Origin of the sequence: Nocardia sp. NPDC056611 (genome assembly GCF_042792755.1) — a bacterium.
Lineage (GTDB): Bacteria > Actinomycetota > Actinomycetes > Mycobacteriales > Mycobacteriaceae > Nocardia.
The window spans coordinates 1-55,828 of the sequence record NZ_JBHTVV010000003.1; the positions used below are offsets into that span (position 1 = coordinate 1).

General features: G+C 69.0%; 56 protein-coding genes (1 of these 56 cut by a window edge). 36 read left to right on the forward strand and 20 right to left on the reverse strand.

Annotated features, from left to right (window positions below):
* Positions 1-212: 212 nt before the first annotated feature.
* From ACFRAQ_RS16680 to ACFRAQ_RS16695, 4 genes are all read left to right on the forward strand, one after another.
* A complete protein-coding gene (locus tag ACFRAQ_RS16680) occupies positions 213-944 on the forward strand; it encodes a rhomboid-like protein (protein WP_379100330.1) in 732 nt (243 codons plus the stop codon).
* Positions 945-1,007: 63 nt separating this feature from the next.
* Complete coding sequence (gene nucS / locus ACFRAQ_RS16685) at positions 1,008-1,685, forward strand: endonuclease NucS (protein WP_354850151.1); 678 nt, start codon at positions 1,008-1,010, stop codon at positions 1,683-1,685.
* A 4-nt stretch (positions 1,686-1,689) separates the two neighbouring features.
* Complete coding sequence (locus tag ACFRAQ_RS16690; protein WP_379100332.1) at positions 1,690-1,995, forward strand: ATP/GTP-binding protein; 306 nt, start codon at positions 1,690-1,692, stop codon at positions 1,993-1,995.
* 161 nt (positions 1,996-2,156) lie between these two features.
* Entirely contained in the window at positions 2,157-2,570 is a 414-nt protein-coding gene (locus tag ACFRAQ_RS16695; RefSeq protein WP_379100334.1) for a hypothetical protein, read from the forward strand.
* An 86-nt stretch (positions 2,571-2,656) separates the two neighbouring features.
* Here ACFRAQ_RS16695 and ACFRAQ_RS16700 read toward each other — a convergent pair whose 3' ends face one another.
* Complete coding sequence (locus tag ACFRAQ_RS16700; RefSeq protein ID WP_379100336.1) at positions 2,657-3,628, reverse strand: hypothetical protein; 972 nt, start codon at positions 3,626-3,628, stop codon at positions 2,657-2,659.
* 86 nt (positions 3,629-3,714) lie between these two features.
* Positions 3,715-4,212, reverse strand: coding sequence for a methylmalonyl-CoA epimerase (gene mce / locus ACFRAQ_RS16705; protein ID WP_357289341.1), 498 nt, complete (start codon positions 4,210-4,212; stop codon positions 3,715-3,717).
* Between the two features lie 87 nt (positions 4,213-4,299).
* On the opposite strand from mce, the gene ACFRAQ_RS16710 reads away from it, so the two are divergent.
* From ACFRAQ_RS16710 to ACFRAQ_RS16720, 3 genes are all read left to right on the forward strand, one after another.
* Positions 4,300-5,484: an acetyl-CoA C-acetyltransferase gene (locus ACFRAQ_RS16710; protein ID WP_379100338.1), complete on the forward strand. Its 1,185-nt coding sequence runs from the start codon at positions 4,300-4,302 to the stop codon at positions 5,482-5,484.
* Positions 5,485-5,767: 283 nt separating this feature from the next.
* Positions 5,768-6,139 carry a DUF3817 domain-containing protein gene (locus ACFRAQ_RS16715; RefSeq protein WP_357289336.1) on the forward strand — a complete coding sequence of 124 codons (372 nt, stop codon included), beginning with the start codon at positions 5,768-5,770 and terminating at the stop codon, positions 6,137-6,139.
* A 58-nt stretch (positions 6,140-6,197) separates the two neighbouring features.
* Positions 6,198-7,055, forward strand: coding sequence for a tetratricopeptide repeat protein (locus ACFRAQ_RS16720; RefSeq protein WP_379102102.1), 858 nt, complete (start codon positions 6,198-6,200; stop codon positions 7,053-7,055).
* Positions 7,056-7,125: 70 nt separating this feature from the next.
* Here the strand turns inward: ACFRAQ_RS16720 and ACFRAQ_RS16725 are convergent, their stop codons facing one another.
* Positions 7,126-8,487 (reverse strand): TrpB-like pyridoxal phosphate-dependent enzyme, encoded by a 1,362-nt coding sequence (locus tag ACFRAQ_RS16725; protein WP_379100341.1) that lies wholly within the window; start codon positions 8,485-8,487, stop codon positions 7,126-7,128.
* 120 nt (positions 8,488-8,607) lie between these two features.
* On the opposite strand from ACFRAQ_RS16725, the gene ACFRAQ_RS16730 reads away from it, so the two are divergent.
* Positions 8,608-9,228, forward strand: a complete 621-nt coding sequence (locus ACFRAQ_RS16730; protein ID WP_379100343.1) for a TIGR03086 family metal-binding protein — start codon at positions 8,608-8,610, stop codon at positions 9,226-9,228.
* A gap of 7 nt (positions 9,229-9,235) precedes the next feature.
* On the opposite strand, the gene glgB is transcribed toward ACFRAQ_RS16730, so the two are convergent.
* From glgB to ACFRAQ_RS16745, 3 genes are read right to left on the reverse strand one after another with little or no spacing between them, the layout of a single operon-like run.
* The gene (glgB, locus tag ACFRAQ_RS16735; RefSeq protein WP_379100345.1) at positions 9,236-11,407 is read right to left on the reverse strand and encodes a 1,4-alpha-glucan branching protein GlgB; all 2,172 of its coding nucleotides are present in this window, start codon (positions 11,405-11,407) and stop codon (positions 9,236-9,238) included.
* On the reverse strand, positions 11,404-13,407 hold the full coding sequence (locus ACFRAQ_RS16740) for an alpha-1,4-glucan--maltose-1-phosphate maltosyltransferase (protein WP_379100347.1): 2,004 nt from the start codon (positions 13,405-13,407) through the stop codon (positions 11,404-11,406). The genes glgB and ACFRAQ_RS16740 overlap by 4 nt, the downstream gene beginning before the upstream one ends.
* A 22-nt stretch (positions 13,408-13,429) precedes the next feature.
* A complete protein-coding gene (locus tag ACFRAQ_RS16745) occupies positions 13,430-14,080 on the reverse strand; it encodes a PaaI family thioesterase (RefSeq protein WP_357098629.1) in 651 nt (216 codons plus the stop codon).
* Positions 14,081-14,291: 211 nt separating this feature from the next.
* Between ACFRAQ_RS16745 and glgP the strand changes: the two genes are divergently transcribed.
* Complete coding sequence (glgP, locus tag ACFRAQ_RS16750; RefSeq protein ID WP_379100350.1) at positions 14,292-16,865, forward strand: alpha-glucan family phosphorylase; 2,574 nt, start codon at positions 14,292-14,294, stop codon at positions 16,863-16,865.
* 6 nt (positions 16,866-16,871) lie between these two features.
* Here glgP and ACFRAQ_RS16755 read toward each other — a convergent pair whose 3' ends face one another.
* Positions 16,872-18,926 (reverse strand): AMP-binding protein, encoded by a 2,055-nt coding sequence (locus ACFRAQ_RS16755; RefSeq protein ID WP_379100352.1) that lies wholly within the window; start codon positions 18,924-18,926, stop codon positions 16,872-16,874.
* 270 nt (positions 18,927-19,196) lie between these two features.
* Here ACFRAQ_RS16755 and ACFRAQ_RS16760 point away from each other — a divergent pair, with 270 nt between their 5' ends.
* Both ACFRAQ_RS16760 and ACFRAQ_RS16765 read left to right on the forward strand, forming a co-directional pair.
* Positions 19,197-20,564, forward strand: coding sequence for an NCS2 family permease (locus ACFRAQ_RS16760; protein WP_379100354.1), 1,368 nt, complete (start codon positions 19,197-19,199; stop codon positions 20,562-20,564).
* A 153-nt stretch (positions 20,565-20,717) separates the two neighbouring features.
* Positions 20,718-21,224, forward strand: coding sequence for a DoxX family protein (locus tag ACFRAQ_RS16765; protein WP_379100356.1), 507 nt, complete (start codon positions 20,718-20,720; stop codon positions 21,222-21,224).
* Positions 21,225-21,386: 162 nt separating this feature from the next.
* Here ACFRAQ_RS16765 and ACFRAQ_RS16770 read toward each other — a convergent pair whose 3' ends face one another.
* The 3 genes from ACFRAQ_RS16770 to ACFRAQ_RS16780 form a co-directional block, all read right to left on the reverse strand.
* Positions 21,387-23,432: an ATP-dependent DNA helicase gene (locus ACFRAQ_RS16770; protein ID WP_379100358.1), complete on the reverse strand. Its 2,046-nt coding sequence runs from the start codon at positions 23,430-23,432 to the stop codon at positions 21,387-21,389.
* Positions 23,433-23,522: 90 nt separating this feature from the next.
* Positions 23,523-24,089 (reverse strand): nicotinamidase, encoded by a 567-nt coding sequence (locus ACFRAQ_RS16775; RefSeq protein ID WP_379100360.1) that lies wholly within the window; start codon positions 24,087-24,089, stop codon positions 23,523-23,525.
* Between the two features lie 69 nt (positions 24,090-24,158).
* Positions 24,159-25,466 carry a nicotinate phosphoribosyltransferase gene (locus tag ACFRAQ_RS16780; protein ID WP_379102104.1) on the reverse strand — a complete coding sequence of 436 codons (1,308 nt, stop codon included), beginning with the start codon at positions 25,464-25,466 and terminating at the stop codon, positions 24,159-24,161.
* 182 nt (positions 25,467-25,648) lie between these two features.
* Here ACFRAQ_RS16780 and clpS point away from each other — a divergent pair, with 182 nt between their 5' ends.
* The 10 genes from clpS (at position 25,649) to ACFRAQ_RS16830 (ending at position 32,670) form a co-directional block, all read left to right on the forward strand.
* Positions 25,649-26,005, forward strand: coding sequence for an ATP-dependent Clp protease adapter ClpS (clpS, locus tag ACFRAQ_RS16785; RefSeq protein WP_379102106.1), 357 nt, complete (start codon positions 25,649-25,651; stop codon positions 26,003-26,005).
* Between the two features lie 22 nt (positions 26,006-26,027).
* Entirely contained in the window at positions 26,028-26,597 is a 570-nt protein-coding gene (locus ACFRAQ_RS16790; RefSeq protein ID WP_379100362.1) for a DUF2017 domain-containing protein, read from the forward strand.
* Between the two features lie 57 nt (positions 26,598-26,654).
* On the forward strand, positions 26,655-27,716 hold the full coding sequence (locus ACFRAQ_RS16795) for a P1 family peptidase (RefSeq protein WP_379100364.1): 1,062 nt from the start codon (positions 26,655-26,657) through the stop codon (positions 27,714-27,716).
* Positions 27,717-27,845: 129 nt separating this feature from the next.
* A complete protein-coding gene (locus ACFRAQ_RS16800; RefSeq protein WP_357098659.1) occupies positions 27,846-28,265 on the forward strand; it encodes a M67 family metallopeptidase in 420 nt (139 codons plus the stop codon).
* Between the two features lie 30 nt (positions 28,266-28,295).
* Positions 28,296-28,574 (forward strand): MoaD/ThiS family protein, encoded by a 279-nt coding sequence (locus tag ACFRAQ_RS16805; RefSeq protein ID WP_357289292.1) that lies wholly within the window; start codon positions 28,296-28,298, stop codon positions 28,572-28,574.
* A 2-nt stretch (positions 28,575-28,576) separates the two neighbouring features.
* The gene (locus ACFRAQ_RS16810; RefSeq protein ID WP_379100367.1) at positions 28,577-29,539 is read left to right on the forward strand and encodes a PLP-dependent cysteine synthase family protein; all 963 of its coding nucleotides are present in this window, start codon (positions 28,577-28,579) and stop codon (positions 29,537-29,539) included.
* Between the two features lie 39 nt (positions 29,540-29,578).
* Positions 29,579-30,307, forward strand: coding sequence for a rhomboid family intramembrane serine protease (locus ACFRAQ_RS16815; RefSeq protein WP_379100369.1), 729 nt, complete (start codon positions 29,579-29,581; stop codon positions 30,305-30,307).
* 75 nt (positions 30,308-30,382) lie between these two features.
* A complete protein-coding gene (locus tag ACFRAQ_RS16820; protein ID WP_379100371.1) occupies positions 30,383-31,147 on the forward strand; it encodes a cyclic nucleotide-degrading phosphodiesterase in 765 nt (254 codons plus the stop codon).
* Positions 31,148-31,297: 150 nt separating this feature from the next.
* Complete coding sequence (gene rph, locus ACFRAQ_RS16825) at positions 31,298-32,068, forward strand: ribonuclease PH (RefSeq protein WP_379100373.1); 771 nt, start codon at positions 31,298-31,300, stop codon at positions 32,066-32,068.
* Positions 32,065-32,670 (forward strand): non-canonical purine NTP pyrophosphatase, encoded by a 606-nt coding sequence (locus tag ACFRAQ_RS16830; RefSeq protein WP_357289281.1) that lies wholly within the window; start codon positions 32,065-32,067, stop codon positions 32,668-32,670. The genes rph and ACFRAQ_RS16830 overlap by 4 nt, the downstream gene beginning before the upstream one ends.
* A 94-nt stretch (positions 32,671-32,764) precedes the next feature.
* Here the strand turns inward: ACFRAQ_RS16830 and ACFRAQ_RS16835 are convergent, their stop codons facing one another.
* The 3 genes from ACFRAQ_RS16835 to ACFRAQ_RS16845 are packed head-to-tail and all read right to left on the reverse strand — an operon-like array spanning position 32,765 to position 34,545.
* Entirely contained in the window at positions 32,765-33,172 is a 408-nt protein-coding gene (locus ACFRAQ_RS16835; protein ID WP_379100376.1) for a DUF3817 domain-containing protein, read from the reverse strand.
* The gene (locus tag ACFRAQ_RS16840) at positions 33,169-33,627 is read right to left on the reverse strand and encodes a transcriptional regulator (protein ID WP_379100378.1); all 459 of its coding nucleotides are present in this window, start codon (positions 33,625-33,627) and stop codon (positions 33,169-33,171) included. The genes ACFRAQ_RS16835 and ACFRAQ_RS16840 overlap by 4 nt, the downstream gene beginning before the upstream one ends.
* A 42-nt stretch (positions 33,628-33,669) precedes the next feature.
* Positions 33,670-34,545, reverse strand: coding sequence for an oxidoreductase (locus tag ACFRAQ_RS16845; RefSeq protein WP_379100380.1), 876 nt, complete (start codon positions 34,543-34,545; stop codon positions 33,670-33,672).
* 171 nt (positions 34,546-34,716) lie between these two features.
* On the opposite strand from ACFRAQ_RS16845, the gene ACFRAQ_RS16850 reads away from it, so the two are divergent.
* Positions 34,717-36,756, forward strand: a complete 2,040-nt coding sequence (locus tag ACFRAQ_RS16850) for an MDR family MFS transporter (protein ID WP_379100382.1) — start codon at positions 34,717-34,719, stop codon at positions 36,754-36,756.
* Positions 36,757-36,783: 27 nt separating this feature from the next.
* Here ACFRAQ_RS16850 and ACFRAQ_RS16855 read toward each other — a convergent pair whose 3' ends face one another.
* The 3 genes from ACFRAQ_RS16855 to ACFRAQ_RS16865 form a co-directional block, all read right to left on the reverse strand.
* On the reverse strand, positions 36,784-37,989 hold the full coding sequence (locus ACFRAQ_RS16855) for an FAD-dependent oxidoreductase (protein ID WP_379100384.1): 1,206 nt from the start codon (positions 37,987-37,989) through the stop codon (positions 36,784-36,786).
* A gap of 185 nt (positions 37,990-38,174) precedes the next feature.
* A complete protein-coding gene (locus tag ACFRAQ_RS16860; RefSeq protein WP_379100387.1) occupies positions 38,175-38,843 on the reverse strand; it encodes a PadR family transcriptional regulator in 669 nt (222 codons plus the stop codon).
* Positions 38,844-38,901: 58 nt separating this feature from the next.
* Positions 38,902-39,699 (reverse strand): helix-turn-helix domain-containing protein, encoded by a 798-nt coding sequence (locus ACFRAQ_RS16865; protein WP_379100389.1) that lies wholly within the window; start codon positions 39,697-39,699, stop codon positions 38,902-38,904.
* A gap of 155 nt (positions 39,700-39,854) precedes the next feature.
* Between ACFRAQ_RS16865 and ACFRAQ_RS16870 the strand changes: the two genes are divergently transcribed.
* The 3 genes from ACFRAQ_RS16870 to ACFRAQ_RS16880 all read left to right on the forward strand — a co-directional run bounded on the left by ACFRAQ_RS16870 (position 39,855) and on the right by ACFRAQ_RS16880 (position 42,041).
* Positions 39,855-40,877, forward strand: coding sequence for an NAD(P)-dependent alcohol dehydrogenase (locus ACFRAQ_RS16870; RefSeq protein ID WP_379100391.1), 1,023 nt, complete (start codon positions 39,855-39,857; stop codon positions 40,875-40,877).
* Between the two features lie 169 nt (positions 40,878-41,046).
* Positions 41,047-41,589: a hypothetical protein gene (locus tag ACFRAQ_RS16875; protein WP_379100393.1), complete on the forward strand. Its 543-nt coding sequence runs from the start codon at positions 41,047-41,049 to the stop codon at positions 41,587-41,589.
* A 32-nt stretch (positions 41,590-41,621) separates the two neighbouring features.
* Positions 41,622-42,041, forward strand: coding sequence for a hypothetical protein (locus ACFRAQ_RS16880; protein ID WP_379100395.1), 420 nt, complete (start codon positions 41,622-41,624; stop codon positions 42,039-42,041).
* Positions 42,042-42,062: 21 nt separating this feature from the next.
* Here ACFRAQ_RS16880 and ACFRAQ_RS16885 read toward each other — a convergent pair whose 3' ends face one another.
* A complete protein-coding gene (locus tag ACFRAQ_RS16885; protein ID WP_379102108.1) occupies positions 42,063-42,794 on the reverse strand; it encodes a VIT family protein in 732 nt (243 codons plus the stop codon).
* A 115-nt stretch (positions 42,795-42,909) separates the two neighbouring features.
* Between ACFRAQ_RS16885 and ACFRAQ_RS16890 the strand changes: the two genes are divergently transcribed.
* The gene (locus ACFRAQ_RS16890) at positions 42,910-43,998 is read left to right on the forward strand and encodes a calcium:proton antiporter (protein WP_379100397.1); all 1,089 of its coding nucleotides are present in this window, start codon (positions 42,910-42,912) and stop codon (positions 43,996-43,998) included.
* Positions 43,999-44,004: 6 nt separating this feature from the next.
* Here the strand turns inward: ACFRAQ_RS16890 and ACFRAQ_RS16895 are convergent, their stop codons facing one another.
* On the reverse strand, positions 44,005-44,235 hold the full coding sequence (locus ACFRAQ_RS16895; protein ID WP_379100399.1) for a nuclear transport factor 2 family protein: 231 nt from the start codon (positions 44,233-44,235) through the stop codon (positions 44,005-44,007).
* Positions 44,236-44,635: 400 nt separating this feature from the next.
* On the opposite strand from ACFRAQ_RS16895, the gene ACFRAQ_RS16900 reads away from it, so the two are divergent.
* Genes ACFRAQ_RS16900 through ACFRAQ_RS16940 form a run of 9 tightly spaced genes read left to right on the forward strand, consistent with a single transcriptional unit; the run spans position 44,636 to position 53,171 of the window.
* Positions 44,636-45,472, forward strand: coding sequence for an ABC transporter permease (locus tag ACFRAQ_RS16900; protein ID WP_379100401.1), 837 nt, complete (start codon positions 44,636-44,638; stop codon positions 45,470-45,472).
* A complete protein-coding gene (locus ACFRAQ_RS16905; RefSeq protein WP_379100403.1) occupies positions 45,472-46,335 on the forward strand; it encodes an ABC transporter permease in 864 nt (287 codons plus the stop codon). Before ACFRAQ_RS16900 ends, ACFRAQ_RS16905 begins: the two co-directional genes overlap by 1 nt.
* Positions 46,336-46,338: 3 nt before the next feature.
* Positions 46,339-47,367, forward strand: a complete 1,029-nt coding sequence (locus tag ACFRAQ_RS16910) for an MlaD family protein (protein WP_379100405.1) — start codon at positions 46,339-46,341, stop codon at positions 47,365-47,367.
* Positions 47,364-48,362, forward strand: a complete 999-nt coding sequence (locus ACFRAQ_RS16915; RefSeq protein ID WP_379100407.1) for an MlaD family protein — start codon at positions 47,364-47,366, stop codon at positions 48,360-48,362. Before ACFRAQ_RS16910 ends, ACFRAQ_RS16915 begins: the two co-directional genes overlap by 4 nt.
* Entirely contained in the window at positions 48,359-49,393 is a 1,035-nt protein-coding gene (locus ACFRAQ_RS16920; RefSeq protein ID WP_379100409.1) for an MlaD family protein, read from the forward strand. The genes ACFRAQ_RS16915 and ACFRAQ_RS16920 overlap by 4 nt, the downstream gene beginning before the upstream one ends.
* Positions 49,393-50,475 (forward strand): MlaD family protein, encoded by a 1,083-nt coding sequence (locus ACFRAQ_RS16925; protein WP_379100411.1) that lies wholly within the window; start codon positions 49,393-49,395, stop codon positions 50,473-50,475. The genes ACFRAQ_RS16920 and ACFRAQ_RS16925 overlap by 1 nt, the downstream gene beginning before the upstream one ends.
* Entirely contained in the window at positions 50,472-51,605 is a 1,134-nt protein-coding gene (locus ACFRAQ_RS16930; RefSeq protein ID WP_379100413.1) for an MlaD family protein, read from the forward strand. The genes ACFRAQ_RS16925 and ACFRAQ_RS16930 overlap by 4 nt, the downstream gene beginning before the upstream one ends.
* Entirely contained in the window at positions 51,602-52,558 is a 957-nt protein-coding gene (locus tag ACFRAQ_RS16935; RefSeq protein ID WP_379100415.1) for an MlaD family protein, read from the forward strand. The genes ACFRAQ_RS16930 and ACFRAQ_RS16935 overlap by 4 nt, the downstream gene beginning before the upstream one ends.
* 25 nt (positions 52,559-52,583) lie before the next feature.
* Entirely contained in the window at positions 52,584-53,171 is a 588-nt protein-coding gene (locus tag ACFRAQ_RS16940) for a hypothetical protein (RefSeq protein ID WP_379100417.1), read from the forward strand.
* A 19-nt stretch (positions 53,172-53,190) separates the two neighbouring features.
* Here the strand turns inward: ACFRAQ_RS16940 and ACFRAQ_RS16945 are convergent, their stop codons facing one another.
* Positions 53,191-54,783: a GMC oxidoreductase gene (locus ACFRAQ_RS16945; protein WP_379100419.1), complete on the reverse strand. Its 1,593-nt coding sequence runs from the start codon at positions 54,781-54,783 to the stop codon at positions 53,191-53,193.
* A 104-nt stretch (positions 54,784-54,887) separates the two neighbouring features.
* Entirely contained in the window at positions 54,888-55,433 is a 546-nt protein-coding gene (locus ACFRAQ_RS16950) for a YdcF family protein (protein WP_379100421.1), read from the reverse strand.
* Positions 55,434-55,560: 127 nt separating this feature from the next.
* Here ACFRAQ_RS16950 and ACFRAQ_RS16955 point away from each other — a divergent pair, with 127 nt between their 5' ends.
* Positions 55,561-55,828, forward strand: partial view of an LLM class F420-dependent oxidoreductase gene (locus ACFRAQ_RS16955; protein ID WP_379100423.1) — the 5' end (the start) only. Its footprint extends 602 nt past the window's final position; the window shows 268 of its 870 coding nt (coding positions 1-268); the start codon lies at positions 55,561-55,563; the stop codon falls past the right edge of the window.

Below are 55,828 nucleotides of genomic sequence, written 5' to 3' on the forward strand. Positions count from 1 at the left end.
ATTCCGAACCCGGAAGCTAAGGCCACCTGCGCCGATGGTACTGCACTCGACAGGGTGTGGGAGAGTAGGACACCGCCGGAACATCATTCGCGAAGGCCCCCAGCATCTGCTGGGGGCCTTCTGCGTATTCTGATGTTTCCCGGGTATCTCCCGGGTATGTACCCACAGAGAGTTCCCAGCCGAAAACCAGTCCCGGCTGGATGAGAAAGACAATGATCGACAGCATGGTCCTCGCGCCCGCGCCTCAGCGGCCCGTCACCGCCCGCCGCTTCCGGTGGTCGGCCCTCTGGCTCCCCGCCACTTACAGCTACGTGGGTGTGCTGATGGCGGTGGCTGTCGCCCTGACCATGGTGAGCGCTCCCCGTGAGACGCGAATCCTGCTGCACGCCAGCACCAACTTGCACAATCTCACCAACGGTCGCTTCGGCACGTTGTTCTCCAGCGCCTTCCTGGTCGGTGAGGGCGCGGCCACGGTCTTCTTCATCGTCCCCATGCTGGCCTGCCTGCTCGCGTTGGCGGAGCGCAGGCTCGGGGCTGTGAAGCTTGTGCACACTTTCTTCGTGGGCCATATCGGTGCGACAGTCCTGGTCGCGCTGGGCCTGTGGGTGGCTGTGCAGTCGCAGCTGATCCCCGGCAGCATCGCCATGGCCCAGGACGTGGGCGTCAGTTATGGCTCGATGACCGTCGTGGGCGCCCTGGTGGCCGTGCTGCCGCCGCATCGCCGGTGGGTGTGGGCGGCCACGTGGCTGTCGTTCGCGTTGGGCGGGGTGGTGCTGTGGCACACCTTCACCAATGTCGGTCACTTCCTGGCGCTGTGCCTGGGGCTGGGGATCGGGCGGTTGACGATTCGCCGGCAGGGCGGTGCGGTGCGGCCGTTGAACGTTCCGGAGTACCTGTTGCTGGCGGGCGGGTCGCTGTTCGCCTGCCTGATGCTGCTGGGCTGAGTACGGCGCCGCCGGGTCGAGGCCGCGTCACCGCGGCCGCCGCCCGGTCACTAGACTCGACCGGTGCGCCTTGTGATTGCTCGTTGCCAGGTCGATTACGTTGGCCGTCTGACCGCCCATCTGCCCATGGCTCGTCGTCTGCTGATGATGAAGGCCGACGGTTCGGTGCTGGTCCATTCCGACGGTGGTTCCTACAAGCCGCTCAACTGGATGAGCCCGCCGTGCTGGCTGGAGGAGCGGGAAACCGATTCGGAGACAACCCAACTGTGGGTGGTGTCCAACAAGGCCGGTGAGGAACTCCGGATCACGGTCGAGGACATCGAGCTGGATTCCAAGCACGAGCTGGGTGTGGACCCGGGTCTGGTGAAGGACGGCGTCGAGGCGCACCTGCAGGAGCTGCTGGCCGAGCATATCGAGACCCTCGGCCCCGGTTACACCTTGATCCGCCGCGAGTACATGACGGCCATCGGCCCGGTCGACATTCTGTGCCGGGACGCCGACGGCGCGACGGTGGCGGTGGAGATCAAGCGCCGCGGTGAGATCGACGGCGTCGAACAGCTCACCCGCTATCTGGAGCTGCTCAACCGCGATCCGTTGCTGGCTCCCGTGGCCGGCGTGTTCGCCGCCCAGCAGATCAAGCCGCAGGCGAAAACCCTTGCCGCCGACCGCGGTATCCGTTGCCTCACCCTGGATTACGATGCCCTGCGCGGCACCGACTCCAGCGAATTCCGGCTCTTCTAGGCCCATGCCCCGCCGCAAGCCCCGCCCCAAGGACTCGGCGCGTTCCCATGGGGATCCGCGCCCCCTGGGCGATGTCTTCGGCCGTACCGAGCATGGTCCCGGCACCGACGAATCCTTCATCGTCCGAACGGTTCCCGGCACCCGGGCCACCAAGTCCTATCGCTGCCCCGGCTGCGATCAGGTGATTCCTCCCGGCACGCCGCATATCGTCGCCTGGGCCGAGTACGGCGGTGAGGACGACCGCCGCCACTGGCACACCGGATGCTGGAAGGGCCGCAACACCCGCACCATCACCCGCCGCTGGTCCTGACTACCCCCGAGTCCTGACGCCCCAGGAATTGGGGGAGATCGTTTCCGGCTGCACCCTCTCCCGCCTCGCTAGGCTCCCGATCTGACGTTTCGCTGAGCGTTTTTGCTGCGCTGGCCGTGAATCTCGCGGGGAGCCCCCTTGCCTCGGCGGGGCTCATCACTATGAATGTCACTGCCGCAAAGGGAGTCTCGGATGAGCAGGCTGCGTGGACTGTCGATCTGTACGTCACGTGTACCCCCGGCAGCAGTCCTGTCGCTCCGCTGATCTATGTGACGGACAATGGCAAAGCGATGCCTGGGAGTCCCGTGACACCGGGGACGGGAGAGGCCGCGCGGTTCGGGGCCTGCTTCGCCCTCGGTACCGGCTATGAAGCGCCGGCCGAGATCGCCTTCAAGCCGACGACTCGCGGCCCGCATCACATCGTCGCGACGCAGTACAAGCCGGACGGATCGGTCCTGAGCACGATGTCGCGAGATGTGACCCTTCCTGCGGATTCCGCCCTGCCCTGCACGGTCGGTGCGGGCAGTGCCATGACCGATATCTTCTGCTACCTGCCCTCTGGTTCCGCGTCCTGATCACCTTCGGTCGCGCATAAGGAAGGCCGCCTCCCGGTGGGGAGGCGGCCTTGGTGCGGAACGGGTTGTCGCCCGGGGTGGTGGAATTAGCCGGAGATGTCGGCGTTCTCGCGCTCGTCGACGAGGTCCTCGTCGTCCTGCGCCTCGGAGATGGCCTTACGGCCGCCCTTGGCGAGGGAACGCTGTTCCGGTGCGCCGTCGAGGAGTTCGCTTTCGCGGTTGACGGCGGCGAGCATGGCCGGGACCGAGTCGAGCTGGCCGCGGATGCCGAGCAGCTGGGCCAGGACGCGGCCGCGGAGGACACGCATTTCCTCGGCGAGTTCCTTGGCGTGCGCGATCTTCCGATCAGCGGTGTTGGTCGCCGAGGTGATGAGGCGGTTGGCCTCGTCGGTGGCGTCCTTGATGCGCTGGGCGGCCTCGGCGCGGGAGGTGGCCTCGAGCTCCTCCATGGCGCGGGTCAGCTTGGTGCGCCGCTCCGCCATGGTGACCTCGAAGTCCTGCTGCGTCGCCTTGCGCTTGGCGTCGGACTCCTTGGTGAGGCGATCGGCCTCGGCGTTGGCCGCCTCGACGATCTTGGCGGACTCGGAGCGGGCGTTGGCGAGAGTCTGCTCGAATTCGATTTCGAGAGCTTCGCGCTTCTCCTTGGTCTCGGAGAGGAGCGATTCGTACTTCCCACGCATTTCGGTGGCCTGCTGCTCGGCGATCGAGATCATCTCGGCGGCCTCGGCCTGAGCCTGGGCGCGGACCTCGGAGGCCTCGTCGGAGGCCAGGCGCAGCATGCGGGAGATGCGATCGGACATGCCTTCGGCGGTCGTCGGCGGCACGGACAGCCGGTCGACTTCCTTACGGAGCTCGTCGATCTCGTCCCGGGCATCCTCGAGCTGGGCGGCCAGGTTGCGGGCCTGGGCGGCGGCGGCATCGCGGTCGGTGGCGGTGACCCTTAGCTCGGCATCGAAACGGTCGAAGTAGTTACGCACCTCGTCACGGTCATAACCCTTCCGCACAACGGTAAAGGGCAGCGCGACGAAGCGATTGCGATCGGGCTCAGTGGACGACATGCCCCACAAACTACAGCCTGACCGTCGCGGATGGTGACCCGACCGCGAATGTTGTTACGCCCTCTTTAGGAGGGCGGAACACGGTACTAGTGAGTAGTTTTCGCGGCCGGTTCGACGAGTTCGACCAGCACACCGCCAGCATCCTTGGGGTGGATGAAATTGATGCGGGAACCGGCGGTTCCACCACGCGGCTCTGCGTACAGCAAACGCAAGCCCCGTTCACGGAGTTGCGCGGAAACCGCCTCGACATCGGTGACGCGGTAGGCGAGCTGCTGCAGGCCAGGACCGTTTCGGTCGATGAACTTGGCGATGGTGGACTCCTCGTTGAGCGGAGCCAGCAACTGGAGAGCGACCGAGCCCTCGGGCGTGCCGGGGACCGACAGCATGGCCTCGTGGACGCCCTGCGACTCGTTGATCTCGCGGTGGGTCTCCACCATGCCCAGATTGTCGCGGTACCAGGCGACCGCGGAATCCAGGTCCGGCACGGCGATTCCCACGTGATCGACGGCCACGACGTATTCCGACGGGATGAATGCGGTGTTCTCGGTAGTGCTCACAGCAGTGACGGTAGCGCGCACCCGCATACCCCCGCCGAAGTGCCTGGAGTTACCGTGGAGTACGGCTCCGATGGTTGGCGGGGCCGTGACGACACACAGTAAGTGAGGCCCCACGTGACGACTACCTCCGTGATCGTGTCCGGTGCGCGCACCCCGGTGGGTCGCCTGCTCGGGTCGCTGAAGGATTTCAGTGGCTCCGACCTGGGCGGCATCGCCATCAAGGCGGCGCTGGAGAAGGGCGGGGTAGCGCCCGATCAGGTCGACTACGTGATCATGGGCCAGGTGCTCACCGCCGGCGCGGGCCAGATCCCGGCCCGGCAGGCCGCGGTCGCCGCGGGGATCCCGATGGACGTCCCGGCGCTGACCATCAACAAGGTGTGCCTGTCCGGCATCAACGCAATCGCCATGGCGGATCAGCTGATTCGCGCCGGTGAGTACGAGATCGTGGTGGCCGGCGGCCAGGAGTCCATGACCAACGCCCCGCACCTGCTCGAGAAGAGCCGTGAGGGCTTCAAGTACGGCGACGTGAACCTGCGCGACAGCATGGCCTACGACGGTCTGTACGACATCTTCACCGACCAGGCCATGGGCGCGCTCACCGAGCAGCGCAACGACACCGACAAGATCAGCCGCGAGGAGCAGGACGCCTTCGCCGCCGCCTCGCACCAGAAGGCGGCCGCGGCCTGGAAGAACGGCCTGTTCGCCGACGAGGTCGCGCCGGTCTCCATCCCGCAGCGCAAGGGCGACCCGATCGTGTTCGCCGAGGACGAGGGCATCCGCGCCGACACCACCGCGGAGTCGCTGGGCAAGCTGCGGCCAGCCTTCCGCAAGGACGGCAGCATCACCGCCGGTTCCGCCTCCCAGATCTCCGACGGCGCGGCCGCCGTGATCGTCATGTCGAAGGCCAAGGCCGAGGCGCTGGGCCTGAGCTGGATCGCCGAGATCGGCGCGGCCGGCGTCGTCGCCGGTCCCGACTCCACCCTGCAGGACCAGCCCGCCAACGCCATCGCGAAAGCCTGTGCCAAGGAAGGCATTTCGCCGGCCGAGCTGGACCTGGTCGAGATCAACGAGGCCTTCGCCGCGGTCGGCATCGCGTCCACCCGCACGCTGGGCATCGACCCGGAGAAGGTGAACGTCAACGGCGGCGCCATCTCCATCGGCCACCCGCTGGGCATGTCCGGCGCCCGCATCGTGCTGCACCTGGCCAACGAGCTGAAGCGCCGCGGCGGCGGCGTCGGCGCGGCCGCCCTGTGCGGCGGTGGCGGCCAGGGAGACGCCCTGATCATCCGCGTGAAGTAGCGCGCCTCCCGCACGACCGAAAGGCCCCGGCTCCACTGGAGCCGGGGCCATTTTCGAGGTTGGCCCGTGTTCCCGCCTTGGGTGCCCTCGGACGCAGGCCACGGCTCGCGGCCTTCGGGGGCCAGGGCTTGGCGCCGCTCGCACCTCTGGTGGTGTGGAGTTCGGCCCCCGCACCTGACCTTGTGGGGTTCGGGGCGCGGCCCCCGGAAATCCCTCCCGAACGCTGAAAGCGTGTGACCAGCTCCACTACGGGGCGTCGTAGCCGGTCGGGCAGAATGGGGGCATGGGTGATCTGTTCGACCTGTCCACGGTCGCGAAGCGTGTGCGTTTCTTCGGCCTGCTCGAGGTGCCGTCCTGGGTGCTGCTGTTCATCGGCTCGGCCCTGAAGCGCGCCGACGCGCTGGGCATCGCCGATCAGCCGATCAAGTGGCCGGTGATGGTGTTCGGCATGCTGCACGGCGTCGTGTTCCTGGCGTACGCGATCAACTGCCTGCTGGCCTCGCGTGAGTTCGAATGGCCGGGCAAGACCACGCTTCTCGCGCTGGCCTCCTCGGTGGTGCCGTTCACCTCCGTGCTCTTCGAGCGGTGGGCGATCAAGACGGGTCAGCTCGGTGAACTGAGCGGAGCCCCGGCGCCCGCCGCCGTCGCTTCGTGACAAACTGGATGGCGTGACTCGACCCGCACGCCGTCCTTCCGCCGCCGCAGCCGCCGCCATGTCGGGCGCTGTGGACCTGTCCGCTCTCAAGCAGCCGGCCGCCCCCGCGGGGGAGGTCCCGGGTGACCACGCCGTCACCGAGGCCAATTTCGAGGATCGAGTGCTGCGGCGCTCGACCCAGGTCCCGGTGGTGGTGGCGCTGTACTCGCAGCGCAGCCCGGGCAGCATCGAGCTGGTGAAGCTGCTCGAGCAGCTGGTCGGCCGCAGCGGCGGCGACTGGGATCTGGCCACCGTCGAGGCCGAGGCCAATATGCGCATCGCGCAGGCCTTCGGTGTGCAGGGCATTCCGACCGTGGTCGCGGTGGCCGCGGGCCAGCCGCTCGCCGACTTCACCGGCAATCAGCCGGAGGAGCAGGTGACGCAGTGGCTGGCCGCCGTGGTGGACGCCGTGCGCGGCAAGCTCCCCGGTGTCGGCGAGGGTGACGCCGCCGAGCCCGAGATTCCCGAGGATCCCCGTTTCGTCGCGGCCGAAGAGGCTTTGGAGCGCGGCGAATTCGACAACGCCATCGCCGCCTACCAGGACATCCTGACCGCCGAGCCGAACAATGTCGAGGCGAAGGCCGCGCTGCGGCAGGTCCAGTTCATCTCCCGCGTGCAGGATCTCGACCCGGCCGCGGTGGCCAAGGCCGACGCCGACCCGGCAGATCTGGACGCCGCCATCGCCGCGGCCGACCTCGAGATGTTCAACCAGCAGCCCGACGCCGCGTTCGATCGGCTGATCGCCCAGGTCAAGCGCACCGCCGGGGACGACCGCACCCGGGTCCGCACCCACCTGCTGGAGCTGTTCGAGCTCTTCGACCCGGCGGAGCCGCTGGTCGTGGCCGCCCGCCGCAAGCTGGCCGCCGCCCTGTACTGATTCCGGGATCAGGGAGCTCCCGGCGCGGGGATTCGGACAGAATCCCGCGGTGGGAGCTCCCTGATCTTGTTCAGAGCTTGGGTAGTCCGGCGAGCGCCGCGTCGATCCGGGGCTGGGGCAGTTCGAAATCGGGGATGTCGCCCGCCAGATAGCGTTCGTAGGCGGTCATGTCGAAGTGGCCGTGCCCGCACAGTGCCGTGAGCAGGACCTTCTCCTCCCCGGAGGCGGTGCAGCGGTGGGCTTCCTCGATGACCGCCGCGAGCGCGTGCGAGGGTTCGGGGGCGGGCAGGATGCCCTCGGTCTTGGCGAAAGCGACCGCGGCGGCGAAGCATTCGCGCTGCTGCTTGGACACCGCCTCGAACAACCCGAGCTCGTACATGTGCGAGAGCAGCGGCGACATGCCGTGGTAGCGCAGACCGCCCGCGTGTACGGGATCGGGGATGAAGTCGTGGCCCAGGGTGTGCATCTTCATCAGCGGCGTGAAGCCCGCGGTGTCGCCGAAGTCGTAGGCATAGATGCCGCGGGTGAACGACGGGCAGGCGGCCGGTTCGACGGCGCGGATGACGGGATTCCCTCGGCCCGCGAGCTTTTCGCGCAGGAACGGCAGGAACAGGCCCGCGAAGTTGGAGCCGCCGCCGGTGCAGCCGATGATCACGTCGGGGGCGCGCTCGCCCGCCGCGGCGAACTGCTTCAGCGCCTCCTCGCCGATGACGGTCTGATGCATGAGCACGTGGTTGAGCACGCTGCCCAGCGCGTAGCGGGTGAACGGGTCGCCCGCGGCCACTTCGACCGCCTCGCTGATGGCGATGCCCAGGCTGCCGGGCGAATCCGGGTGGTCGGCAAGGATTTTCGCGCCCGCCGCGGTGACCGGGGAGGGGCTGGCGTGCACGGTGGCGCCCCAGGTCTGCATGAGGGTGCGCCGGTGCGGCTTCTGGTCGTAGGAGGCGCGGACCATCCACACCTCGCAGTCGATGCCGTACTGCGCGCACGCGAAGGCCAGCGCGCTGCCCCACTGGCCCGCGCCGGTCTCGGTGGTCAGGCGGCGGGTGCCTTCGGCGGAGTTGTAGAAGGCCTGCGGCACAGCGGTGTTCGGCTTGTGTGAGCCCGCGGGGGAGACGCCCTCGTATTTGTAATAGATGCGCGCCGGGGTGCCGAGCGCCTTCTCGAGTCGGCGCGCCCGGAACAGCGGTGTCGGCCGCCAGAGCCGGTACACGTCGATGACCTCGTCCGGGATGTCGAGGTAGCGGTCGCCGCTCACTTCCTGCCGGATCAGTTCCATGGGGAACAGCGGGGCCAGGTCCTCGGGGCCGACGGGCTGCCCGGTGCCGGGGTGCAGCGGTGGCGGCGGGGGTTCGGGCAGGTCCGGGATGACGTTGTACCACCGCCGCGGGATCTCGGATTCGTCCAGTGTGATCTTGGTGCGCTCGTCCACGGGGCCCTCCCGGGCTTGATCCGACTGTCCGTCCAGGGTGCGCCCGAAGCGGACCTGTTGGTGTGGAATTCGCCGGATTGTTCCTGGTCATGATCGATCGGAATTAGTAAGCTTGTGCGTATGATAAGCACGTACGAAGAGTTACTGGCCTCGGACACCGAACTGCTCGCGCTGGACGCCCGCGCGGTGCGGACGAGCATCGACGTGGTGTCGGGGGTGACCTCGGGCGACCTGGACGCGGCCACCCCGTGCGCGGGCTGGACGCTGCGAGATCTGCTGGAGCACATGATCGTTCAGCACTACGGGTTCGCCGCGGCGGCTCGCGGTGAGAGTGACCTCGGGCTGTGGAAGCCGCGGCCACTGGGTGCGGACCCGGTCGGCGAATACCGCGCGGCGGCCCAGCACGTGCTGGCCGCCTTCGCCGAGCCGGGCGTGCTGGAACGGCAGTTCCCCCTGCCGGAGATCCGCGACGGCATCGTCATCCCGGGGACGCTGGCGGTGAGCTTCCACTTCATCGACTACGTCGTGCACTCGTGGGATGTCGCGCGGGCGCTCGGCCGGACCGTGGCATTCGACGATGACCTGGTGAGCGCGGCGCTGCCGGTGGCCGAGGCCGTCCCGCGGGGCGCGGATCGGGAGCGTCCGGGCGCGTCGTTCGCGCCGGAAGTGCCCGGCGCTCGGACCTCGGGGCTGGATCGGATTCTGGCGGTGCTGGGCCGTTCCCCCGGATGGCCGGAGTAGCGAACGGTCAGTCGCGCGGGGCCGGTGGGGCGGTCGAGAGCCAGATGGCGCTGTGCGGCGGCAGGGTGAGGGCGGCCGACACCGGGCGGCCGTGCCACGGCTGCTGTTCGGCCGGGATCGGCCCGTGGATGCCCGCGCCGCTGCCGCCGTAGGCGACGGCGTCGGTATTGAGCACCTCGTACCACGAAACCTGTTCGCACTCCGGCAATCCGATGCGGTAGCCGCTGAGCTGCCGCCCGGAGAAGTTGTACACGCAGGCGAGAATCGACCCGTCGGTGCCGTACCGCAGGAACGACAGCACATTGTTGTCGCGGTCGTCGGCGTCGATCCAGGCGTACCCGCCCGGCGAGGTGTCCTGACTCCACAGCGCCGGATTCGCGACGTAGAGCCGGTTGAGGTCGCCGACCAGGGCCTGGATGCCGCGGTGCAGCGGGTTCTCCAGCTCCTGCCAGTCCAGTCCGCGGTCGTGGTCCCATTCCCGGAACTGGCCGAAGTCCTGGCCCATGAACAGCAACTGCTTGCCCGGATGCGCCCACAGGTAGGCGAGCAGCGCCCGCACCCCGCCCGCCTTGGCGTAGTCGTCGCCGGGCATGCGGGTCCACAGCGTGCCCTTGCCGTAGACGACCTCGTCGTGGCTGATCGGCAGCAGGTAGTTCTCGCTCCAGGCGTAGGTGAGGGAGAAGGTGACCTCGTTGTGGTGCCAGCTGCGGTGCACGGGATCGCGGGCCAGGTAGCCGAGGGTGTCGTGCATCCAGCCCATGTTCCATTTCATGGTGAAGCCGAGCCCGCCGACCTCGGTGGGGCGGGTGACGCCGGGCCAGGTGGTGGATTCCTCGGCGATGGTCAGCACGCCCGGATGATGCTTGTGCACGGTGGCGTTCATCTCCTGGAGGAAGGCGACGGCCTCCAGGTTCTCGCGACCGCCGTGGATGTTCGGTTCCCAGTCCGGGCGCGAATAGTCCAGGTAGAGCATGGAGGCGACGGCGTCCACACGCAGGCCGTCGAGGTGGAATTCCTCGATCCAGTAGAGCGCGTTGGCGACCAGGAAGTTGCGGACCTCGTGGCGGCCGAAGTTGAAAACGTAGGTGCCCCAGTCGAGTTGCTCGCCGCGGCGCGGGTCGGCGTGCTCATAGAGGGCGGTGCCGTCGAAGCGGGCCAGCGCCCACTCGTCGCGCGGGAAGTGCGCGGGCACCCAGTCCAGGAGTACGCCGATGCCCTTGCGGTGCAGGTGATCCACGAGGAAACGGAAGTCGTCGGGGGAGCCGAAGCGGGCGGTCGGCGCGAAGTAGGACGTGACCTGATAGCCCCACGAGCCGCCGAAGGGGTGCTCGGCCACGGGGAGGAGTTCCACGTGGGTGAAGCCTTGGGCGAGAACGTATTCGGCGAGCTGCTCGGCGATCTCGCGATAGTCGAGACCCGGCCGCCAGGAGCCGAGGTGCACCTCGTAGATACTGATCGGCGCGCGCAGCGGGTCGGTGCGGGCGCGTTCCCGCAGCCATTCCCCGTCGCCCCAGGTGAATGCGCTCGCCGTGGTCACCGAGGCGGTGGCGGGCGGCACCTCGGTCGCGAAGGCCATGGGGTCGGCGTGATCGACCACACGCCCATCCGCCCCGTGCACTCGGTACTTGTAGAGCGCCCCGGGCCCGATGCCGGGCAGGAACACCTCCCACACGCCCGAATCGCCGAGTCTGCGCATGGGCGCGGTGTTTCCGCTCCAGCCGTCGAAGTCCCCGATCACGGCGACGCCGCGCGCGTTGGGCGCCCACACCGCGAACGCGGTGCCCGTCACCTCGCCGTCGAAGGAGGGGTAGGTCCGGGGATGCGCGCCGAGCACCTCCCACAGCCGCTCGTGACGGCCCTCCCCGAGCAGGTGCAGGTCGACGTCGCCGAGGGTGGGCAGGAAGCGGTAGCCGTCGGCCTCGACCACGGTGCGCCCGCCCGGATAGGAGGCGACGATGCGGTAGTCCCACAGCTCCGGGAACGGCAGGACGGCCTCGAACACCCCGTGATCCCGGTGCGTCAGTGGATGATCCACCTCGCCGACGCGGGCCGCGACCGCGTCCGCGTGCGGGCGGAGCACCCGGATGACGGTGCCGTCCGGATGCGAGTGGGCCCCCAGCACGGTGTGCGGATCGGGATGCGTGCCCGCCGCCAGCAGCAGGAGGTCACGCCGGTTCATCGGAACGATCTGCGATAGGCGAGTTCGGTGCGCGCGGCGGCCGGGACCGGCGGCAGGGTGAGGATGTGGGCGGCCGCGCGATGCGGGTCCAGGCGCACGTAATTGCTCTGGCCCCAGTGGTATTCCTCGCCGGTGATCTCGTCGGTCACCACCGGCCGGTCGTGCCATTCGCGGCCGATGGCGGGCAGATCCAGCGACACCATGCCGTGTTCGGTCCCGAACGGGTTCAGGTTCACCACGACGAGCACCGCGTCACCGGTGGTCGGATCCATTTTCGAGAACGCCAGGATCGCGTCGTTGTCCACGTGGTGGAAGTGGATGCAGCGCACCTGCCGCAGCGCCGGGTGCGCGCGCCGGATCTCGTTGAGCCGGGTCAGCCACGGTTCCAGGGATTCCCCGCGCGCGGCCGCGGCGGCGAAATGCCGTGGGCGCAGCTGGTATTTCTCGGAGTCGAGGTATTCCTCACTGCCGGGCCGCAGCGCCTGGTGCTCGTACAGTTCGAAGCCGGAGTACACGCCCCAGGTCGCGCCGAGGGTGGCGGCCAGCACGGCCCGGATCGCGAACATGCCGGGCCCGCCGTGTTGCAGGCTCTCGTGCAGGATGTCGGGGGTGTTCACGAACAGGTTGGCGCGCGCCTCGTCGGCCTTGGCGGCGAGTTCCCGCCCGAACTCCTCGAGCTCGTGCTTGTGGGTGCGCCAGGTGAAATACGTGTAGGACTGACTGAATCCGCGGCGCGCCAGCCCGTACATGCGGGCCGGGCGGGTGAACGCCTCGGACAGGAAGATGATCTCCGGGTGCTTCTTGTGCACCGCGGCGATCAGCCATTCCCAGAAGTCGGCGGGCTTGGTGTGCGGGTTGTCGACCCGGAAGATGGTGACGCCCAAGCCGATCCAGTGCCGGACCACGCGCAGCACCTCGGCGTAGAGCCCGTCGGGGTCGTCGTCGAAGTTGAGCGGGTAGATGTCCTGGTACTTCTTGGGCGGGTTCTCCGCGTAGGCGATGGTGCCGTCGGGCAGGGTGATGAACCATTCCGGATGCGAGGTCACCCACGGGTGGTCGGGCGCGCACTGCAACGCCAGGTCGAGCGCCACCTCCAATCCCAGTTCCCGGGCGGCCGTGACGAAGTCGAGGAAGTCGGCCTCGGTGCCCAGCCGCGGGTGGATGGCGTCATGGCCGCCCTCGTCGGAGCCGATGGCCCACGGCGAGCCCACATCCTCGGGGCCCGCGGTCAGGGAATTGTTGGGCCCCTTGCGGTTCACCTTGCCGATCGGGTGGATCGGCGGCAGGTACACCACGTCGAAGCCCATGGCGGCGATGCGCGGCAGATCTTTGGCGGCGGTGGCGAAGGTGCCGTGCACCGGCTTGCCCGCGGCGTCCCAGCCGCCGGTGGAGCGCGGGAAGAATTCGTACCAGGAGCCGTACAGCGCCCGCTGCCGGTCCACCTGCACGGTGTGCAGCGGCCCGTGGGTCACCAACTCCCGCAACGGGGTTGCCCGCAGGATCTCGCCGACCTCGGCGCTGAAGGCGGGCGCCACGCGCGCGGGCAGCTGGGCGTCGCTGCGCAGCGCGGCGGCCGCGGCGCGCAGGATCTGCCACTGCTGCTTCGGCACCGCGAGCGCGGCCCGGTCCAGCAGGCGCGCCCCGAGCTCCAGGTCGTTGGCCAGGTCGACGGCGCTCTGCCCGACGGCCAATTTGGCCTCGACGCCGGAACGCCAGGTGGCGATGGGATCGCTCCAGCCCTCGATGCGGAAGGTCCAGCGGCCGGGCGTGCTCGGGGTGAACGCCGCGTTGAACACGTCCGGCTCGTATTCCGGGCTCATGCGAATGCGTTGCGTGCGTGCCGAATCCGGGCCCTGCACCGCGAGGGTCGCGGCCACGACCTCGTGTCCCTCGCGCCAGACCACGGCCCGGACCGGGACCACCTCGCCCACCACGGCCTTCGACGGCCGGCCGCCGGGGATCGCGGGGGCGGTGTCATCGATGGCGATGCGGCCGGTCACGCCTTCGAACTTACCGGAGCGACTACTGCTGGCCCGGCTTGAGGAGCAGGAACAGGCCGTGCGCCTCGGCGCACAGCCGGTCGCCGTCGTGCAGGGTGGCGCGCACGAACACCTTGCGGCCCTCCTGCCGCTCCACCCAGCCGTGCACCCTCAGCTCGGTGTTCAGCGGCGTGATGGACCGGTAATCGACGTGCAGGAACGCGGTGCGGGTGACCGCGCGTGTGTTCAGCGCCACGGTCATGCCGAGCAGGTCGTCGAAGCCCAGCGCGATGTGGCCGCCGTGCGCGGCCGCATTGCCGCCCAGGTGGAAGGTGCGGAAGGTGATGCGCGCGTGCACGCCCTCGGCGCTCGCGTCGTCGATCAGGAACGGCGGCAGGGTGATATTGCCGCGCGCCGGCAGGTCGTTGCGGTGCCAGGCGGGCGCGTCCCACTCGTCGCCGACCGCGGAGTCGAGCTTGGCGTTGAGCTCCTTCAGCGTGGCGATGGCCTCGAGGGCGACCTCGTCGGTCGGGGAGGCGAGCCGGACCCGGTCCATCAGCCCGCGCACCTGCTCGATGAACTCCCCGTAGTGCGGCCCACCCCGGCTGGCGTCGCGGCCTAGGGTCTGGATCGGCCGAAACCCGCCCTCATGGTGCTCTTCGGGGGCCAGTGCCTCGACCTGCTGCTCGCTCATGTGAAACACGTTATCGGTTGCTTACCGGATGCTCCGAGTGGGGATGCCGCTGACCAGCATCAGACCCGCCCGAAGGTTCGCGGCCGTCTCGATTCCGGACCGCGCTCCGCCGCCCCGCGCTCGGAGCGGGGGAGCGGAGCGGAGGAGGGAAGAATCGAGTCCTCGGGGCCGCGAACCCGCCCGGAGCGAAGCGGAGGGCAGAATAAGCACCGTGAAGGCATTGCGTCGATTCACCGTTCGTGCCCATTTGCCGGGGCGGTTGTCAGCTCTGACCGAGTTGGCGACCAATCTGCGCTGGTCCTGGCATGGGCCCACGCAGGACGTGTTCGCGGAGCTGGATCCCCGGTTGTGGGTCGAGGTCGGCAACGATCCGGTGCGGATGCTGGGCGAGGTGCCCGCCGAACGGCTCGACGAGCTGGCCGGGGACGAGGCCTACACGCGGCGTGTGGATGCCGCCGCCGAAGACTTGCGTGACTATCTGGCTCGGCCGCGCTGGTTCCAGAAGCAGCGGAGCGGGCCGCGCGGGATCGCCTACTTCTCGATGGAGTTCGGCGTCACCGAGGTCCTGCCCAACTATTCGGGCGGGCTCGGGATTCTGGCGGGCGATCACCTCAAGGCCGCCTCCGATCTGGGCCTGCCGCTGATCGGCGTCGGATTGCTGTACCGCTCCGGCTATTTCCGGCAGTCGCTGACCGCCGACGGCTGGCAGGCCGAGCGCTATCCGGCGCTGGACCCCATGGGCCTGCCGCTGCGGCTGCTCACCGACGGGGACTCCGGCGCGCCCGTGCTCATCCACGTGTCCATGCCGGAGGGCCGGGTGCTGCGCGCCCGGGTGTGGATCGCCCAGGTCGGCCGGATCCCGCTGCTGCTGCTCGACTCCGACATCGCCGAGAACGATCCGGAACTGCGCGCCGTCACCGACCGCCTCTACGGCGGCGACCAGGACCATCGCATCAAACAGGAGATCCTGGCCGGGATCGGCGGCGTGCGCGCGGTGCGCGCCTACACCCGCGCCAACGGCCTGCCCGATCCGGACGTCTTCCACATGAACGAGGGTCACGCCGGTTTCCTCGGCATCGAACGCATCCGCGAATTCATGGTCGCCGGAATGGATTTCGACACCGCGCTGACCGCGGTCCGGGCGGGCACCGTGTTCACCACCCACACCCCGGTGCCCGCGGGCATCGACCGTTTCGCGAGCGCGCTGGTGCGCCGCTACTTCGGCGGCGCGCACGGCGAGCGCGAATCCCCGGTGCTGCCGGGCGTTTCGGTGGACCGCATCCTCGCCATGGGCCGCGAGGCCGATCCGTCGGTGTTCAACATGGCCCACCTGGGTCTGCGACTCGCCCAGCGCGCCAATGGCGTGTCGAAGCTGCACGGTGAGGTCAGCCGCTCCATGTTCGCGCCGCTGTGGCCGGGCTTCGACGCCGCTGAGGTGCCGATCGGCTCGATCACCAACGGCGTGCACGCCCCCACCTGGGCCGCGCGCGAGTGGATCGACAAGGCCCGCGAGCTGATCGGCGACGAACTGGTCGAGGAGGCCCGCGGCTGGGAACGGCTCTGCGACGTCGACCTGCGCGAACTGTGGTCCACCCGCAATGCCCTGCGCGGCGTCCTGGTCGACGAGGTGCGCCGCCGGTTGCGCGCCTCCTGGCTCGACCGCGGCGCCGCCCCGGCCGAACTCGGCTGGGTCGACGAGGTTTTCGACCCGCGCGTGCTGACCGTCGGCTTCGCTCGCCGCGTCCCCACCTACAAGCGGCTCACCCTCATGCTGCGCGACCCGGACCGGCTGCGCGCCCTGCTGCTCGACCCGGAACGCCCGGTGCAGCTGGTGGTGGCGGGCAAATCCCACCCCGCCGACGAGGGCGGTAAGGCGCTGATCCAGCAGATCGTCCGGTTCGCCGACGATCCGGCGGTGCGGCACCGCATCGTCTTCCTGCCCGACTACGACATCTCCATGGCCCGCTACCTGTACTGGGGCTGCGATGTCTGGCTCAACAATCCGCTGCGCCCGCTCGAGGCGTGCGGCACCTCCGGTATGAAGTCCGCCCTCAACGGCGGCCTCAACCTGTCCATCAAGGACGGCTGGTGGGACGAGATGTGCGACGGCGAGAACGGCTGGTCCATCCCGACCGCCGACGGCGTCCGCGACGAGCACCGCCGCGACGACCTGGAGGCGTCGGCGCTCTACGAACTGCTGGAACGCGCTGTGCTGCCGCGCTTCTACGACCGCGACCACGACGACCTGCCGGTGCGCTGGATGGAGATGGTCCGCCACACTCTGCGAACCCTGGGCCCGAAGGTGCTGGCCTCGCGCATGGTCCGCGACTACGCCGTCGACTACTACGCGCCCGCCGCCGCGGCCTTCGGCGCGGTGTCGGCCGACGACTTCAAGGGCGCGCAGGACCTGTCGGTGTACCGCCGCCGCGTCGAATCCGCCTGGCCCACCGTGAAAGTCCTGCAGGTGGACAGTGCCGGGCTACCCGACATCCCGGTGATCGGCGCGGAACTGGACCTGCGGGCCCGCATCGACCTCGGCGGCCTGACCCCCGCCGACGTCAGCGTGCAGGCGGTCCTGGGCCGGGTCTCACCCAGCGACGACCTCACCGACGTCCACAGCTTCCCCATGCAGCATGCCGGAAATGATTCCGGCGCGGACGTTTTCACTATCCGGACGCCGGTGCCGATCTCCGGTGCGGTCGGCTACACCATCCGCATCCTGCCGCATCATCCGCTGCTGGCCTCGGACGCGGAACTGGGTCTGATCGCCTCGCCCAGCCCGTAGTCGCGCTCAGGCGGGCGCGATCAGTGTCCGCTTGAGAATCTTCCCGGTCGTATTGCGCGGCAACGCCTCCAGGAAGGTGACGTCGCGCGGCACCGAGAAACGGCTCACCCGGTGCCGGATGTAATTGCGCACCATCTCCGAGTCCAGCCCGGAGCCCGGGCGCGGCACCACGAAAGCCGCCAGGCGCTGCCCGAATTCGTGATCCGGCACGCCCACCACCGCCACCTCGCTCACCTGCGGCAGATGCGACAGCGCTTCCTCCACCGCGCGCGGGAAGACGTTCTCGCCGCCGGAGATGATCATCTCGTCGTCGCGGCCGGCCACGAACAGCTTGCCGGAGGCGTCGAGATAGCCGATATCGCCGGTGTCGAGCATGCCGTCGGCCTCGTCGGGCGGGGTGGCGTCGGTGTAGCCGTCGAAGAGCATGTGATTGCCGACGAAGATGCGGCCCGTCGCGCCCACCGGCACCGGCCGCCGATCCGGGCCCAGCACCGCCAGTTTCGTGCCCAGCGGCGGACGGCCCGCGGTGGTGGGGGACACCCGCAGATCCGCGGAGTCGGCGATGGACGCCCACGACACTTCGGTGGAGCCGTACACGTTGTAGAGGATGTCGCCGAAGGTGTCGAGGAAACGCAGCACCGTCGCACCGTCCAGCGGCGCACCGCAACTGGCCACGATGCGCAGGCTCGACAGGTCGTAGCGGGCGCGCACCGCCGCGGGCAGATCCAGGATCCGATTCACCATGATCGGCACCACCACCAGGGCCGTCACCTTGTGCTCGGCCACCCGGCGCAGCGTGTCCTCGGCATCGAAATGATCGCCCAGCAGCACCGTCGCCCGTACGGCCGTCGACATCTGCAGCGCCCCGAGGCCCCAGGTGTGGAACAGCGGGGCCGGGATGAACATGGTCTCGTTGGTGCCGAACGGGATTCGCGACAGCAGCGCGGCCACCGTCCCGAATCCCTTGGGGTGCGGCCGCCGCGCGCCCTTGGGCGTCCCGCTGGTGCCGGAGGTGAGCACCACCAGCCGGCCCGGGCGCGGCGCCTTGCGCGGCGGATCCTGACGCATGGCGATCAGGTCCTCGATGCTGGTGCGGCCCGCGTCCGGCGGGGCGTCGTCGGTGGTGAATCGTGGGACGTCGGCGGGCACGTGGCGCACCAGATCCTCGAACTCGCTGTCGGAGAACAGCGCCGAGAGCCGGTGCCGCTGCACGATCTCCTCGATCTGCCGCGCGGGCAGCCCGGTATTGAGCAGCACCGCGTCCGCGCCCGACTTGCCCGCCGCGACCATGCACTCGACCATGCCGGTGTGGTTGCGGCACAGCAGCCCGATCGACGTGCCCGGGCCGAAGCCGAGCGAGGTGAACGCACCCGCGAGTGCGCTACTGCGCGCGTGCAATTGGTCGAAGGTGCTCGAGTACCGGTCGTCGATCACCGCCGCCCGGCGCGGGGAGTGCGCGGCCGCCGCCGCGTAGCCGCCGCCCAGGCTGAACCCCCACTTGGCCAGGCCGCCGATCTGCCGCAGGCCCACATCGGGGCGATAGGTGCGCACCACGCCGGAGCTCACCATCTGCCGGACCACCCCGGCCTGCAACTTCATTCGGGAATCCTCGGCATTGACGACGCGGGCCGTCGGCGCGCCCTGGATCAGCTCGGCCACCCGTTTCAGCCCGGCCTGCGTCCAGGCCGCCACCGCCGCGTTCGGGAGCTGGGTGAGCAGCGGATGCACGGGCGCGGCCTTGAAATAGGTGACGTAGATCCGGGTGTGCCCGGCGTCGCCGCGCAGCCGGATCGTGGCGAAGCTGCCGTGTTCGGAGTAGTGCAGTTCGAAACCCTCGCCCGCGCGGGTGATGTGCCTATGGATACGCACCACCCGGATCTCGGTGCCCGCGCCGCCCACTCGCATATTCCACGCGGGGTGCGCATCGACGGTGTCGGCGGGCTCGCAGGCACCGATTCCGGGAAATAGCCGGGGGTAGGTCTGCGGGTCGATCAGGACGTCCCAGAGCGATTGGCGGTCGATCGCGAACTCCGCGACCGCGTCGATGACATCGGTAACCACTGGCGTACAACTTCTGCCTGGCCGGTTCCCCTGATCAACCCCGGCGGATTACGTATTTGTAACGTCCCAGACAATGGCGGTCAAGGATCTCTAATTACCGGCCGGTAATCAGTTTATTTGCGGATCAATTGCGCTGGTCGTGAGTGGAAACCAACGCTCTGGCAGGTGGGATTGCCCACAGTTCGCCGGGGTGGTGGGCGAACCGACCCGTCCGACCAACTAGCGTGACCAGCAGCCTCTGTCCTCCTGGTCGACTGGAGATCCCCACCTATGAGCACCGACGTCCTCACGCGCACCAAGGGGCGCGTCGACCGGTACTTCGGCATCAGCGAACACGGTTCCACCCTCGAGCGCGAGCTGATGGCCGGCACCGTCACCTTCCTGGCCATGTCCTACGTGCTCGCGGTCAACCCGCGCATCCTCGGCGACGGCCCCGGCGGCGATCTCCACGACAAGGGCATGCCGGTCCAGGCCGTGTTCACCGCGACCGCGGTCGCCGCCATCTTCGGCACCCTGGTCATGGGTCTGTGGGCCAAGTACCCGGTCGCGCTCGCGCCGGGCATGGGCCTCAACGCCTTCTTCGCCTACACCGTCGTGCTGCACATGGGCATTCCGTGGCAGGAGGCGCTGTCGGGCACCTTCCTGTCCGGCGTCATCTTCTTCATCCTCGCGGTGACCAAGGTGCGCGAGAAGATCATCGAAGCCATCCCCATGCAGATGAAACTCGCGGTCGGCGCGGGCATCGGTATGTTCGTGGCCTTCCTCGGGCTCAAGAGCGCCGGGATCGTCACCTCCGATCCGAACACCTTCGTGCACCTGGGCAACTTCCACCACGGCACCACGCTGCTCGCGCTGTTCGGCCTGGTGGCGACGGTCGTCTTCCTGGTGCTCGGCTGGCACGGCGCGGTGCTGTACGGCATCCTCGCCACCACCGTGGTCGGCATGGTGACGGGCCTGGTGAAGCTGCCGGACTCGGTGGCGGCGCTGCCCCACGGACTGGATCAGACCTTCGGCCAGGCCATCATCCACCTGCCGGGCGCGTTCACCGGGCAGATGGTGGTGGTCGTGCTGACCATGCTGTTCGTCGACTTCTTCGACGCCTCCGGCACCCTGATCGGCGTCGCCAACCAGGCCGGGCTGCTGGGCAAGGACGGCAAGCTGGAACGCGCCGGGCAGGCGCTGGCCGCCGACTCGGTCGGCACCGCCGCGGGCGCGGTGATCGGCACCTCGAGCACCACCGCCTACGTGGAATCCACCGCGGGCGTCTCGGCGGGCGGCCGCACCGGCCTGACCGCGGTCGCCACCGCGGGCTGGTTCCTGATCGCGCTGTTCTTCTTCCCGACCTTCGCGGTGTTCGCCGACGTCTCGGCGGTGACCGCGCCCGCGCTCATCGTGGTCGGCGTGCTGATGGCCCGGGCGCTGGGTGAGATCGAGTGGAACAAGCTCGAATTCGCGGTGCCCGCCTTCATCACCGTGATCATCATGCCGCTGACCTACTCCATCGCCAACGGCATCGCCATGGGGCTGCTGTTCTATCCGATCGTCATGATCGCGAAACGGCGTGCGCGCGAGGTGCATCCGATCATGTGGGTGCTGATGGCGGTGTTCCTCTACTACTTCTGGTTCCTGGCCGAGTAGGGCAGGCGAGCTCTCGAGCGAGCCGGATTTCGGGCGCGAGGCGGAATAGCCTCGCGCCCGCTCTCGTTGGGGACCTGCTGTAGGCTCCAAAACGGACCACGGTCCGGATGGACGACCGGAGTAACGTAGAGAACCGAAAGACGAGGACCCGCCATGACCGCAACCGTGAACGCCACCACCTCCAAGGCTCCGACCGGTATCGACATCGGCCTCGCCATCGTGCGGGTCAGTGTCGGCGGCCTGCTGGCCGTGCACGGCAGTCAGAAGCTGTTCGGCTGGTTCAACGGCTACGGCCTGGACGCCACCGCGGGCTCGTTCGCGAAAATGGGCTACGACCCGGGCAAGTTCTTCGCCACCCTGGCCGGGCTGAGCGAGCTGGTCGGCGGTCTGCTGCTGGCGCTGGGCCTGCTGACGCCCCTGGCCGCGGCCATCGTGCTGGGCACCATGATCAATGCGCTGAACGTCACCTGGAGCGGCGGCTTCGCGAGGTGGGAGCTGCCCGCGGTCTACGCCCTCGTGGCTGTCGCCTTCGCGTTCGCGGGCCCGGGCCGGATCTCGCTCGACGCGGGCCGTCTGTGGCAGCGTCAGGGTCTGGCCTGGGGGGCCGGCGCGATCGCGCTCGGCGTGGCGGCCGCGCTCATCACCCTTGCGGTGAAGTAGCGAAACCCGATCGGAAAAGTTTCGGGTCCCCGCGCCGCGTGCAGGGCTTGGCGCGGGGACTACGGACACATCCGATGTGGGAATTGGGGGTTCACCGGAGTATCGAAATCCAATTTACTTCTACCCGGAAGTAGGAGCTACTCCTGTGAGGGTTCTCACAGGTCATTTCAATTGTGCGACACTATTTGTCAGTCGTTCGAGAGCTTTTGTCACAACTTGGGGATCGGATGTTTCCCAATAAGGTGGTAAAGATGCTCGAAGATAACCGCCATAGCGTGCCGTCGCGAGTCGCGAATCGAGAATTGCGATAACGCCGCGATCGTCCACACTGCGCAGCAGGCGGCCCGTGCCCTGCGCCAGCAGCAGCGCCGCGTGATTGGCCGCGATCGACAGAAAGCCATTGCCACCTCGGGATTCGACCGCCCGCTGGCGGGCCACCAGCAGCGGGTCGTCCGGGCGCGGGAACGGAATGCGGTCCAGGATCACCAGGCTCAGCGACGGCCCCGGGACATCCACGCCCTGCCATAGCGAAAGTGTTCCGAACAGTGAGGTTTCCGGGTCGTCGGCGAATTTCCGGACAAGTGCGCCGGTCGCGTCGTCACCTTGGCACAACACGGGCGTATCGAGCCGTTCACGCAGAATCTCGGTGGCCGCCTTGGCCGCTCGCATCGACGAGAAAAGCCCGAGCGTGCGCCCGCCCGCCGCGCGAATGAGACGTTCGATCTCGTCCAGGTAGGACTGCGGCAGCCCGTCCCGGCCCGGCGCGGGCAGATGCTTTGCCACATACAGGATTCCGGACTTGGCATGATCGAACGGCGAACCCACGTCCACCGAATTCCAGCGCAGCGCTTTCTCGTCCGAGGGGGCTTCGGCGCCGTTGGCCAGCGCGGGATCCACCACCGCCGACGACTGCGGCGGCAGGCCCCAGGTCACCGCCAGATTGTCGAAGGAACCACCGATCTGCAGGGTCGCCGAGGCCAGCACCACGGTGGCGGTGCCGAACAGGTGGCTGCGCAGCAGACCGCCCACCGACAGCGGGGCCATCTGCAGGGTCCGGCGCGGCACCCCGCGGATCTCCTCCGAGGACAGCCAGACCACGTCGCGGTGCGCGGCCGGATCGGCCTCCTCGAAGGTGGTCAGCACCCGGACCGCGGCGTCGTGCACCTCCTCCACCGCCGCCAGCGCCTGATTGCGGGCCGCCGCCGACTCCGGATCGGCGGCCTGGCCGCCCTGCGGGGCCAGCGCGGTGCGGGCGTTCCAGGCCGCGTCGCGGATCAGCGCCAGCACCGGGGCCGCGCCGTCGGGCATCCGGTCCCAGCGGCCGGGCTGCAGGTCGTCGAGCAGGCCGTGCCAGGCCTCGGCCGCGCCCTCGAGCCGGTCCACTTCCTGTTCGTCGATGAGCTTGGAGCAGCGTTTGGCGGCGGCGCTGATGCCGCCGGTGGACAGTTCGGCGGTGGCCACGCCGGTCACCCGGTCCACCAGTTCGTGCGCCTCGTCCACGACCACCACGTCGTGTTCGGGCAGCACCTGGATGCCGCTGATGGCGTCGATGGCCAGCAGCGCGTGATTGGTCACCACCACATCGGCCTGGGCGGATTCGGCGCGCGCCTTCTCCGCGAAGCAGTCCTGGCCGAACGCGCAGCGGGACTTGCCCACGCATTCGCGGGAGCTGACGCTCACCTGCCGCCACGCGCGATCGGTGACGCCGGGGGTGAGCTCGTCGCGGTCGCCGTTCTCGGTGTCGGAGACCCATTCGTTGAGGCGCTGGACCTCGCGGCCCAGCTTCGAGATGGCGAACGCGTCGAACAGTTCCTGCTCCGGCTCGTCCGGAATCGCGCTGTTGATCTTGTTCAGGCACAGATAGTTGTTGCGTCCCTTGAGAATCGCGAACTGCGGCACCCGGCCCAGATCCGACGCCAGCGCGTCGGCCAGGCGCGGGAGGTCGCGATCCACCAGCTGACGCTGCAATGCGATGGTCGCCGTCGACACCACGACGGTCCGTCCCGTCCGCACCGCGTGGCGCAGACTCGGCACCAGATAGGCGAGGGACTTACCGGTACCCGTGCCGGCCTGGACGGCGAGGTGTTCACCGGTGTCGATGGCGTGCGCGACCGCCGCGGCCATCGTCTGCTGCCCCTTGCGTTCCTTACCTCCCAACGCCTGTACAGCGGTGGCCAGGAGCTTGGGAACGGCAGGCAGTTCGGGCACGCGACGACATTACTGCGCCGCCCTGACAACCCTCGCGCAAACCTCGGCGGGCCGTCCGGCAGGACCGATTTCCGCCGACAGCCGGGCGGGTCACTCCAGCGTTCCGGCCAGTTCCACGCCGGATTCGCGCAGCGTCTGCAGCGCGGTGGCCAGGGTGCCGGGGGAGACGGCGGCGGTGAGGCCGAGCAGGACGCGGGTCTCGAAGCCAGCCGCGCGGGCGTCCAGGGCGGTGGCCCGTACGCAGTGGTCGGTGGCGATGCCGCAGACGTCGACGGCATCGATGCCGCGGTCCCGCAGCCAGGCGTCCAGGGCGGTGTCGCCGTCGGTGGCCGTGCCCTCGAAGCCGGAGTAGGCGGCGGTGTAGGCGCCCTTGGAGAAGATCTCCTGGATCGCGGTGGTGTCGAGGGCGGGGTGGAAGTCCGCGCCGGGGGTGCCGACGCGGCAGTGCGGCGGCCAGGTGTCGACGTAGTCGGGTTGCGCGGAGAAGTGCGCGCCCGGGTCGATGTGGAAGTCGCGGGTGGCGACGATCGCGGTGTAATCGGAGACGCCCAGGTATTCGGTGATGCGTTCGGCCACGGCCGCGCCGCCTGAAACGGCCAGCGAGCCGCCCTCGCAGAAGTCGTTCTGGACGTCGACGACGATCAGGGCTCGGCTCATGGACTGCCTCCCGGGGCCTGGGCGAACCACAGCGGTTCGGGTCTCGTAGTGCATTGTGCCGCTCGGTCGTCAGCCCTGGAAGGTCGTCGGGATCGCCGGTTCGCCCGCCGACAGCTTCAGGCCCTCCCACGGAAGACTGATCAGGCCCTTCGCGACCAGTTCGCGGCTCTGGGCCAGGGTCGGCAGGCCGGGGAGCACCTCGCCGTCGCGGACCAGGGGGACCTGGAGGTCGCGGACCTCGAAGCGGCCGGACTCGGGGCGGTCCGAGACGGCCGGGTAGACGATCTCCTCGACCACGGTGCCGGTGTCGCGGGACAGGCGCACGGCGCGCTTGGTGCCGCCGCGAGACTCCTTGTGGGAGCTGCGTTTCGCGACCGGGACGCCCTCCACCTCGACCAGCTTGTAGACCATGCCCGCGGTGGGCGCGCCGGAGCCGGTGACCAGTGAGGTGCCGACGCCGTAGACGTCGACCGGTTCGGCGCGCAGCGCGGCGATGGCGTATTCGTCCAGGTCGCCGGACACCACGATGCGGGTGCGGAGGGCGCCCAGGGCGTCCAGCTGCTCGCGCACCTGCCGGGCCAGCACCCCCAGATCGCCGGAATCGATACGCACCCCGCCCAATTCGGGTCCCGCCACCTCGATGGCGGTGGCCACGCCGCGGGTGATGTCGAAGGTGTCCACCAGCAGCGTGGTGCCCACGCCCAGGGCCTCGACCTGGCTGCGGAAGGCCGCCGCCTCGTGCGCGCCGTCGCGGCCGCTGTGCAGCAGGGTGAAGGCGTGCGCGCTGGTCCCGGCGCTGGGCACCCCGAAGCTGCGGGCCGCCTCCAGGTTGGAGGTGGCGTCGAAGCCGGCCAGGTAGGCGGCGCGGGCGCTGGCGGGGGCGGCGAGTTCGTGGGTTCGGCGCGAACCCATTTCGATCATGCGGCGGCCCCCGGCCGCGCTGACCATGCGGGCGGCCGCGGCGGCGATGGCGCTGTCGTGGTTGTAGATGGACAGGATCAGGGTTTCCAGCAGTACGCATTCGGCGAAGGTGCCGCGCACGGTGACGATGGGGGAGCCGGGGAAGAACAGCTCGCCCTCGCGATAACCGTCGATCTGCCCGCCGAAGCGGTAGTCGCGCAACCACTCCAGGGTGCGCTCGTCGAGGAACTGGGCGGCGACCGCGAGTTCGGGCTCCCCGAAACGGAATTCGCCCAGGGCGGCCAGCAAACGCCCGGTCCCCGCGACCACACCGTAACGACGACCATTCGGCAATCTCCGAGCGAACACTTCGAAAGTGCACTGCCGCTGCGCCGAACCATCCGCCAGCGCCGCCGCCAGCATGGTGAGCTCGTACTGGTCGGTCAGCAATGCAGTACTGGTCAGTCCGTCAGCCATGATCACGTGGCCAACTCTAGGACGCGGATCGATGGCAGCGACTATCGACAGACCCGCACTTCGCGGCCCGCCTCGTTCTGGACTGTGGCTTGATCGGCCCCCGCCTGGGAACGGGGGAGCGAAGCGGAGGGCATATGGGCACCGCTGTTGTTTCATTGGGGTCGAGTCGTACCCTGGTTGATATGGGTCTGTGTAAAGAAGACGTTGTCGAGATGACCGCCGGTTCGGTGGGCGTCGGCGCGACACTGTCGTCGGCACAGGCGACACCGGAGGCCATTGAACACTCCGAGATTCTGGAAGCAGAGGATCGGCCCTGGGTCACCGTCGTATGGGACGATCCGGTCAATCTCATGCACTACGTGACCTATATTTTCCAGAAGCTCTTCGGCTACAGCAAAGGTAAGGCAACCGAGCTGATGCTGAAGGTCCACAACGATGGCAAGGCCGTGGTGTCCGCCGGTTCGCGCGACAAGATGGAGCACGACGTCCAACGGCTCCACGCCGCCGGGCTGTGGGCCACCATGCAACGTGACGAGTGAACAAGGCGACTACGGTGAACCCGTGCGGAAGTGGAGCAGAAAGAACTCCCTGGGCGGGCTGAAGCTGCGTTCGGAAATGGACGCCCACGAGGCGGACGTCCTGCGTTCCCTGGTCGGAGCGGTCACCGGACTGCTGATCGACCGGGCCGAATCGGCCCCCGAGGACGATCTCGCGGCGCTGACCGGGCTACAGCTCGGCAACTCGACGCCGCCCACCGACCCGCGGCTGGCCCGGCTGCTGCCGGACTTCCACCGCCCCGAACCCGGTTCCCCCGACGCCGAGCGCGCCGACCTGAACAGCGCCCTGCGCAGCCTGCACGAGCCGGAGATCATCGAATCCAAGGTGGCCGCGGGCCGGGTCGTGCTGGACACGCTCCCCCCGCAGGGCGGCCGCGTCGTCATCAACCCCGAACAGGCCGACGCCTGGCTCACCGCCCTCAATGACGTCCGCCTGGCCCTGGGCACGGCCCTCGACATCGACGCCGACACGCCCGAGCATTTCCCGGATGACGACCCGCGCGGCCCGAGCCTCGAGGTCTACCACTGGCTCACCTGGATGCAGGACTCGCTGATCCAGGCGCTCGCGCCGTAGCAGGTCCCCGACCTGCCCGGAGCGGGGCGTAGGGCCAATCAGACACCGAGGAGCGCCGTGAACGGTACTGCGGGACCACGTAATTCGATCACCGACGTCGGCGGGGTGCTGGTCGGGCATCACAGCCTCCTGGATCCGAACGCCACTCTCGGCGAGGGCGCTGCCACCGGCTGCACCGTGGTGCGCGTGCCGGGCGGCGTGGTCGCGGCGGTGGATGTGCGTGGCGGCGGCCCCGGCACCCGCGAGACCGACCTGCTGGATCCGGGAAACACTGTGCGGCAGGCGAATGCGATCCTGCTCACCGGCGGCAGCGCCTACGGCCTGGCCGCGGCCGACGGCGTCATGCGCTGGCTGGAGGAGCATCGGGAGGGCATTCCGATGGATCCCGCCGACCCCGCGCGGGTGGTGCCGATCGTGCCCGGCGCGGTCATCTTCGATCTGCCGGTGGGCGCGTGGAACATCCGGCCGGACGCGGACGCCGGATTCCTGGCCGCCGACGCCGCGGGAGAAGAGTTCGCGCGCGGTTCGGCCGGGGCGGGCGTGGGCGCGCGGGCCGGGTCGATCAAGGGCGGAATCGGCACGGCCAGTGTGCGTTTCGCGGAGGGCCCGGCCGCGGGCATCACGGTGGGTGCGGTGATCGTGGCGAATCCGGTCGGCTCGGTGTTCGATCCGCGCACCGGATTCCCGTGGGGTGCCGGCACCGACGGTCCCGAGTTCTTCGGGCTGCGCGCGCCCACCGCCGCGCAGCTGACCGCCGCCAACGCGCTGGCGGTGAAGGGCACCGTGCTCAACACCACGATCGGCGTGGTCGCGACCGACGCGGCGCTGGATCCGGCGGCCTGCCGCCGTCTGGCCGCCACCGCGCACGACGGCCTGGCCCGGGCCATCCGGCCCGCGCACTCCCCGCTGGACGGCGACACGCTGTTCGCGCTGGCCACCGGGACCGCCGAGCAGCAGCCGAATTTCCCACTGCCCCCGGCTTTTCCCGCGGATCTGCTGATCCTGGACCAGCTGTGCACGGCGGCCGCGGTGTGCGTGGAGCGGGCGATCGTGGACGCGATCCTGTCCGCGACGGCGGTGGCGGGCATCCCGACCTACCGCGACCTGTTCGACGAGTGACGCGACCCGGGCGCCCCCGGGCGCGAGGGTGACCGGCCGCCTCGGGAATACCCGCATATTCTCACCTGTTGACGGGAGCGTTTCGGCCGTTCGGCCGGGTGCCTCGGGCGCGAACGGAAGGATGCGACGGTGCTGGTGATCAGGGCGGACCTGGTGGAGGCGATGGTCGCGCACGCGCGCGCTGACCACCCCGACGAGGCCTGTGGCATCCTGGCCGGTCCCGAGGGCTCCGATCGCCCCGAGCGGTTCGTGCCGATGATCAATGCCGCCCGCTCGCCCACCTTCTACGAGTTCGATTCCGACGAGCACCTGCGCCTGTGGCGGGAGCTGGACGCGGCCGACGAGGAGCCGGTGGTGATCTACCACTCGCACACCGCGACCGAGGCGTACCCGAGCCGCACCGACGTGTCCTTCGCCTCCGAACCCCATGCCCACTACGTGCTGGTCTCCACCCGGGATCCGCACGAGCACGAGTTGCGCAGCTACCGGATCCTCGACGGTGTCGTCACCGAGGAACCGGTCGAGATCGTCGCCGCCTACCCCGCCTAGCGTCCACCCAGAAACAGAGGAGTCCCCCCGATGCCGGTCACCGTGTCCATCCCGACCATCATGCGCCCGATCACCAAGGGCGAGAAGCGAGTTCAGGCGCAGGGCGCGACCCTGGCCGCCGTCATCGCGGACCTGGAGGCCAACTATCCGGGCCTGGCGGCGAAGCTGCTCGAGGACGGCAAGCTCAAGCGCTACGTCAATATCTACGTCGACGACGAGGACGTGCGTTTCACCGGCGGCCTGGACGCCGAGGTGCCCGAGGGCGGCTCGATCACCATCCTGCCCGCGGTCGCCGGCGGGGCCCGCTGACCGTGGCCCGCTACGAGTCGCTGATCGCGACCCTCGGCAACACACCGCTGGTGGGTCTGAAGAACCTGTCCCCGCGCTGGGACGGTGACGAGCATGTGCGCCTGTGGGCCAAGCTCGAGGACCGCAATCCGACCGGTTCCATCAAGGACCGTCCGGCGCTGCGCATGATCGAGGCGGCCGAGGCCGAGGGGCGGCTCACGCCCGGCTGCACGATCCTGGAGCCGACCAGCGGCAATACCGGCATTTCGCTGGCCATGGCGGCCAAGCTGAAGGGGTACCGGCTGGTGTGCGTGATGCCGGAGAACACCTCGGTGGAGCGGCGTCAGCTGCTCACCATGTTCGGCGCGGAGATCATCGACTCCCCGGCCGCGGGCGGCTCCAATCAGGCCGTGGCGCTGGCCAAGCAGATCGCGGCCGAGAATCCGGACTGGGTGATGCTCTACCAGTACGGCAATCCGGCCAACTCGCTCGCGCACTACGAGACCACCGGCCCGGAGATCCTGGCCGACCTGCCCGAGATCACGCATTTCGTGGCCGGTCTCGGCACCACCGGCACGCTCATGGGCGCCGGGCGCTTCCTGCGCGAGAAGGTGCCGGGCATCGACATCGTCGCCGCCGAGCCTCGCTACGGCGAACTGGTCTACGGCCTGCGCAATCTCGACGAGGGCTTCGTCCCGGAGCTCTACGACGAGTCGGTGCTGACCTCCCGCTTCTCGGTCGGCCCCTACGACGCGGTCCGCCGCACCCGCGAATTGGTGCTGGAAGAGGGCATTTTCGCGGGCATCTCGACGGGTGCGATCCTGCACGCCGCGCTCGGGGTCGCCAAGAAGGCCGAGAAGGCCGGGCGGCGTGCCGATATCGCGTTCGTGGTCGCCGACGGCGGCTGGAAGTACCTGTCCACCGGCGCCTACGACGGCACGCTGGAGGAGGCGGAGGAGAGGCTCGACGGCCAGCTCTGGGCCTGATCCGGCGGTACGCTCGGGGCAGGGCTAGGAGGTCTTGCCATGAGCGGTGGCGGCGGCATGGGCGCGTCGTTCGATCCGGAGCGGATCGCGCGGCTGCGCAGGGAATTGGCCGAACCGGCGGCGGGGCGCACGCCCGTCCCGGCCGGCGACACCGGTTCGTCGGGTCCGGGCGCCCTGAAATCGCTGTGGCAGCGCGCCATTGCGCTGACGTTGGGCTTCACCGCGTTGCTGTACGGCGTGGAAGCGGTCGACAGCCTGTCCGGCGGCCGCCTCGAACAGAACGGGGTGCGGCCGCGTTCCGGCGAGGGTTTGACCGGCATCCTGTTCGCGCCTGTCCTGCATGCCAATTGGGGGCACCTGCTGGCGAACACGCTGCCGGTGCTGGTGCTCGGCCTGCTCACGTTGCTGACCGGGATCGGGCGCGGGCTGGCGGCGACCGCCGTCATCTGGGTGATCGCCGGTGCGGGGGTGTGGCTGACGGCCATGCCGCACACCGTGTCGGTGGGGGCGTCGGGACTGGTGTTCGGCTGGCTCACCTATCTGATCTGCTGGGGCTGGTTCTCGCGGAATGTGGTGCAGATCGCGGTCGGATTCGGGGTGCTGGCCGTCTACGGGTCGATCCTGTGGGGCGTGCTGCCGAGCAACCCGGAAATCTCTTGGCAAGGACATCTTTTCGGGGCGGTGGGTGGAGTGGTTGCCGGATGGGTACTCTCTGCTCATGAACGTCGTCATCGTCGCGGGGCTGACGCCGGCCGTCCCGCGTCGTAGGGGTGACGCTGGTCGCGGTCGGCGATTTGGGGGATCCCTCCGTTGAGTGAGAATGCAGCGTGGCAGCATGGGGGAATGCGCCTCACCGTCCTCGGGTGCTCGGGCAGCGTGTCCGGCCCGGATTCCCCGGCGTCGGGTTACCTGCTGACCGGCCCGGATATGACACCGACCGTCATCGATTTCGGACCCGGCGTGCTCGGCGCGCTGCAGCGTCACCTGGATCCGGGCGAGGTCGACATCTTCCTCACCCACCTGCACGCCGATCACTGCCTGGATTTGCCGGGCCTGCTGGTGTGGCGTCGCTACCACCCGAATCCGCCGACCGGTAAGGCCGTCGTCTACGGCCCGGCCGACACCTCGCTGCGGATCGGCAACGCCTCCGCGGAGATCGGCGGCGAGACCGACGACTGGTCCGACGTCATCGACATGCGGCCCTGGCAGGCGAGTGTCCCGATCCCGTTCGGCACCGGTCACACCGTCGAGGCGCGGCGCATGTTCCACCCGCCGGAGTCCTACGGCCTGCGCATCACCACCGCGGCCGGCCGCACCCTGGTCTACACCGGCGACACCGCGCTGTGCGACGAGGTCTTCGAGTTGGCCAGCGGCGCAGACGTTCTGCTGTCGGAGGCGTCGTGGACCCACGACCCGGCCAACCGCCCGCCGGGCATCCACCTCTCCGGCCACGAGGCGGGCCTGATCGCGGCCCGCGCGGGCGTCGGCGAGCTGCTGCTCACCCACATCCCGCCGTGGACCTCCCGCGAGGACGTCATCGCCGAGGCGAAGGCCGTGTTCTCGGGCCCGGTCCATGCCGTCTCCCCGGGCGAAGTTTTCGACATCTGACGCGACCACTGATTTCCTGGCGGTCGGGGTAACTCCCCGGGTACGCCCAGAATCGGTTCGGTACACGACCGTCGGCGCGGTGCGAGACATGCAACGGCTCTTGGCTGCCCGCTACAGGTGCGGGGAGGCGGCGGAGCTACGCTGTGCGTCGTGTCGAAACGAGCCGATGGCAGGGCGGATGACCAACTCCGCGACGTAAAGATCACTCGGGGTTTCACTTCGCACCCGGCCGGGTCGGTGCTGGTGGAGTTCGGGCAGACGCGGGTGATGTGCACCGCCAGCGTGACCGACGGCGTCCCCCCGTGGCGGCGTGATTCCGGATTGGGCTGGCTGACGGCCGAATACGCCATGCTGCCCGCCGCCACCCACACCCGCTCGGGCCGAGAGTCGGTGAAGGGCAAGGTCGGTGGCCGCACCCAGGAGATCTCCCGGCTGATCGGCCGTTCGCTGCGCGCCTGCATCGACCTGGCCGCCATCGGCGAGAACACCATCGCCCTGGACTGCGATGTGCTGCAGGCCGACGGCGGCACTCGCACCGCCGCCATCACCGGCGCGTACGTGGCGCTCTCCGACGCCATCACCTACCTGGGCGCGGCCGGGAAACTGGCCGACCCGCAACCGATCTCCTGCGCCATCGCCGCGGTGAGCGTCGGCGTCGTGGACGGCCGGGTGCGCCTGGACCTGCCCTACGAGGAGGACTCGCGCGCCGAGGTCGACATGAACGTGGTCGCCACCGATACCGGCACCCTGGTCGAGATCCAGGGCACCGGCGAGGGCGCCACCTTCCCGCGCTCCACCCTGGACAAGCTGCTCGATTCCGCGCTGGCGGGCTGCGAGCAGCTGTTCGTGGTGCAGAAGGAAGCCCTCGCGCTGCCGTACCCGGGCGTGCTGCCCGAGCCCGGGGAGTCCAAGAAGCGATGACCCGCGTCCTGGTCGCCAGCCGCAATGCCAAGAAGCTCACCGAACTGCGCCGCATCCTCGACGAGGCCGGTATCGCGGGCATCGAGCTCGTCGGCCTGAACGACGTCGAGCCCTACGACGAGGCCCCCGAAACCGAACCCACCTTCGAGGGCAATGCCCTGCTCAAGGCCCGCGACGGTTTCGCCGCCACCGGAATGCCCTGTGTCGCGGACGATTCCGGTCTCGAGGTGGATGCCCTCAACGGCATGCCCGGGGTGCTCTCGGCCCGCTGGTCGGGCACCCACGGCAAGGACGAGGCCAACAACACCCTGCTGCTGGCCCAGCTCGGCGACGTCCCCGACGAGCGTCGCGGGGCCCGCTTCGTCTCGGCCTGCGCCCTGGTCGGCGCCGGTGTCGAGGAAGTCGTGCGCGGCGAATGGCCGGGCGTCATCGGCCGGAAGCCGGTGGGCGACGGCGGTTTCGGCTACGACCCGTTGTTCTTCCCGGACGGCGGCGAGCTCTCCTCCGCCCAGCTCACCCCGGCCGAGAAGGACGCCGCCTCGCACCGCGGCCGCGCCCTGCGACAGCTGCTGCCCGCACTGGCCGCCCTCGCCGGTCACTGAATCACGGCAGACGAGAACACAGCATCACGGCAGACGAGAAAGGGGTTCGAGGACCTGGTCCTCGAACCCCTTTCGTACGTCGGTACGCCGGCTCTCAGAGGCCGAAGGCCGCTTTGACCTCGCGGGTCCGGTTGTGCTCGAACACGAAGGACAGGAATGGGATGGTGCCCGCCAGGCAGGTCAGGAAGGTGGTCATCGGCTGCCACCGCGCCTTGATGCCCAGGTCGATGGTGAAGACCAGGTACAGCATGTAGAACAGCCCGTGCACCTGGCCGATGTAGAACAGCCAGTGCGGGGCGGTGCTGCTGTCGTCGAGGAGCAGGTACTTGTAGACCATCTCGCCGCACAGCACCAGCAGCCAGATGCCGGTGATGTAGGCGAGCACGCGGTAGCGGGTGAGCGCGCCGCGGATCTTCTCGGGTGCGGCGGAACCGAGCGGGCGCGCCGGCGCGGTGGTCTCGGTGGCGACGGGGGACGGCGCGGAATTGTCGCTGGCGCTCAACCGGCGCTCCTCTCGGTGTGCTGCAGTCCGGCGTCACGGACCTGGTCGTCCATGTCGCGGGCGTGCAGGTCGGCCAGATACCTGTTGTATTCGGCGAGCTCTGGATCCTCGTCCCGGGCGGCCTGGGGGCGCTCCGGCAGCAGGCCCGCGGGAATCTCGCGCGGTGCGGCCGGTTTCGGGCGACGGGGGCGGGCGGTGGCTTCGGTGCCGGGCTCGGCGGGCGGGGTCTCGTCGTCCCCGGCTTCCTTCTCGAGCCGCACGAAGCGGACATAGGCCCAGATCACGAATCCGGCGAAGAGCGGCCACTGCAGCGCGTAGCCGAGATTCTGATAGGTGCCGCCGCCCGATTCGAACCGGGTCCACTGCCAGTAGCCCAGACCCAGGCACGCCGTGAACGCCACGACCACGAACACGATCAGGGCCGGGCGGCGTTGGGGAGCGGACACGCACTCCACGGTACCTGCCTACTACGGGTCCCGTAGTAGGCAGGTTGCCGATCAGAACTTGAATGTGACCCCGGTCAAACGCTCGGATTCCGCCCAGAGCCCGCGCAGCAGTTCCGGATCCCGGGAGATCTTGCTGGACGGCGAGGCCTCGACCGGGCCCTGGCTGCCGAAGAAGCGGGTCGGACCCCAGTAGGTGTTCGGGTCGGCGTCGGTCTCGGTCGCCGCGAACAGCGACGAGTAGGCCGCGTGGAACGGCGACTGGCCGATGATCCGGATGAACGGCTTGGAGATCTTGTCCAGGGGGGTTTCGGTCCGGGCGAACAGGTCGGTGGCCGAGACGCCGGGGTGCACGGCGTAGGAGCGCTTGGCCGAGCCCGCCGCGGCGAGCCGGTTCTGCAGTTCCCGCGCGAACATCAGGTTGGACAGCTTGGCCTGCGCGTAGGCGAGGTTGCGCTGGTAGCGGCGGTGCTCGTAGTTGAGGTCGTCGATCCACAGCTTGGGGGTCTGCTTGTGGGCGATCGAGGCCAGCGTGACCACCCGGTCGCCGATCTTGTCCAGCAGCAGGCCGGTCAGCGCGAAGTGGCCGAGATGGTTGACGCCCCACTGGGTCTCGAAGCCGTCCTTCGTCCGCGAGAACGGGATGTTCATCAGGCCCGCGTTATTGATCAGGACGTCGAATTCGCCGGTGCTCTCGGCGAACTGCCGGACCGAGTCCAGGCTGGCCAGGTCCAGGCTCGCCACGCGCACGTCGCCGTCGATGCGGTCGGCGACCTCCTGGGCCTTGGCGGCGTTGCGGCAGGCCATGATCACGGTCGCGCCCTTGCCCGCGAGTACCTTGGTGGTCTGCTCGCCGAGTCCGCCATTGGCTCCGGTGATGACGACCGTGCGCCCGGACTGGTCGGGAATATCGCTGGGCTTCCATGCCATGGCTGTTGACCTCGCAGGTTCGGCGTTCGCAGTGCGGCTCCGCACTCGGATGACCCGACCTTACTGCAGAGTAAGTTCCAGCGGTAGGCCGACTCGCCCATTGTCTCCCGCAATGCCTGGTTTGCCGTGTCGTTGCCGCATCCTCGCTGGTGAGCGCCACATACTGGGCCGATGACCGGTGCCAGCGTCACCGCCGCCAAGCCCGTCCCACCGCCGCCGATGAGCCGGGGCCGAAGGAACGTCGTCTTCGGAACCGTCGCGCTCGGCATGCTCATGGCCGCGCTGGACTCCACCATCGTCTCCACCGCGCTGCCCACCATCGTGGCGGATCTCGGCGGGGCCGGGCACATGGCCTGGGTGGTCACCTCCTACCTGGTGGCCGAGGCCATCGCCACCGCCCTCTCCGGCAAGTTCGGCGACCTGTTCGGTCGCAAACTGGTCTTCCAGATCAGCGGGGCCGTGTTCATCATCGGCTCGATGATCGCCGGGCTCGCGCACGGCATGACGCTGCTCATCGCGGCCCGCGCCATCCAGGGCCTGGGCGCGGGCGGGCTCATGGTCACCTCCATGGCCCTCATCGCCGACGTCATCCCGCTGCGCGAACGCGGCAAGTACCAGGGCGCGCTCGGCGCGGTCTTCGGGATCACCACCGTCCTCGGACCCACCCTGGGCGGACTGTTCACCGACCACCTGAGCTGGCGGTGGTGCTTCTACGTGAACGTCCCGCTCGCCGTCGTCATGATCGCGGCCGCGGCCCGCACCATCCCCATGACCCGGGCCGTGGTGAAACCGATCGTGGACTACCTGGGCATCGCGCTGGTCGCGGTCGGCGTCACCTGCCTGATCCTCGGATTGGAGTGGGGCGGACAGGAATACGCGTGGACCTCGCCCACCATCATCGGCCTGTTCGCGGCGGCCGCGGCGCTGCTGGCCACCTTCGTGGCCGCGGAGTTCCGGGCCCGCGAACCCATGCTGCCCATGCACCTGTTCCGCAGCAATGTGTTCACCGTGTGCTCGATCCTGAGCTTCATCGTCGGCTTCGCGCTGCTCGGGGCCATGACCTATCTGCCCGCGTATCTGCAGTACGTGGAAGGTGTTTCGGCCACCGCGTCCGGGCTGCGCACCCTGCCGCTGGTGGTCGGGTTGTTCTTCACCTCCATCCTGTCCGGCAATATCGTCGGGAAGACGGGCCACTACAAGGCGTTTCCGATCATCGGGTGCGCGGTGATGGCGGTGGGCCTGTTCCTCATGTCGACCATGGGGCCGGGCACCAGCACCTGGTTGATGTCGTTGTACATGCTGATCCTGGGCCTGGGCGTCGGTCTGGCCATGCAGGTGCTGACCATCGCCGTGCAGAACAGCGTCCCGTACTCGGATCTGGGGACCGCCACCTCCGGGGTCACCTTCTTCCGGACCATCGGCAGCGCGTTCGGGACCACCGTGTTCGGCACGCTGTACTCGAATCAGCTGCGGCCGAATCTGGAAGCGGCGCTGATCGAATCGCGGGTGTCGCCGCAGGTCGCGCAGAGTCCGGCGCTGTTGCGGGAGCTGCCGCCGCAGCAGGCCGCGCCGATCATCCACGCCTACGCCGACTCCATCGACTTCGTCTTCCGCTGGGTGGTGCCGGTGGCGGTGCTCGGCTTCGTCGTGGCGTGGTTCCTGAAGCAGGTCACGCTGCGTGACAGCGCTCGCGCGGAGGCCACCGACGTGGGGGAGCAGTTCTCCATGCCGGACTCGGGCGACCGGCTGGTGCAGCTCGAGCGTTGTGTGGCGGGAGTGTTGCGCAGACTGCGCGACACTACGGTGCCGGATCCGGGAATCCTTGCGGCGGCGGGCAGTTCGCTCGGCCGTGACGAGGCGTGGGCGTTGGGGCAGGTGCGGATGTACACCCGGTTGCGCGGCACCGCCACCCTCGCGGACATCGCCCGAACCCATTGGATTCCGGCGGAATTGATCGATCCGGTGTACGTCAAGGCGGAGCGGGAGGGGTTGTTGCGCCGCGACGGCGGCGAACTCGCCCTCACCGCCAAGGGGGACCAGGAGGTCGATCGGGTCCGGGGTGCGTGGAAGCGCTGGCTCGAAAGTCAGCTCACCGGTTGGGATTCCACGGATCCGGCGGATCGGGCGCTGCTGGATCAGGCGATCGACAATATCGCCACCAAACTGCTGGACGAGGCCGACCGGCCCGACGTACTGCCGGTCGGCCACTGAGCCCTGACAGGTGTCGGCCACGTCCGATCAGGCGTGGACGGCGGCGGGCCGCACGGTGGCGTCCCAATCGATCCGGAACCGCTGCTCGCCGCCGAGCATCTTCTCCGGATTCATCCGCTTGAACATGATCGGCATCATCAACTGCATGGCCATCCGGGCGACCGGCCCGGCCGCCTTGGTCTGGTTCATTCGCGCCACCCGCGCCGCGACCGCCTCCACCCGCGGCCGCCGCAGCGCCTCGTAGGTGGCGAAAGCCATTGCCGGGTCGTCGATGTCGCGCAGGCAGCGGGCCAGCTCGATGCCGCTCTCGATGGCCAGCGACGCCCCCTGCCCGGAGGTGTTGCTGGGCGCGTGGATGGCGTCGCCGGTGAGCGCCATGCGTCCCCGGTGCCAGTGCGGCACCCGCGGCATCACGTGCAGCGCGCCGATCACCTGCAGCTGTGCGGTGGTGGTGGCCTCGGCCAGCTGCCGGCCGGGCAGGTCGTCGGCGTAGGTCTCGCGCAGGGTCCGCAGCCACTGTTCGGTGGAGACGGCGCGGGCCTCGGTGAGCGAGTAGTACTGCTCGGTGGGAAGATTCGCGCCCCACGCGACCCGGCCGTCGGGCATGGCCCAGTACAGGTAGTAGGCCCGCTTGCCGAAGGCGAAGGTCATGGTCTCCGGCTCCAGGTCGAGGGGTGCGTCGGTGTACGCGCCGAAGCCGAGCATCCGCAGGTAGGTGGGTCCGGGCGCGTTCGGGTCGACCAGGGTGCGCACGGTGGAGCGGATGCCGTCCGCGCCGATCAGCACGTCCGCGGTGGCGCTGCTGCCGTCGGCGAAGATGGCGGTGACGCCGCCCGCGTGCTCCTCCACCTCGACCAGCCGCTTGTCGTATTCGAAGCGCACCCCGGCCGCGACGGCGGTGTCGTGCAGGATCTCGTGCAGGTCGGAGCGGTCGATCACGCGCAGCGGCTCGATGTCGACCAGCCCGGGCAGTGGGAACTGCTTGCTGTTGACCGACATCGTGGAGCGGCTGAGGGGTGCGGCCTTGGCGCGCACCGGATCTCCGGCCCCGACCAGGTCGAGGGCGGCGACGCCATTGGGTGCGAGGGCGAGGTTGGCGCCGATCCCGTAGGCGGGGCCCGGATACGCCTCGAAGACGGTGGCGTCGATACCGGCCCGGTGCAGGGCGGTGGCGGTGACGGGGCCGGAGATGCCGCCGCCGATGATGATCGCGGAACGAGTGGTTGTGGACATGGGTCTCTCCCGAGAAGTGTTCGAAGACTTGCCGAAGACCTCGAACCGTCCCGCGCGTGGAGAACCCAGTTATCCTGTAGTTGCCAAACTCGGTGCCGGGTTCGCCTGCACGGACGCGGTTCGAGACGGTGTGTTCCGGGCTTCGGTGGCGGTGTTGCAGCACCCTCGCCGGGGCCCGGTTCCGTTCATGAGTCGTGCTGAGTGTGCGGTGTGTTCGCGCCCCCTTCCGCAGCCGGCTCTGCCAGGTCGGGGGGTAGAACGCCGTCGCGATGCCAGGCCCGCCAGCCCTCGGTGTCCGGGAAGCTGCCGTCGGCGAGCGCGTCGCGCAGGCCGCGGGCCCAGTCGGCCTCGGCCGCCAGCATGGTCAGCTGGTAGTCCTCTTCGATCAGGAACAGGCGGGGCACCGAGCCGTCCAGAGCGGCCAGTTGGGCGCGGGTTTCGGCGATGATGGTGTCCAGCTTGGTGATTCGCCGGGTGAGCAGGTCGACGACCTCGTCCGGGGGCAGCACCGAGAGCACGGAGAGCCCGGCCATGAAGCGGCGTTTCTCGGGTTCGGGGTCGGCGATGAGTTCGCGGGTCCAGTCCACCAGTTCGGCGCGGCCCGCGTCGGTGATGCGGTAGATGGTGCGTTCGGGGCGCGCGCCGTCGCGTTCGCTGCCGGTGATCTCCAGGAAGCCGTGCTTGGTGAGGTTGTCCACGACGGTATAGAGCGAGCCCCATTTGATGCCCATGTCGTTGTCCTTGCCCCAGGCCCGCAACCTCGCGGCGATCTCGTACCGGTGCATGGGCTGGAGCACGACGGCGGACAGCACCGCCAGACCCATCAGATTGGCGACCTTGCGCCTGCGGGCCATGGGGCACCTCCTTACTCGTCTACGAATATACGTCTACGAGTAATGGGGTCGCAAGCACTTACTCCCCGGCGAAGCGCGCCCGCAGGAGGTCGGAGGTGGCCTGGTCGGCGGGCAGGAACGCCTCCAGGTGCAGCTCCGACAGGGTGATGTCGGTGGCCGTCGCGAACGAGGTGAGGGTGGTGATGAGCCGCAGCTCACCGGCCTCGAAGCGGAGTCGCAGCGGCACCGCGAAACCCAGGTGCCCGGGCCCGGGATCCACCGGCGGCAGGTAGCCCTCGAGCTCCGCGATGAGCGCGTCCAGCGCGGGATCGGGGCTGCGGCCCGCCCGATTGCGCAGGCTGTCGGTGATGTGGCGGCCCCACTCCGGCAGGTTCACCACCCGCCGTGCCAGGCCGTCCGGATGCAGGGCCAGGCGCAGCACATTGACCGGCGAATCCAGCAGTTCCGGCGCGCAGCCCTCGGTCAGCAGCTCGAACGCGGGATTCGCCGCCACCAGCACCCCGAAGGGGCGGGTCACCACCGCCGGATACGGCAGGTGTCCCTGCAGGATGGTGTCGAGCGCGTGCCGGACCGCGCCGAGTTCCGGTGCGTCCAGGGAGGATTCGGGAAACACCGGGGCGTACCCGGCCGCCAGCAGCATCGCGTTGCGTTCGCGCAGGGACAGCCCGAGCACCTCGGCCAGCCGCACCACCATGGTCCGCCCGGGATGGGAGCGGCCCTGTTCCAGGAAGCTCAGATACCGCTGGCTGGTCTCGGCCGCGATGGCGAGATCGAGCTGGCTGAGCCGTCGCCGGGTGCGCCAGCCGCGCAGTTCCTGGGCGAAGGGTGTCGTCGTCGCCACGGCCATGGTCGTCATACCTCCACTGTGCGGACTGGGATGCGGACGCGCGATTCCCTCCAGGGAATGACGTGGGCGGCCATCCGATCATTCCCTGGAGGGAATCGCACGGATTCGCCGGACCGCACAGACTCGCTTCTCGACAACCGGACTCGATCCCCACGGAGAAGACCATGAATGGCATTGCCTACCAACTGGAATCGCGGCGCGGCCTTGCCGGGCTGACCGCCCGGGCGCAGGAGATTCCGGTGCCGGGCCCGCGCCAGGTCGTGGTGCGGGTGCGCGCCACCGCGCTCAACCGGCGCGACATCATGCTGCTGGAGGGCAGCTATGTGCTGCCCGCCCGTCCCGGCGTCGTGCCGCTGGTCGACGGTGTCGGCGAGGTGATCGCGCGGGGCGATCGGGTGACCCGCGCCGCGATCGGCGACCGGGTGGCCGGCACCTACTTCGTCTCCTGGATCGACGGCCCGCAGCTGCAGGCGGCGTCCGCCCAGCAGTACGGCGCGAATCACGACGGGTGGCTCGCCACCTACATACTGCTGGAGGAGGATTCGGTGGTCCATGTGCCCGCGCATCTCACCGATGCCGAGGCGGCGTCGCTGACCTGCGCGGGGCTGGTGGCCTGGGCCGCGCTGACCAAGCCGGTCCCGGCGGGGCCGGGGGAGACCGTGTTGACCACCGGCACCGGCTCGGTGGCGCTGGCGGCGGTTCAGCACGCCAAAATGCTGGGGGCGCAGGTCATTTCGATCACATCCTCGGCCGAGAAGGCGGAGCGGTTGCGGAAACTGGGCGCCGACGAGGTGATCGATCGAGTCCAGGTGCCGGACTGGGAGCGGTCGGTGCTCGAGCTCACCGGCGGCGAGGGCGTCCAGCACGCGGTGGAGGCCGTCGGCATGCCTACACTGCCGAAATCCGTTGCCTCCGCGGCGTACAACGCACAGGTGACGTTGATCGGAGCGTTTCCGCCGGTGCCGGGCCGGCCGCAGCCGCCCAGCCTGTTCGGGGGCAAGTTCGTGTCGATTCGCCGCATCGCGGTGGGTAGCCGGGCGGATTTCGAGGCGATGAACGCCGCGCTGGCCGAGCACCAGGTCCGGCCGGTCATCGACCGGGTGTACCCGTTCGAGGAGTCGGTCGAGGCGTACCGGTACTTCATGGAAGGTGACCCGTTCGGCAAGGTGGTGATCTCCATGGAGTGACCGCTATCTATTGGCAATCAGTTGGAAAAGAGACCCACCTGGAACGATTTCCTTATCGTGTGGAAGGTTCTGCAATTCCGCAAATCTGTGTAGCGTGCCTGAAGGAGTGGCTTTTCGGATCTGCGGCTATCGCTTCGACCGAAGGAGTTCCCGGGTGACGGTGGGTGCGGTGCATGAGAGACCCGAGGCGGCGGACGAAGCGTCCGCCGAAGGCACCCCAGGTCTGAGCGCACCGGGGGCGATGTCGCCGAAGATGCTGGGCTGGCTCGTGATGCTGTCGGTGAGCATGGTGGTCGCGCTGATCGGCGGCACCCTGTGGGAGGGCTTGAACAGTCGCGGCGGGCCCGACGCCCCGGCCGGTCCGGCGCCCAGTACCTCGCAGCAGCCGGTCGTCGCCACCACCTCGCCCGTCCCGGCTCCCGCTTCGGCCCCGCCGCACGGCCCCGCCCCGGCTCCCGGTCCCGCCGCACCGCCTCCGCCTCCGCCCGCCCCGGTGGCGCAGAATCCCGCTCCCGCACCGCAAACCGAGCATTATGTCCCGCCCCCGCAGCCCCCGGTCGAGGTCGCGCCCCAGCCGGCGCCGGCCCCGCTGCCGGCGCCCGCGCCGGAACCCGCGCCCGCACCGCCGCCTCCGCCACCTGCGCTGCCCGACATCCTCGCCCCGATCCTGCCGTTCCTGGTGCCCCCGCCCCCGCCGCCGCCCGCGCCCTAGCCGCGCGACGCGGAATCCGAAGGAGGACAGCCATGCTCGGAACCGCCGACGAAATCCAGCGCGACACCGGCGATCTCGATCCGCGCCGCCTGGGGCAGGTCCTGCTCGCCGCCGTGCTGATGGCGGCCGCTGTCGGGGTGGGCGTGCTGATCACGTACTCGGCGGAGAGTCCGGTCGCCGACACCTCGGTCGTGAATGTGCCGCGGCTGCGCCACGATCCGCACGCTCCGGCACAGCATCCGCCGAATATCGCTCCGGCGGGCCAGGTCCCCTTCGCGCCCGGCGTGAATCCCGCGGCGCCGAATCCGGTGGCGCCCGCGCCGCTTCCGGCCCCGGCGGCGGTGCGGCCGGCTCCGCTACCGCCCGGGCCGCCGCGGCCGGTGGACGTGCCGGTGGTCATCGTCGGTGAGGCCGGTCCGGTGGAGCTGCCTGCGCCGCCGCCCGCCGAGTGACCCGGATCCTCAGCCGGCCCACTAGATTCCGGCGACGCCCGCGAGCTGGCCGATTCCGTAGGTGACGGCCATGGCGATCGCGCCGCCGAGTACCACGCGCAGCACCGCGCGGCGCGGGTTGGCGCCGCCCATCCGGGCGCTGACCGATCCGGTCAGGGCCAGCGCCACCAGCACCGCGGCGAAACAGACGGGGATGCGCCACTGGACCGGCGGCACCAGGATGGCGATCAGCGGCAGCAGCGCGCCGATGGTGAAGGAGACGGCCGAGGACAGTGCGGCATGCCACGGGTTGGTGAGTTCGTGTGGGTTCAAACCCAATTCGGCCTCGGCGTGGGCGGCGAAGGCGTCGTGTGCGGTGAGCTCCTCGGCGACCTGGCGCGCGGTCTCGGCGCTCAGGCCCTTGGCCCGGTAGATGCCGGTGAGTTCGGTCAGTTCGTATTCGGGTTCCTCGGCCAGTTCGCGCTTCTCCTTGGACAGCAGGGCGCGTTCGGTGTCGCGCTGGGTGCTGACCGAGACGTACTCGCCGACCGCCATGGAGATCGCGCCCGCGGCGAGTCCGGCGACGCCCGCGGTGAGTATGGCGTCGGAGTCGGTGGAGGCGGCCGCGACGCCGACCACCAGACCGGCGGTGGAGACGATGCCGTCATTGGCGCCGAGCACGCCCGCGCGCAGCCAGTTCAGTTTGGCCGAGAGGCTGGTGTCGTGCGGCTCATGCGGGTGCGGCGCCGTTGTGTCGGTGGTTCCGGCTCCGATGTCATCCACCTGATCAGCGTAATTCACCGTTCACGACTCATGCGGGAGCGTGATCGGGCGAGGCATGGCTCCCACTTCCAGGGGAAGCGGATGATTTGCTGGAACTATGGGGGCCATGGCGGGTTTCTGCAAGCGGTATTGGGCGGTCATCCTCCCGTTGGCGGCGGCGCTGGTGTTGACGGTGACGTGGGGCCGGGAGCTGAACTCGACGGTGGCGGTGCTGGTCGGGGTCTGGCTGATCGGCGCGGTGCTGTCGTCGGTCCATCACGCGGAGACGGTGGCGCACCGGGTGGGGGAGCCGTTCGGGTCGCTGATCCTGGCGGTGGCGGTGACCATCATCGAGGTCGGCCTGATCGTCACGCTCATGGTGTCCAGCGGTGAGAAGGCCGCCTCGCTGGCCCGCGACACCGTCTTCGCCGCCGTGATGATCACGTGCAATGGGATTTTCGGGCTGTCCCTGCTGGTGGGAGCGTTGCGGCGGCGGGTGGCCGTCTTCAATGCCGAGGGCACGGGCGGGGCGCTGGCCACGGTCGCGACGCTGGCCACGCTGAGTCTGGTACTGCCGACCTTCACCACCAGTGAGCCGGGTCCGGTCTTCTCGGCCTCGCAGTTGATCTTCGCCGCGGCGGCCTCGCTGGTGCTGTACGGGGTCTTCGTGATGGTGCAGACGGTCCGGCATCCGGACGACTTCCTGCCCGTCGAGGGTTCGTCCGCGGCGGCCGAGAACGAGCACGAGGAGCCGCCGACCCGGCGGGAGTCGCTGCGCAGCCTGGGTTTGCTGCTGGTTGCCCTGATCGGAGTGGTCGGTTTGGCGAAGGTGGAGTCGCCCAATATCGAACACGGGATCGCGGCTGTCGGGCTGCCGCCGTCCGCGGTCGGTGTGGTGATCGCGATGCTGGTCCTGCTGCCCGAGACCATCGCGGCCGTGCGGACCGCGCGCCGGGACCGGGTGCAGATCTCGCTGAACCTGGCGCTGGGTTCGGCCATGGCCAGTATCGGCCTGACCATCCCCGCCATCGCACTGGCCTCGATCTGGATCTCGGGCCCGCTCATGCTCGGCCTGGGCGCGACCCAGATGGTGCTGCTGGCCCTGACGGTAGTGGTCGGCGCGCTGACCGTGGTGCCCGGTCGCGCGACCCTGCTCCAGGGCTGTGTGCACCTGGTGTTGTTCTCCGCCTTCGTCTTTCTCGCGGTCAGCCCGTAGGCGCGGTCACGAGGTCCAGCGGTAGATCTGGCCGTCGCGTAGCTCGAAGGCCGTCGCCGGTGCTGTGGCGTGGTGCCGCGACAGCAGCGCCATCACCCGGGTGCGCCCGCGGGTGGTGACGCCGTCCTCGGTCCAGTGCACGTAGGGGTGCACCAGTTTCGCGAATTCCGCCCAGTCGCCGGCCTCGATCGTGCGCAGGACCGCCGACACCACGTTTTCGACAGGCACAGTGTCCACACGCGACAGTGAACACGCAGTGTCCGGGTTACGCGCGGGTTCGCCGGGGAAGCATGGGTTGCTGAGAGATCACTCGATACGGCTTCGGGTATGGCTGAGGGCCTCGAACCCCCCTTTCGGGGGGTCTGCTCGGAGGGTGCCGCGGATCATGGTTATAGCTGTTCCGCTCTGATAACACGTTCTAGAATCCCAGGTCACATGGGTCTTCGTCCCGCTGACCGGGACCGACGAACCGGGTACTCATCGGTAACTTAGAGGCTCCGGTCACACTCCGGTCCGATTTGTTGTAACTCCGGGTAACCATTAGCTTTGATGGCAGGCAGTGTTGCCGATCACGGAGAAGAAATTTGAAGCTCGTCACCCCGCGTCGGTTCCGGCGTCTCGAAGAAGTAGTCCCCCGATGACCCGGGCCGTCCAGAGCCGGTCCGCCGTGCGCATCGTTCGGGACAACTTCTCCAGCACCTCGGTGGCGTCGCTGCGCACCTTCGGCCGCGCGGTCGGCATCGCCGAGGAGGCCGTGGCCGGGACCTTCACCGATATCGCGCGTCGCCAGTTCCAGTGGAAAGAGGCGATCCTGCAGGCGTGGCGGCTGATCACGGTCACCGCGATCCCGGCCATCCTCATCGCGATTCCGTTCGGTGTCATCGTCTCGGTCCAGGTGGGCAATCTGATCCACACGCTGGGCGCGGATTCGCTGCTCGGCGCGACCGGCGGCCTCGGCGTCATCAAACAGGGCGCACCGCTGGCCACCGGCTTCCTGCTGGGCGGCGCGGGCGCGGCGGCGCTGGCCGCGGATCTGGGCGCGCGCACCATCCGCGAGGAGATCGACGCGCTGAACACCATGGGCATCAGCCCGATTCACCGCCTGGTGATCCCGCGGCTGGTGGCGATGGTCTTCGTGGCGCCGCTGCTCAACGTGCTCATCATCTTCGTCGGCGTGCTCGCCGGGTACGGCGTCGCCATCGGCGGACAGGGCGTCACGCCCGGCTCGTACTGGTCCACCTTCGGCTCCTTCACCACCACCGCCGATGTGTGGGTGTCGCTGTTGAAGGCCGTCGTCTTCGGTTTCCTCGTGGTGATCATCGCCTGCCAGCGCGGGCTCGAGGCGAAGGGCGGCCCGCGGGGTGTCGCCGACGCCGTGAACGCCGCGGTGGTCCTGTCGGTGGTGTCGATCGTGACGGTCAATCTGGTCGCCACGCAGATCACCGATCTGTTCCTGCCCACCAGGCTGGCCTGATGTCGGCTACCTACGTGCCCAAGGGTTTGGGCTGGGCCGCACGCGCTTATCGCAAGCGTGGACTGATCCTGCGCCGGGTGGAGAACCTGGGTTTCACGCTGGCCTTCGTCTGGCAGGTGCTGTCGTCGATTCCGTTGACGCTGAAGCGGTATCGCGCGGAGACCATGCGCGCCATCAGCGACATGACCTGGGGCCGCGGCTCGGTCATCGTCGGCGGTGGGACCGTACCGATGATGATCGTGCTCGGTCTGGTCATGGGCGCGTCGGTGGCGGTGGAGTCCTTCACCACGCTGGACATGCTGGGCATGGGCCCGGTGTCGGGTCTGGTGTCGGCGTACGCCACCACGCGTGAGCTGGCCCCGATCGTGGCGGCCATCGGTTTCGCGGCGCAGGCCGGCTGCCGCATGACCGCGGAGATCGGTTCCATGCGCATCTCCGAGGAGATCGACGCCATCGAATCCCTCGGTCTGCGTTCGGTTCCCTTCGTGGTGACCACCCGCGTGCTGGCGGGCGCGGTCGCCATCGTGCCGACCTTCCTGATCGCGCTGATCCTGTCGTATGCCGCCTGCCGGGGATTGATCACCTTGGTGCACGGGGCCTCGGCCGGTGTGTACGACCACTATTTCTTCCAATTCGTCTCCGGCTTCGACGTGATCGCGGCGGTGGTGAAGGTGGCCGTGTTCGCGGTGGTGGTGATCCTGATCCACTGCTACTTCGGCTTCTTCGCGACCGGTGGTCCGGAGGGCGTGGGCATCGCCTCGGGTAAGGCGGTCCGCGCGTCGTCGGTGGCCATCGTGGCCATGGACATGGTCATGTCGCTGGCCCTGTGGGGCTTCAACTCGGCGATTACGTTCACGGGGTAGGGGATGCCGAATTACGGAATGCCGGGTGTGGCCGTCGATCGCAAGCGCGCGATGACGGTCGGCACGGTGGCGCTGGCGCTGGTGGTGACGGTGGTCGCCGGATGGGCGCTGTACCGGTCACAGCAGGACGAGCCGGGAATGCCGATCTCGTTGCGCACCGAGCAGATCGGTGACGGCGTACTCGTCGGCACGGATGTGCGCGCCAATGGCGTGGTGGTCGGCAAGGTCACCGAGATCGCGCCGGACAAGCACGGTACCCAGCAGATCTCGCTGCGCCTGGACGATGCGAAGCTGTTCGGCCTCGACGACAGCCTGCGGGTGGATTACGCGCCCGCCAACCTGTTCGGCATCAGCGAGATCGAATTGCGCCGGGGCGCGGGCGGTTCCCCGCTGCGGTCGGGCACCGTGCTGGATTTCACCGGTCGCCGCGCGAGCGAGGTCTACGACGCCACCATGGGCTCCATCCTGCGCAGCGCCGCGCAGGTGGGCGATTCCGTGCTGACGCCGCAGATGGCCTCGGTCATCGCGCAGGCCGCGGCCGACACCCAGGCGTTCACGCCGCTGGCGCAGGCGCTGATCACCGCGCAGCGCACCATCACCGACAACCAGAAGATGCCGATGTCGCAGCTGTTCGGCGAGCTCGGCCCGGCCTTCGACGGCGGCGGGCAGTTCGCGGGTGCGACGGTGCAGGTGGTGGATCTGATCCGCAGCATGCAGCGTCTGCAGAGCGATCGCGCCACCTATGACAAGGGCGTCGCGACCGTCACCGGTCAGCTGCTGCCCGCGCTGGCGGCCACGTTCTCGCAGGCCGGAACTCAACTCTCCGGCAGCACCGACATGCTGGTGCCGGTGCTGACCGCGCTCGCGCGGATGGTGCCGCAGCCGCAGCAGTCCTCGGCCGAATTGCGCCTGCTGCTGGAGCGTCTGCGCGCCGCCATGCCCGACAACGGGCAGGGACCGGTGCTGAACGTGCAGGTCGAGTTGAAGGGCCTGCCCGGTATCGCGGTGCCGCTGCTGGGAGGTGCGCGATGAACGTGAAGCAGGCGGGCTGGCGGCTGGCCCTGTTCGCGGGCGTGATCGGTGTGGTGCTCCTGTTGGTGCTCACCGCGATTCAGCGGCCGGTGTCCGGGAAGACCGAGACCCACGACGCCATCTTCACCGACGCCAACGGCCTCAAGGTCGGCGATGACGTGCGCATGTTCGGTGTGCAGGTCGGCAAGGTGAAGCAGATCGGCCTGGAGGGCTCGAAGGCGCGGGTGCAGGTGTCGGTCAAGACCGATTCGCCGGTTTACGACAACTCGAAACTGGCCATCCGCTACCAGAATCTGACCGGGCAGCGGTACATCGACCTGCAGCAGCAGCCGCAGCCGGGCAATCGCATCGCCGCGGGCGCGCGCATCGGCGAGGACCACACGGTGCCGTCGTTCGATGTGACGCAGCTGTTCAACGGCCTGAAGCCGGTGTTGCAGACCATCTCTCCGGAGGCGATCAACCAGTTCAGCGCGAGCATGGTGGCGTTGATCGAGGGCGACGGCAGCGGGCTGGGCCCGGCCATGGACGCGATCGGGAAACTGGCGTCGTACGTGGACAACCGGCAGCAGGTGATCTCGACGCTGATCCGCAATATGTCGGACCTGTCGGATCGGCTCGGCGGGCGCGTGCACTACCTGGTGCCGCTGCTGAAGCAGCTCTCCGACATCTTCGAGGCGTTGCGGCAGAACATCGGCGGCTTGGCGCAATTCGCGGTGACCGCGCCGTCGGTGCTGCGGCCGATCGACAATCTGCTCCGCACCCTGGGGATCGACAGCGGCTCCGATGTGGACGCGCTGATCCGGCAGATCTTCCCCGACGCCGAGGAGGCGGTGGCGGTCCTCGGGCGCCTGCCCGCCGTGCTGAGCGCCGCCGACGCTGCCCTGCCGACCAGCCCCGGTGGCTGGAAGCCGGTGTGCAGCAAGGGAACCGCGGAACTGCCGCCGGTGGTCAAGGTGCTCGTTTCGGGACAGCAGGTGGCGATATGCAACGGATGAGTCTGCCCCGTGCTCTTCAGGGACTCCGCCTGAAGCGTGACGACCGCGTCGTGGACGACGCGACCAAGCAGAAGCGGCATCTGCGGCAGGGCGTCATCGGCGCGATCGTGGTCGTGCTCGGCCTGACCGCCGCCGGCGCTTTGTACGTGATCCCGTTCGGCAAGCACACCTACACCGCGGAACTGTCCGAGGCGCAGTCGGTGAAGGCGGGCGACGACGTGCGCGTGGCCGGGATCTCGGTCGGCGAGGTCAAGTCCCTGGAACTGAAGCCGGACAAGGTCGTCATGCGCTTCACGGTGAAATCCGATGTGTTCCTGGGGGATCAGACTTCCCTCGACATCCGCATGCTCACCATCGTCGGTGGCCACTACGTGGCGGTGTTCCCTGCGGGCAGCAAGCCGCTGGGTTCGGCGGCGATCCCCGCGGACCGGGTACGCCTGCCGTACAGCCTGATCGAAACCTTCCAGGACGCGGCCACCCCGCTGGCCAAGATCGACGGCTCCACGCTGAACCAGAACCTGGCGGCACTGGGCAATTCGATCGACGGTGCGCCCGACACCCTGCGCACCACGCTGCGCACGGTCGGCGCCTACGTGGACGCGCTGGAGAAGCAGCGCGGTCAGGTGTCGAACGCGGTGTCGGTGGCCGACGAGTACGTGCGCATGTACGACGGCGCGAAGAAGGACCTGGGCCGGCTGATGGACAATGCCAACCTGCTGGTCACCGTGCTCGACGACAAGCATGCGGAGATGGCGGAGGCGATCCGCCTGCTCAGTGACGTGCTCGGCCGCCTCGGCGGATTGCAGCCGACCTGGTCGGATCTGAAGCCGCAGTTGACCGATGCCATCACCCGGCTAGAGCAGCTCGGCGGGAAGTTCGAGCCGACGCTGAACGCCGCGCAGGACTTGCAGAAGAAGCTGTCGGAGTTGGTGATTCCGGACGGCGGCATCACCGTCGACCACTCGCGGCAGACGGTGACTCTCCCCGCGCAGCCGCAGGTGTGCGTTCCGGTGCCCGGGAAGGACTGCTGATGTTCAAGCGGATGCTCGGCTCGCAGGCGTTCATGTCGGTCGCGGGCGCGATGGTCGTGGTGATGCTGGCCGTGGTCGGCTACTTCGTCTGGTTCGACCCGATGAAGAAGACGGTGGCCTACTGCGCCGTCATGCCCGACGCGGTCGGCCTGTACGCGGGCAACAAGGTGACCATGCGCGGAATCCCGGTCGGCACGGTCGATTCCGTCGACTCCGACGGCACCAAGGTGAAGGTGACGTTCTCCGTCGACGCGAAGTACCCGGTGTACGCCGACGCCGCGGCCACCACCGTCTCGGATTCCATTGTGGCCGACCGCAATCTGGCGGTGCTCAACGGCGGCAAGAACCTGGCGCACTGGGATTCCTCGAAGTGCATCACGAAATCCCTGACGCCCAAGAGCATTACGGAGACCCTGACCGCGCTGGCCGATCTCTCCTCGCAGTTGCAGCGGGCGCAGGCCCCGGACGCGCTGGCGCACGGCCTGTCCGGGCTGGACGCGGCCACCCGGGGCGCGGGCCCGCAGATCAACGAGATCGTCAAGAAGCTGGGGTCGGCGCTGGCGCAACCGGATGCCGACATCGGCCACCTGGCGGGCATCTTCGACGCCTTCGCGTCGGTGGGTGAGAAGGTCGAGCAGCACTGGGGCGATCTGCGCTCCATGCTGCTGCGCCTGGGCCCGGCGCTGAACAATGCCGGCACCGAATTGCTCGGCCCCGGTGCGCAACTCATCGATCGGCTGGGTGAGCTGCTGCCCATGCTGAACGACCTGGCCACCATCGCCGGTGACCCGATCATGCGCGCGCTCGACGACACGCTGCCGCTGGTGCGCCTGCTGCGCGCCAATGTCGGCTGCCTCTCGGAGGTGGTGCGCAGGATGCCGGTGCTGACCAATGCCGCCCAGAACGTGATGGGCAACGGCGTCACCTACGGTTCGCCGCGGGCGGCGCTCCCGGCGCCGCAGTCCGAGCAGGTCTGCGCCGCGCTCAACGCGGTCACGCCCGGCAGTTGCACCGACGCCGCCGACGGCATGGTGAACGTCCCGCTGGTGCCCCTGGTGCTCGGAATGGCAGGTGCGCGATGAGAATCGGACGCTGGAACATCCAGCTCGACACCGCGGCCGCCGGCCGCCTCGGGACCGCGGTGGGGGCGGCCCCGGTGCGGCGTCGATTGGTCCGCGGAGGCGCGGCTGTGCTGGCGGCGGGACTGCTCGCCGGGGTCGGTGGCTGTGCCTTCGACCCGGCGGCGGTGCCGGTGCCCGGGACCGGCGTCTCGGGTTCGACCTATCGCATCCACATCGAGTTCGGCAATGTGCTGAACCTGCCCGCCAAGGCGAAGGTCATCGCCAATGGCGCGCAGGTCGGCACGGTCGACGGTGTGCGCGTGGTGGATTCGGCGCACGCGGGCGGACGCGGCGGCTACGTCGTGGTCGACGCCGAGATCTCCTCGAAGGTCCAGTTGCCGACCACCACGGTGGCCGAGCTGCGGCAGAACACCGTGCTGGGCGACATCCACCTGGCCCTGAGCACGCCGCCGGACGGTTTCGGCACGTTGCTGAAGGACGGCGGCACCATCACCCAGGACCACACCCGGCCGCCGGTGCAGCTCGAGGACACCATGGCCGCGCTGGCCGCCTTCACCCAGGGCGGGGCGGTGAACCAGTTGCAGGACATCATCGATCACTTCAACGCCGTGCTGCCGCGGGACCCGAACGAGACCAAGCGGATCGCGCAGAACGCCGCCGGGAACGCGGTGGATCTGGCCGCGAACCTGGATCAGGTCGACAAGCTGCTCAACGGTCTGGGCGTGAACGCGCAGGTGCTGCACGATCGCGCCGACTTCCTGGACCACCAGCTCAGCCAGGAGTCGGTGGACGCCATGACCGGTGTCACCAATTCCATCAAGGGCGTCACCCAGATCTTCGCGGTGCTCGGGCAACTCGGGCAGTCGCTGGTGTGGCTGGCCCCGCTGGCCACCGCGCTGGATCCGGTGACGCAGTCCTTCGCGCCGCTGGCGCTGTCGGGCAAGCCGCTGGATCTGTCGGTGCCCTCGAACCTGTCGCTGCTGGTCTCGCTGTTGCGCGACAAGCTGATTCCCTTCGTCGAGAACGGCCCGAAGGTGAATGTGACCGGTGTCCAGGCGGATTCGGTGTCCCGCGATGATCAGGTCACCACCGTGCTGGCCGGGCTGCGCATGATCGGAGCGGTGCGATGAAGTGGGGTTCGGTGGCGTCGCTGGGCGGCATCGCGGTGGTCACCGTGGTGGGCGCGAGCTATCTGACCTTCGGGGTGGTGCGGGCGGATCCGTTCGCACACCACACCGACGCGTCGCTGGTGATGGCGAATTCCGGTGGCCTGAGCGTGGGTTCGCCGATTCTGCTCACCGGCATGCGGGTCGGGAAGATCACCTCGGTGGACTCCACCGCGCGCGGCGTCGAGGTGGGCTTCCGCATCGACGGCGACCGCAGACTGCCGACCGACAGCGACATCACCATCGAGCAGCTCTCCGCGCTGGGCGAGCCGTTCGTGGAGTTCCGGCCCCGCACCGCGGGCGGTCCCTACATCGAGGACGGCCAGCGGCTCGACGCCGCGGCGGTGAAGTCGCCGTTGGCGATTCCCGAGGTGTCGCGGCTGGTCAACAAGGTCATGAACCAGCTCGATCCCACGGTGGCCGCCTCCCTGGCGAGCACGCTGAGCGCGGCCTTCCACGACACGGATTCGGCCATGCCGAATCTGACGCGTGCGGGTGACCTGCTGGCCGCGGCCATTCTGAGTCGCGAACCCAAGATTGCCCAGCTACTCAACAGCTTCCAGGTCGCGGCCTCGAATATGGAAGGCATGGGTGCGGCGACCGCGACTGCCGCACCAGCATTCGTGCAGTTCGAGCAGTCGCTCGAGCAGCTCATCAATGCGGTCGGTAGACTCGTCGAGCGTGCCCCCGGTCCCCAGGCATATGTGGATGGCAACGGGCTGGCACCCTTCCTGGCCGGGCTGACCGAATGGTTGCGGCAGGCCGGGCCCGAATTGAAGACCCTCGCACCCCAATTGCAGCCGCTCGCCGACGCGGCGCGCACGTCGGGGCCGCTCATCAATATCAGCAGCTTGATCTCGCAGGCGCTCGCGTCCACCGGTGACGGTGCCGTGCGTGTGCGGGTCGAGGTGAAGTAGTAGTTCCAGCAAGGAGAAGACCCCCATGTCCCAGGACGCCGATACGAAGACTCCGGTCGAGCCGGACACCACGCCCGTGGCGCCGGCCCCCGGTAAGACGGTGTCGCTGAAGGTCTCGACGCTGGTGACCGCGGTCGCGGCGGCGGTGCTGATCGCCGCCCTGGTGACCGTCACGGTGCTGTGGCAGTCCGCCCGCGGCGACGTGCGCTCGCACGACACCCGCGCGGCCGACGACCAGCACGCCGCGGAAGTCGCCTCCGAGTACGCGATGGGCGCGGCCAACCTCAACTACGCCGACTTCAACGCCTGGACCGCGCGGCTCAAGGCCAACACCACCCCGGCGCTGGCGGGCAAGTTCGACGCCACCTCCTCGAAGCTGCAGGAGATCCTGGTTCCGCTGAAGTGGACCTCGAGCCCGACCCTGCTGAGCTCGCAGGTGATCAACCGCGACAACGGCCTGTACAAGGTCAACGTCTATCTGAACGTGAACTCCACCAACGCCCAGAACCCCGACGGGGTGCTGACCACCGTGTACTACACGGTCAATGTCGACCCGAGCGACTGGAAGGTCACCGAGGTCGGCGGCATCGATCTGCCGCTGCCCAAGCAGTAGCCGTCCGCCGGGCGAGCGGTCACGCGGTCCGGCGTAGCTCGTCCGCCAGCCGGACGGCGAGCGCCACGATGGTCAGCGTCGGATTGGCATGGCCGTTGGTCGGGAACACCGAACTGCCCGCGATGTACAGGTTCTCCATGCCGTGCACCCGGCAGTCGCCGTCCACCACGCCGGTGCGCGGGTCGGCGGACATGCGTGTGGCGCCGGTGGGATGCGCCCAGTCGGTGAGCCGGGCCGGCAGCGGACTGGCCTCGCGCACCCATTCGTCCAGCGCGGGCGGGGTGTAGCCGAGCCGGGCGAACTCCCCGGCCACCAGGGCGGCGGCGCGGCGCACGGTGGCGTCCTCCTGGGCGCTGATCTTCCAGTCGATGCGGGGATGCGGCAGTCCGAGCCCATCGACGGTGTCGCTCAGGCTGATCCGGCTGTCCGGGTCGGGCCGCTGCTCGACCATGCAGCGCAGTTCCACCTGTTCGAGCTTGTGCGGCAGGCCGGTGTGGTCGATCAGCCGGCGTTTGGCGCCAGACAGCAGCAGGCCGGGATTGCTGGCGACGGTGCGCGCGTCGTGGAGGTTCATGTGGCCGCGCAGCAGGTTCTTCACCGATTCCCAGGGGTCGTCCTCGGTGGGCACCTCCTGAATCCACAAGGCGCAGTTGAGGAGTCCCTCGTCGGCCTGGATCTCCGGCGAGAGCGCCAGCCCGTGCAGGAACGTGTGTTTGCCGCCGCGGGTTTTCACGACGTATTTGCCGAAGCGATCCCGCGCGGCGGCCGAGGTGTGCGGGTCGAGCATGCCGACCACACCGCAGCGGTGATCCAGCAGATAACGCCCGACGACATCGTGTCGATTGCCGATTCCGGTGGGAACGATGCGATTCGAGGCGAGCAGCAGACGCGCGTTCTCGATTCCTCCGGTGGCCAGCACAATGCGGGTGGCGTGCACGCTGCGTTCGTGTCCGGCCGAATCCGCGACGCGCAATGCCAGTACTCGCGTGCCTTCGGGATCGGTGTCGATATGGGTCACCGTGGCATTCAACAGAATTCGCATATTGCTCGCGGTGATGTCCGCCGCGTGCGGCCCGAATCGCTTGGAGTCGAACGGATCGGCGGGGTCCTTGCTGATCTGCCAGAAGTAGGGCCGCAGCCAGCGCCGGTCCACCTCCCGGTGCGGCGGATGCCGATCGGCGAGTTCCCAGAACCGGTCGCCGGTGAAACCGGCCCCGTAGCCCAGGCCCAGGTGCGCGGCCGCCCGGTCCAGATACGGTTCCACCTCGGGCAATCCGATCGGCCAGCCGGAGAACGGGACCCAGGGGCGGGCCGCGAAATCGAGTTCGTCGAGGGGAGCGCACCGTCCGCTCCAGGTGTGCGAACTCCCGCCGAGAATGCGATTGCGCGCATTCCGATACGGCTGGGCCCGCGCGGCTCCGACATTCTCAATGTCATTGAGCGCATCGCGTTCGGGGGTGAGTTCGAGGCCGCCGCTTTCGAGTACCAGGACTCGCAGCGAACTTCCCGCGAGTTCGGCGGCCAAAGTCAGACCGGCCGGTCCGGAACCGATGATGCACAGGTCCGCCGCCAGCTCGCTGTCCCGCACGGTACTGAGGTCGTCGATATGCACCGGAAATCCTCCCGCACCCGCATCCACCCCCGAGAGGACGCGCTTCCCTTTGCCCGGACCTCATCGTAACCGCTCAATTGCGTGGCCGGGGCGCATCTTTCGGGTCAGCATCCGCGCTGCAGAAACGCGCGCACATAACCGGCGGACTGCCGTACATACATCCACGACCAGAACAACAGACCCGAATCACTGGGGCTGGCAACCATGGTGATCTGTCCGGAAAAGCACTTTCCGACGATGTAGCGCGCCCGCGACACGTGCGGGGTGTAGGTCACCACGATGATGTGCCGCCAGTGCCCGGCCTGGGCGCGCCGCCGGATCTCGCGCGCCTCGCCCTGGGTGGTCCACGGGTCGGGGACGAAGCACGACACCGTGAAGGTGAATCCGCCGTCGCAGTAGCGGTCCATCACCGCGTCGTTCTGTCCCGTGGACCGCGAGATCAGCAGTTCCGGCGCGTACCCCCGCTGCGCGAGTTCCAGCCCCAGGTCGTAGCGCGCGTACGCGGTCCCGCCCAGCACCACGATGGCGTCGGCCGGGCGCAGCGGATCGACCTGCGGGTGCACGAACACCGGCAATCCCGCGAACGCGAGACCGGTGATCAGCGCCGCCACCAGGGCGACGGACAGGGCGACCCTCCGGAGACCAGTCACGCCCTCGACGGTACCGATCGCCGACCGGGCTGCCCGGAACGCCCCGATCGGGCAGACTGGGGACAGCCGCGCGAACGGATCACCCAGCCACACAACATGTGTCATCCGGGAACGAGAGGAGTCCGACATGGATCTGGGCCTGCACTACTGGAACTTTTCGACCCCCGCCGAGCCCGCGCTGATCGCGCCCACCCTGGCCCGCACCGCTCGCATCGCCGAACAGGCGGGATTCGCGCAGTTCTCGGTCATGGACCACTACTTCCAGATGGAGTACACCGCCGCCCACGACGAACCCATGCTGGAGGGCTACACCACCCTCGGCTACGTGGCCGCGCTGACCGAGCGGATGCGGCTGGGCGTCCTGGTGACCGGCGTGATGTACCGGTATCCGGGCC

Coding starts and splice junctions, on each gene's coding strand:
- ACFRAQ_RS16680 (WP_379100330.1), top strand. CDS start 213: ATGATCGACAGCATGGTCCTCGCGCCCGCGCCTCAGCGGCCCGTCACC.
- ACFRAQ_RS16690 (WP_379100332.1), top strand. CDS start 1,690: ATGCCCCGCCGCAAGCCCCGCCCCAAGGACTCGGCGCGTTCCCATGGG.
- ACFRAQ_RS16695 (WP_379100334.1), top strand. CDS start 2,157: ATGAATGTCACTGCCGCAAAGGGAGTCTCGGATGAGCAGGCTGCGTGG.
- ACFRAQ_RS16700 (WP_379100336.1), bottom strand. CDS start 3,628: ATGTCGTCCACTGAGCCCGATCGCAATCGCTTCGTCGCGCTGCCCTTT.
- mce (WP_357289341.1), bottom strand. CDS start 4,212: ATGCGGGTGCGCGCTACCGTCACTGCTGTGAGCACTACCGAGAACACC.
- ACFRAQ_RS16715 (WP_357289336.1), top strand. CDS start 5,768: ATGGGTGATCTGTTCGACCTGTCCACGGTCGCGAAGCGTGTGCGTTTC.
- ACFRAQ_RS16720 (WP_379102102.1), top strand. CDS start 6,198: ATGTCGGGCGCTGTGGACCTGTCCGCTCTCAAGCAGCCGGCCGCCCCC.
- ACFRAQ_RS16730 (WP_379100343.1), top strand. CDS start 8,608: ATGATAAGCACGTACGAAGAGTTACTGGCCTCGGACACCGAACTGCTC.
- glgB (WP_379100345.1), bottom strand. CDS start 11,407: ATGAACCGGCGTGACCTCCTGCTGCTGGCGGCGGGCACGCATCCCGAT.
- ACFRAQ_RS16745 (WP_357098629.1), bottom strand. CDS start 14,080: ATGAGCGAGCAGCAGGTCGAGGCACTGGCCCCCGAAGAGCACCATGAG.
- ACFRAQ_RS16760 (WP_379100354.1), top strand. CDS start 19,197: ATGAGCACCGACGTCCTCACGCGCACCAAGGGGCGCGTCGACCGGTAC.
- ACFRAQ_RS16765 (WP_379100356.1), top strand. CDS start 20,718: ATGACCGCAACCGTGAACGCCACCACCTCCAAGGCTCCGACCGGTATC.
- ACFRAQ_RS16775 (WP_379100360.1), bottom strand. CDS start 24,089: ATGAGCCGAGCCCTGATCGTCGTCGACGTCCAGAACGACTTCTGCGAG.
- ACFRAQ_RS16780 (WP_379102104.1), bottom strand. CDS start 25,466: ATGGCTGACGGACTGACCAGTACTGCATTGCTGACCGACCAGTACGAG.
- clpS (WP_379102106.1), top strand. CDS start 25,649: ATGGGTCTGTGTAAAGAAGACGTTGTCGAGATGACCGCCGGTTCGGTG.
- ACFRAQ_RS16805 (WP_357289292.1), top strand. CDS start 28,296: ATGCCGGTCACCGTGTCCATCCCGACCATCATGCGCCCGATCACCAAG.
- ACFRAQ_RS16815 (WP_379100369.1), top strand. CDS start 29,579: ATGAGCGGTGGCGGCGGCATGGGCGCGTCGTTCGATCCGGAGCGGATC.
- ACFRAQ_RS16820 (WP_379100371.1), top strand. CDS start 30,383: ATGCGCCTCACCGTCCTCGGGTGCTCGGGCAGCGTGTCCGGCCCGGAT.
- ACFRAQ_RS16830 (WP_357289281.1), top strand. CDS start 32,065: ATGACCCGCGTCCTGGTCGCCAGCCGCAATGCCAAGAAGCTCACCGAA.
- ACFRAQ_RS16845 (WP_379100380.1), bottom strand. CDS start 34,545: ATGGCATGGAAGCCCAGCGATATTCCCGACCAGTCCGGGCGCACGGTC.
- ACFRAQ_RS16850 (WP_379100382.1), top strand. CDS start 34,717: ATGACCGGTGCCAGCGTCACCGCCGCCAAGCCCGTCCCACCGCCGCCG.
- ACFRAQ_RS16855 (WP_379100384.1), bottom strand. CDS start 37,989: ATGTCCACAACCACTCGTTCCGCGATCATCATCGGCGGCGGCATCTCC.
- ACFRAQ_RS16860 (WP_379100387.1), bottom strand. CDS start 38,843: ATGGCCCGCAGGCGCAAGGTCGCCAATCTGATGGGTCTGGCGGTGCTG.
- ACFRAQ_RS16865 (WP_379100389.1), bottom strand. CDS start 39,699: ATGACGACCATGGCCGTGGCGACGACGACACCCTTCGCCCAGGAACTG.
- ACFRAQ_RS16870 (WP_379100391.1), top strand. CDS start 39,855: ATGAATGGCATTGCCTACCAACTGGAATCGCGGCGCGGCCTTGCCGGG.
- ACFRAQ_RS16880 (WP_379100395.1), top strand. CDS start 41,622: ATGCTCGGAACCGCCGACGAAATCCAGCGCGACACCGGCGATCTCGAT.
- ACFRAQ_RS16890 (WP_379100397.1), top strand. CDS start 42,910: ATGGCGGGTTTCTGCAAGCGGTATTGGGCGGTCATCCTCCCGTTGGCG.
- ACFRAQ_RS16900 (WP_379100401.1), top strand. CDS start 44,636: ATGACCCGGGCCGTCCAGAGCCGGTCCGCCGTGCGCATCGTTCGGGAC.
- ACFRAQ_RS16905 (WP_379100403.1), top strand. CDS start 45,472: ATGTCGGCTACCTACGTGCCCAAGGGTTTGGGCTGGGCCGCACGCGCT.
- ACFRAQ_RS16910 (WP_379100405.1), top strand. CDS start 46,339: ATGCCGAATTACGGAATGCCGGGTGTGGCCGTCGATCGCAAGCGCGCG.
- ACFRAQ_RS16915 (WP_379100407.1), top strand. CDS start 47,364: ATGAACGTGAAGCAGGCGGGCTGGCGGCTGGCCCTGTTCGCGGGCGTG.
- ACFRAQ_RS16920 (WP_379100409.1), top strand. CDS start 48,359: ATGAGTCTGCCCCGTGCTCTTCAGGGACTCCGCCTGAAGCGTGACGAC.
- ACFRAQ_RS16925 (WP_379100411.1), top strand. CDS start 49,393: ATGTTCAAGCGGATGCTCGGCTCGCAGGCGTTCATGTCGGTCGCGGGC.
- ACFRAQ_RS16930 (WP_379100413.1), top strand. CDS start 50,472: ATGAGAATCGGACGCTGGAACATCCAGCTCGACACCGCGGCCGCCGGC.
- ACFRAQ_RS16935 (WP_379100415.1), top strand. CDS start 51,602: ATGAAGTGGGGTTCGGTGGCGTCGCTGGGCGGCATCGCGGTGGTCACC.
- ACFRAQ_RS16940 (WP_379100417.1), top strand. CDS start 52,584: ATGTCCCAGGACGCCGATACGAAGACTCCGGTCGAGCCGGACACCACG.